This window comes from Streptomyces griseoflavus, assembly GCF_014649995.1.
Classification (GTDB): domain Bacteria; phylum Actinomycetota; class Actinomycetes; order Streptomycetales; family Streptomycetaceae; genus Streptomyces; species Streptomyces griseoflavus.
Window position 1 is genome coordinate 170,512 of the sequence record NZ_BMUC01000001.1, and the last position, 56,397, is coordinate 226,908.

Annotated in this window: 49 protein-coding genes, 1 tRNA gene and 2 pseudogenes (1 of these 52 only partly in view); 19 read left to right on the forward strand and 33 right to left on the reverse strand. The window is 72.2% G+C overall.

The genetic code is table 11. The features are described 5' to 3' along the window. Together IE172_RS00780 and IE172_RS00785 are read left to right on the forward strand one after the other, a co-directional pair. Window positions 1–1,541, forward strand: partial view of a polymorphic toxin-type HINT domain-containing protein gene (locus tag IE172_RS00780; protein WP_229885727.1) — the end only. 5,395 nt of this gene lie to the left of the window's left edge; 1,541 of the gene's 6,936 nt are visible here — the last part of the coding sequence; its start codon lies beyond the left edge, outside the window; its stop codon occupies window positions 1,539–1,541. Next, entirely contained in the window at window positions 1,531–1,896 is a 366-nt protein-coding gene (locus IE172_RS00785; protein ID WP_190095074.1) for a hypothetical protein, read from the forward strand. The genes IE172_RS00780 and IE172_RS00785 overlap by 11 nt, the downstream gene beginning before the upstream one ends. 174 nt (window positions 1,897–2,070) lie before the next feature. On the opposite strand, the pseudogene IE172_RS00790 reads toward IE172_RS00785, so the two are convergent. Continuing rightward, window positions 2,071–2,979 (reverse strand): annotated as a pseudogene (locus IE172_RS00790) (tyrosine-type recombinase/integrase); the annotation flags it as partial. A 491-nt stretch (window positions 2,980–3,470) separates the two neighbouring features. Here IE172_RS00790 and IE172_RS00795 point away from each other — a divergent pair. After that, window positions 3,471–3,740 carry a hypothetical protein gene (locus tag IE172_RS00795; protein WP_229885728.1) on the forward strand — a complete coding sequence of 90 codons (270 nt, stop codon included), beginning with the start codon at window positions 3,471–3,473 and terminating at the stop codon, window positions 3,738–3,740. Between the two features lie 106 nt (window positions 3,741–3,846). Continuing rightward, window positions 3,847–4,146, forward strand: a complete 300-nt coding sequence (locus tag IE172_RS00800; RefSeq protein WP_229885780.1) for a type II toxin-antitoxin system VapC family toxin — start codon at window positions 3,847–3,849, stop codon at window positions 4,144–4,146. A 157-nt stretch (window positions 4,147–4,303) separates the two neighbouring features. Here IE172_RS00800 and IE172_RS34270 read toward each other — a convergent pair. The 5 genes and pseudogenes from IE172_RS34270 to IE172_RS00820 all read right to left on the reverse strand — a co-directional run. After that, window positions 4,304–4,543, reverse strand: a pseudogene (locus IE172_RS34270) (site-specific integrase); the annotation flags it as partial. 186 nt (window positions 4,544–4,729) lie between these two features. Further along, a complete protein-coding gene (locus IE172_RS00805) occupies window positions 4,730–6,073 on the reverse strand; it encodes an AAA family ATPase (RefSeq protein WP_190095075.1) in 1,344 nt (447 codons plus the stop codon). Then, on the reverse strand, window positions 6,070–7,671 hold the full coding sequence (locus IE172_RS00810; protein ID WP_190095076.1) for a hypothetical protein: 1,602 nt from the start codon (window positions 7,669–7,671) through the stop codon (window positions 6,070–6,072). Before IE172_RS00810 ends, IE172_RS00805 begins: the two co-directional genes overlap by 4 nt. Continuing rightward, window positions 7,662–8,801, reverse strand: coding sequence for a hypothetical protein (locus tag IE172_RS00815; RefSeq protein ID WP_190095077.1), 1,140 nt, complete (start codon window positions 8,799–8,801; stop codon window positions 7,662–7,664). Before IE172_RS00815 ends, IE172_RS00810 begins: the two co-directional genes overlap by 10 nt. Continuing rightward, window positions 8,752–9,711, reverse strand: coding sequence for a phosphatase PAP2 family protein (locus IE172_RS00820; protein ID WP_190095078.1), 960 nt, complete (start codon window positions 9,709–9,711; stop codon window positions 8,752–8,754). Before IE172_RS00820 ends, IE172_RS00815 begins: the two co-directional genes overlap by 50 nt. A gap of 193 nt (window positions 9,712–9,904) precedes the next feature. On the opposite strand from IE172_RS00820, the gene IE172_RS00825 reads away from it, so the two are divergent. Further along, entirely contained in the window at window positions 9,905–10,501 is a 597-nt protein-coding gene (locus IE172_RS00825) for a histidine phosphatase family protein (RefSeq protein ID WP_190095079.1), read from the forward strand. Window positions 10,502–10,653: 152 nt separating this feature from the next. On the opposite strand, the gene IE172_RS00830 is transcribed toward IE172_RS00825, so the two are convergent. After that, window positions 10,654–12,102: an NsdA family TPR-like regulatory protein gene (locus IE172_RS00830; RefSeq protein WP_190095080.1), complete on the reverse strand. Its 1,449-nt coding sequence runs from the start codon at window positions 12,100–12,102 to the stop codon at window positions 10,654–10,656. A gap of 299 nt (window positions 12,103–12,401) precedes the next feature. On the opposite strand from IE172_RS00830, the gene IE172_RS00835 reads away from it, so the two are divergent. Then, window positions 12,402–12,788, forward strand: a complete 387-nt coding sequence (locus IE172_RS00835; protein WP_431994752.1) for a hypothetical protein — start codon at window positions 12,402–12,404, stop codon at window positions 12,786–12,788. A 67-nt stretch (window positions 12,789–12,855) separates the two neighbouring features. Continuing rightward, window positions 12,856–13,728, forward strand: coding sequence for a spermidine synthase (locus IE172_RS00840; protein ID WP_190095082.1), 873 nt, complete (start codon window positions 12,856–12,858; stop codon window positions 13,726–13,728). Between the two features lie 30 nt (window positions 13,729–13,758). On the opposite strand, the gene IE172_RS00845 is transcribed toward IE172_RS00840, so the two are convergent. Further along, window positions 13,759–14,319 (reverse strand): hypothetical protein, encoded by a 561-nt coding sequence (locus IE172_RS00845; RefSeq protein WP_190095083.1) that lies wholly within the window; start codon window positions 14,317–14,319, stop codon window positions 13,759–13,761. Between the two features lie 110 nt (window positions 14,320–14,429). On the opposite strand from IE172_RS00845, the gene IE172_RS00850 reads away from it, so the two are divergent. Both IE172_RS00850 and IE172_RS00855 read left to right on the forward strand, forming a co-directional pair. Then, complete coding sequence (locus IE172_RS00850) at window positions 14,430–15,134, forward strand: response regulator transcription factor (RefSeq protein ID WP_190095084.1); 705 nt, start codon at window positions 14,430–14,432, stop codon at window positions 15,132–15,134. Further along, the gene (locus tag IE172_RS00855) at window positions 15,131–16,540 is read left to right on the forward strand and encodes a sensor histidine kinase (RefSeq protein ID WP_190095085.1); all 1,410 of its coding nucleotides are present in this window, start codon (window positions 15,131–15,133) and stop codon (window positions 16,538–16,540) included. Before IE172_RS00850 ends, IE172_RS00855 begins: the two co-directional genes overlap by 4 nt. 250 nt (window positions 16,541–16,790) lie before the next feature. Here the strand turns inward: IE172_RS00855 and IE172_RS00860 are convergent, their stop codons facing one another. The 4 genes from IE172_RS00860 to IE172_RS00875 form a co-directional block, all read right to left on the reverse strand. Beyond that, entirely contained in the window at window positions 16,791–18,230 is a 1,440-nt protein-coding gene (locus IE172_RS00860; RefSeq protein ID WP_190095086.1) for a GH1 family beta-glucosidase, read from the reverse strand. A gap of 141 nt (window positions 18,231–18,371) precedes the next feature. Further along, the gene (locus tag IE172_RS00865) at window positions 18,372–19,283 is read right to left on the reverse strand and encodes a carbohydrate ABC transporter permease (RefSeq protein ID WP_190095087.1); all 912 of its coding nucleotides are present in this window, start codon (window positions 19,281–19,283) and stop codon (window positions 18,372–18,374) included. 12 nt (window positions 19,284–19,295) lie between these two features. Continuing rightward, window positions 19,296–20,306, reverse strand: a complete 1,011-nt coding sequence (locus IE172_RS00870) for a carbohydrate ABC transporter permease (protein WP_190095965.1) — start codon at window positions 20,304–20,306, stop codon at window positions 19,296–19,298. Window positions 20,307–20,311: 5 nt separating this feature from the next. Beyond that, window positions 20,312–21,670, reverse strand: coding sequence for an ABC transporter substrate-binding protein (locus tag IE172_RS00875; protein ID WP_190095088.1), 1,359 nt, complete (start codon window positions 21,668–21,670; stop codon window positions 20,312–20,314). 342 nt (window positions 21,671–22,012) lie between these two features. Here IE172_RS00875 and IE172_RS00880 point away from each other — a divergent pair, with 342 nt between their 5' ends. Further along, entirely contained in the window at window positions 22,013–23,068 is a 1,056-nt protein-coding gene (locus IE172_RS00880) for a LacI family DNA-binding transcriptional regulator (RefSeq protein WP_190095089.1), read from the forward strand. A gap of 97 nt (window positions 23,069–23,165) precedes the next feature. Here IE172_RS00880 and IE172_RS00885 read toward each other — a convergent pair. The 4 genes from IE172_RS00885 to IE172_RS00900 all read right to left on the reverse strand — a co-directional run bounded on the left by IE172_RS00885 (window position 23,166) and on the right by IE172_RS00900 (window position 26,002). After that, a tRNA-His gene (locus tag IE172_RS00885) sits at window positions 23,166–23,238 on the reverse strand. A 118-nt stretch (window positions 23,239–23,356) separates the two neighbouring features. After that, window positions 23,357–23,959, reverse strand: coding sequence for an oligoribonuclease (orn, locus tag IE172_RS00890; protein WP_190095090.1), 603 nt, complete (start codon window positions 23,957–23,959; stop codon window positions 23,357–23,359). Window positions 23,960–24,054: 95 nt separating this feature from the next. Then, window positions 24,055–25,284 carry a helix-turn-helix domain-containing protein gene (locus IE172_RS00895; protein ID WP_190095091.1) on the reverse strand — a complete coding sequence of 410 codons (1,230 nt, stop codon included), beginning with the start codon at window positions 25,282–25,284 and terminating at the stop codon, window positions 24,055–24,057. 388 nt (window positions 25,285–25,672) lie between these two features. After that, on the reverse strand, window positions 25,673–26,002 hold the full coding sequence (locus tag IE172_RS00900) for a hypothetical protein (RefSeq protein WP_229885729.1): 330 nt from the start codon (window positions 26,000–26,002) through the stop codon (window positions 25,673–25,675). Window positions 26,003–26,349: 347 nt separating this feature from the next. On the opposite strand from IE172_RS00900, the gene IE172_RS00905 reads away from it, so the two are divergent. Next, entirely contained in the window at window positions 26,350–26,877 is a 528-nt protein-coding gene (locus IE172_RS00905) for a universal stress protein (RefSeq protein ID WP_190095092.1), read from the forward strand. A 181-nt stretch (window positions 26,878–27,058) separates the two neighbouring features. On the opposite strand, the gene glmS is transcribed toward IE172_RS00905, so the two are convergent. The 9 genes from glmS to IE172_RS00950 form a co-directional block, all read right to left on the reverse strand. Then, window positions 27,059–28,876 carry a glutamine--fructose-6-phosphate transaminase (isomerizing) gene (glmS, locus tag IE172_RS00910; protein ID WP_190095093.1) on the reverse strand — a complete coding sequence of 606 codons (1,818 nt, stop codon included), beginning with the start codon at window positions 28,874–28,876 and terminating at the stop codon, window positions 27,059–27,061. A 12-nt stretch (window positions 28,877–28,888) separates the two neighbouring features. After that, window positions 28,889–29,146: a hypothetical protein gene (locus IE172_RS00915; RefSeq protein ID WP_190095094.1), complete on the reverse strand. Its 258-nt coding sequence runs from the start codon at window positions 29,144–29,146 to the stop codon at window positions 28,889–28,891. A 75-nt stretch (window positions 29,147–29,221) separates the two neighbouring features. Continuing rightward, complete coding sequence (locus tag IE172_RS00920) at window positions 29,222–30,097, reverse strand: DUF4429 domain-containing protein (protein WP_190095095.1); 876 nt, start codon at window positions 30,095–30,097, stop codon at window positions 29,222–29,224. Window positions 30,098–30,206: 109 nt separating this feature from the next. Continuing rightward, on the reverse strand, window positions 30,207–31,979 hold the full coding sequence (locus tag IE172_RS00925; RefSeq protein ID WP_190095096.1) for an IucA/IucC family protein: 1,773 nt from the start codon (window positions 31,977–31,979) through the stop codon (window positions 30,207–30,209). Beyond that, window positions 31,976–32,515, reverse strand: coding sequence for a GNAT family N-acetyltransferase (locus tag IE172_RS00930; protein WP_190095097.1), 540 nt, complete (start codon window positions 32,513–32,515; stop codon window positions 31,976–31,978). The genes IE172_RS00925 and IE172_RS00930 overlap by 4 nt, the downstream gene beginning before the upstream one ends. Beyond that, the gene (locus IE172_RS00935; protein WP_190095098.1) at window positions 32,512–33,804 is read right to left on the reverse strand and encodes a lysine N(6)-hydroxylase/L-ornithine N(5)-oxygenase family protein; all 1,293 of its coding nucleotides are present in this window, start codon (window positions 33,802–33,804) and stop codon (window positions 32,512–32,514) included. The genes IE172_RS00930 and IE172_RS00935 overlap by 4 nt, the downstream gene beginning before the upstream one ends. Continuing rightward, on the reverse strand, window positions 33,788–35,230 hold the full coding sequence (desA, locus tag IE172_RS00940; RefSeq protein ID WP_190095099.1) for a lysine decarboxylase DesA: 1,443 nt from the start codon (window positions 35,228–35,230) through the stop codon (window positions 33,788–33,790). Before desA ends, IE172_RS00935 begins: the two co-directional genes overlap by 17 nt. A 154-nt stretch (window positions 35,231–35,384) precedes the next feature. Next, window positions 35,385–36,260 carry a siderophore-interacting protein gene (locus tag IE172_RS00945; RefSeq protein WP_190095100.1) on the reverse strand — a complete coding sequence of 292 codons (876 nt, stop codon included), beginning with the start codon at window positions 36,258–36,260 and terminating at the stop codon, window positions 35,385–35,387. A 37-nt stretch (window positions 36,261–36,297) separates the two neighbouring features. Then, window positions 36,298–37,341, reverse strand: coding sequence for an ABC transporter substrate-binding protein (locus IE172_RS00950; RefSeq protein ID WP_190095101.1), 1,044 nt, complete (start codon window positions 37,339–37,341; stop codon window positions 36,298–36,300). Between the two features lie 183 nt (window positions 37,342–37,524). Here IE172_RS00950 and IE172_RS00955 point away from each other — a divergent pair, with 183 nt between their 5' ends. Further along, window positions 37,525–37,869 carry a hypothetical protein gene (locus IE172_RS00955; RefSeq protein WP_190095102.1) on the forward strand — a complete coding sequence of 115 codons (345 nt, stop codon included), beginning with the start codon at window positions 37,525–37,527 and terminating at the stop codon, window positions 37,867–37,869. Window positions 37,870–37,954: 85 nt separating this feature from the next. On the opposite strand, the gene IE172_RS00960 is transcribed toward IE172_RS00955, so the two are convergent. The 4 genes from IE172_RS00960 to IE172_RS00975 are packed head-to-tail and all read right to left on the reverse strand — an operon-like array spanning window position 37,955 to window position 43,640. Next, the gene (locus tag IE172_RS00960; RefSeq protein WP_190095103.1) at window positions 37,955–39,115 is read right to left on the reverse strand and encodes an acyl-CoA dehydrogenase family protein; all 1,161 of its coding nucleotides are present in this window, start codon (window positions 39,113–39,115) and stop codon (window positions 37,955–37,957) included. Window positions 39,116–39,121: 6 nt separating this feature from the next. Next, window positions 39,122–40,069: a hydroxymethylglutaryl-CoA lyase gene (locus IE172_RS00965; RefSeq protein ID WP_190095104.1), complete on the reverse strand. Its 948-nt coding sequence runs from the start codon at window positions 40,067–40,069 to the stop codon at window positions 39,122–39,124. Next, window positions 40,066–41,997, reverse strand: a complete 1,932-nt coding sequence (locus IE172_RS00970) for an acetyl-CoA carboxylase biotin carboxylase subunit (RefSeq protein ID WP_190095967.1) — start codon at window positions 41,995–41,997, stop codon at window positions 40,066–40,068. The genes IE172_RS00965 and IE172_RS00970 overlap by 4 nt, the downstream gene beginning before the upstream one ends. A gap of 26 nt (window positions 41,998–42,023) precedes the next feature. Next, window positions 42,024–43,640 (reverse strand): carboxyl transferase domain-containing protein, encoded by a 1,617-nt coding sequence (locus IE172_RS00975; protein WP_190095105.1) that lies wholly within the window; start codon window positions 43,638–43,640, stop codon window positions 42,024–42,026. 87 nt (window positions 43,641–43,727) lie between these two features. Here IE172_RS00975 and IE172_RS00980 point away from each other — a divergent pair, with 87 nt between their 5' ends. The 3 genes from IE172_RS00980 to IE172_RS00990 all read left to right on the forward strand — a co-directional run bounded on the left by IE172_RS00980 (window position 43,728) and on the right by IE172_RS00990 (window position 46,526). After that, window positions 43,728–44,336 carry an SACE_7040 family transcriptional regulator gene (locus IE172_RS00980; protein ID WP_190095106.1) on the forward strand — a complete coding sequence of 203 codons (609 nt, stop codon included), beginning with the start codon at window positions 43,728–43,730 and terminating at the stop codon, window positions 44,334–44,336. A 121-nt stretch (window positions 44,337–44,457) separates the two neighbouring features. Beyond that, window positions 44,458–45,615: an acyl-CoA dehydrogenase family protein gene (locus tag IE172_RS00985; RefSeq protein WP_190095107.1), complete on the forward strand. Its 1,158-nt coding sequence runs from the start codon at window positions 44,458–44,460 to the stop codon at window positions 45,613–45,615. A 35-nt stretch (window positions 45,616–45,650) separates the two neighbouring features. Continuing rightward, window positions 45,651–46,526 (forward strand): acyl-CoA thioesterase, encoded by an 876-nt coding sequence (locus IE172_RS00990; RefSeq protein ID WP_190095108.1) that lies wholly within the window; start codon window positions 45,651–45,653, stop codon window positions 46,524–46,526. Between the two features lie 247 nt (window positions 46,527–46,773). Here the strand turns inward: IE172_RS00990 and IE172_RS00995 are convergent, their stop codons facing one another. Both IE172_RS00995 and IE172_RS01000 read right to left on the reverse strand, forming a co-directional pair. Further along, entirely contained in the window at window positions 46,774–47,562 is a 789-nt protein-coding gene (locus IE172_RS00995) for a phosphatase (protein ID WP_190095109.1), read from the reverse strand. A gap of 109 nt (window positions 47,563–47,671) precedes the next feature. Next, complete coding sequence (locus IE172_RS01000) at window positions 47,672–49,165, reverse strand: PucR family transcriptional regulator (RefSeq protein WP_190095110.1); 1,494 nt, start codon at window positions 49,163–49,165, stop codon at window positions 47,672–47,674. 153 nt (window positions 49,166–49,318) lie between these two features. Here IE172_RS01000 and speB point away from each other — a divergent pair, with 153 nt between their 5' ends. Continuing rightward, window positions 49,319–50,287 carry an agmatinase gene (gene speB, locus IE172_RS01005; RefSeq protein WP_190095111.1) on the forward strand — a complete coding sequence of 323 codons (969 nt, stop codon included), beginning with the start codon at window positions 49,319–49,321 and terminating at the stop codon, window positions 50,285–50,287. After that, window positions 50,284–51,969, forward strand: coding sequence for a thiamine pyrophosphate-binding protein (locus IE172_RS01010; protein ID WP_190095112.1), 1,686 nt, complete (start codon window positions 50,284–50,286; stop codon window positions 51,967–51,969). Before speB ends, IE172_RS01010 begins: the two co-directional genes overlap by 4 nt. Window positions 51,970–52,043: 74 nt before the next feature. On the opposite strand, the gene IE172_RS01015 is transcribed toward IE172_RS01010, so the two are convergent. Beyond that, the gene (locus tag IE172_RS01015) at window positions 52,044–52,400 is read right to left on the reverse strand and encodes a peptidase inhibitor family I36 protein (RefSeq protein WP_190095113.1); all 357 of its coding nucleotides are present in this window, start codon (window positions 52,398–52,400) and stop codon (window positions 52,044–52,046) included. A gap of 385 nt (window positions 52,401–52,785) precedes the next feature. Between IE172_RS01015 and IE172_RS01020 the strand changes: the two genes are divergently transcribed. After that, window positions 52,786–53,205: a hypothetical protein gene (locus IE172_RS01020; protein ID WP_190095114.1), complete on the forward strand. Its 420-nt coding sequence runs from the start codon at window positions 52,786–52,788 to the stop codon at window positions 53,203–53,205. Beyond that, complete coding sequence (locus IE172_RS01025; protein ID WP_190095115.1) at window positions 53,202–55,415, forward strand: tetratricopeptide repeat protein; 2,214 nt, start codon at window positions 53,202–53,204, stop codon at window positions 55,413–55,415. The genes IE172_RS01020 and IE172_RS01025 overlap by 4 nt, the downstream gene beginning before the upstream one ends. 129 nt (window positions 55,416–55,544) lie before the next feature. On the opposite strand, the gene IE172_RS01030 is transcribed toward IE172_RS01025, so the two are convergent. Next, entirely contained in the window at window positions 55,545–56,366 is an 822-nt protein-coding gene (locus IE172_RS01030) for an endonuclease I family protein (RefSeq protein ID WP_190095116.1), read from the reverse strand. Between the last annotated feature and the right edge of the window lie 31 nt (window positions 56,367–56,397).

Consider the following 56,397-nt stretch of genomic DNA (forward strand, 5'->3'; position numbering starts at 1 on the left):
GGCCCGGCACCAAGGGTTTCGTCGGCGGCACACAGGACACCTCCACCGGCCTGACGCGCCTGGGCGCACGTGAGTACGACCCATCTACAGGGCGCTTCCTCTCGGTCGACCCGGTCATGGATCTGACCGACCCGCAGCAGATCAACGGCTACACGTACAGCAACAACAACCCGCTGACCTTCTCCGACCCGTCGGGCCTGTACTGCGACGGATGCAGCGTCAACAACCCTGACTCTGTCTGGGCCCCGAGCAAGGGCAACGGGCCGGGGTGCACGACGTACGCCTGCTACGGCAAGGGCGGCAAGTACATGTACTCGACGTCCGGCGGGGGCGGCGGGGGCGGCGGAACCACCAAGAAGTCACAGAACTCCCCGGCGAAGACGATCAACGTCACCGAGCAGAAGGGCGAAGTCTTCATCGAGAACATCCGCGTTCCGGCCGCACGGGAGCTGGCCGCGATGTTCCCGCAGTACGAGGAGAAGGAAAAGCAACTCGAGGCGTGGGCGGAACGCAAATGTACCCAGATGGATGCCCAACTTGAGGCTTTCTGCGGAGCGGCCGAGGCGCTCGGCATCATCAACCACGAACAGACTCTCTTCCAGAAGATCGTCATATCACTTGTCGCGCCCGACGTCGACGCATGGAAGGGCTGTCTGAGCGGCAGCAGCCTCTCCGACTGCGCCTGGGCCATGACGGATCTGCCCTGGGCGCGGGTATTCAAGGGAGTGAAGCTCGTCAAGGCGGCCCCGTCGTGCAACAGCTTCGCCACCGGTACCGAGGTCCTGATGGCGGACGGCACGACAAAGCCCATCGAAGACGTCGAAATCGGTGACAGGGTTCTGGCGACAGACTCGAAGACGGGGCGGACCGAGGTCAAGACGGTCACCGCCGAGATCACCGGCGAGGGACCGAAAAACCTGGTGACGCTCACCATCGCCGTGGACGGAAGATCGGTCAGGCTCACTGCGACGGACGGCCACCCATTCTGGGTGCCGAGCCTCGCCGAGTGGGTCGACGCCGAACAGCTCACCGCCGGCCAGGAACTGCGTACCGTCACAGGGAAGACCGTACGGATCAGTAGCGTTGTCCGGACACAGCGCCCGGCCGTGGTCCACAACCTGACTGTCACAGACCTGCACACGTACTATGTGCTGGCGGGTAAGACTCCGGTTCTCGTTCACAACAGCAACTGCGGCGTAACCATCGATGACGGCAAGTGGGATTACTTCTTCGGGCGCGTTAACTCCAATCCGCACAACGCGGAAAGGTCAGCTCAGAACGCCTATCAGCTGGAATCGATCGGAATCCGCGACAACGCTGCGGGGCGCGAAGTTCTGACCGGGCACTTCAATGAGGCGATGAGGAGTGGGGTCGTGGAGACTTACGTGAATCCGAAGTCTGGACTCACGAACATGCGAACGGAGTCACTCTTGTATGGGCCGCGTGGCGCTCTCCTGATTCGCGCCAACTTCGAAGTGACCGACAATGGAGTACGGCTCACTACAATGATCCCCATTGGAGGGAGGGGCTATGGCAAGTGACGTCATGGAGATTCCAGAGGATTTGGATTTCATCGAAGTTCTTGGCTCGGCCCCCGAGCCTACGGAATATGACCCTGATGTGTGGCGGGTCGAGGCTCCGGTAGGCGATGCTGGCGAGCTTGTGGCACTGAGCTTCGACATCGGAGCAAGGTCTGTACGCTTGACCAGAGAGTCGATGGGTAAGTGCGACATCGAAATCTACCGCGAACAGGTGGATCGAATTCTCCTGTACTCGCGCGAGGGGGAGCGCGGGATCGTTGTGGAAGTGAACGTTCCTGGATTCAAGTGTGAGCTCAGGGTCGTTGTGTCTCCCGGATTCCGCCTAGTGGACCCTATGTTGTACCTGGGGCGTTGACGGGTGCGCATGACGCATATTCGTTAGAATGAGGATTTCTCGACTCTGGGCCTGTAATTTTCGACGGCAGGGTTGTCGAGTTGGTCGCCTCATTACGCCTGCAAAACAGAAGCCCCGTCAGGTGTGGCCTGGCGGGGCTTCTGCGTGGGGTGACGGCAGTAGTTGACGGCAACGTCAGCGGACGGGGGCGTTCCTGGGCGGCGGTTCGTCGCCGTCGGAGCGTGTTGTCTCGGTGTTCGTCGGGCTGCCGAGTGCGGTGCTGAGGGTGTCGATGGCGTCTCGCTGGAGGCGGAGTCGGACGTGGGCGTAGACGGTGGCGGTGACGCCGATGTGGGCGTGGCCGAGGAGTTCCTTGATGACGACGAGTTCGACGCCCTGTTCCAGGAGGAGGGTGGCGGTGGAGTGGCGGAGGTCGTGGAAGCGGATGCGGCGGAGGTCGGCCTTGCGGAGGAGCGTGGTGAAGGCGCGGGTGAGGTTGGTCGGGTCGATCGGTCGGCCCTGCGCGGTGGTGAACACGTGCCCGTCCTGCTGCCATGTGGTGCCCGCGGACTCACGCTCGTGGTCCTGCTGCTCGTGGTGGAGCTTCAGCGACTGGACGCAGCGGGTGGGGAGGGCGATGCGGCGCTCGGAGGTCCGGGTCTTGGTGGGCAGCGTGGTGAGGCCGCCTGTGCTGGTTCGCTGGAGGGTTCGGCGGATTGCCGCGGTGCCCGCGTCGAGGTCGAGGTCTTCCCAGCGCAGGCCGAGGAGTTCGCCCTTGCGGAGGCCGGTGTGGAGTGCCAGGTCGAAGAGCGCGTGGAGACGGTGGTCTTCGGCTGCCTGGAGGAGCTGTCGGGCCTCGACGGCCGTGAGCGGCTCGGTGAGCTTGGGGCGGGGTGTGCCCGCGGGGACGTTCCGGGCGACGTTGCGGAGGAGTTCATCCTTGCGGACGGCGTGCTGGAGCGCGGACTTCAGGACGGAGTGGACGTGGCTGACAGTCAGGGGTGAGAGCCGCTTGCCGCAGCAGGCTCCGGCCGCGCAGCAGAGTCCGCGTGCGCAGCACTGGCACTGGGTGCGGAGCTGGGCGAGGAAGGCGCGGACGTCCTTTGGTGGCGAGCCTGCCGAGCTTCGCATGGACGTGCTCGCCGACGCACTCGAGGACGCCCTCGCCCAGACCCAGGAGCTCCGCGAACAACTCGACCGCCTCGAAGCCCAGCACACCCACGACTGACCCCCACGGGGGCACTGCTGCTGGCCGGGAACCGCATCCCGGCTGGTCAGGGGTTTGCCCTGGTGAGGGTTGCGTCGAAACTTCCCTTGCGGTTTCAAGGCGGGCCCGCTGACGCGGACCCGCGCGCGGCCGGGTCGCGGGCCCGGCCGCTACGGCGCCGCCCGACCCCAGCCCCTGGCCGCGCACGACCAGCGCCCTGGGACAGCCGGTCAACCGCAAGATCTCACGACGCACCAGCAGTCGGCGGCCCAGGTCAGCCGTTCGCGACTCCCGAGCCGAGACCCCTCATGGACGCCGGCATGCAAGGTCGGAACCAAGCAGCCGGAGACAGGGGGTGCGCCAAGTGCTATCGCCCTAGACTGGCTGGGTGACCGCAGCATTCGATTATGAGGACATGCACCACCTGGTGGACCGGCTCACGCCCCACCAGGTACGTCGCCTGCGCCTGCTCGTCACCCAGGACGAGGAACTGGCACAGGCCGCCGAAGCGCTCCCACCGCGCCCCACCGAGGAAGAAGCTGTTCCTGAGGGGTTGCTGGCGCTGATCGGGGCCGTCAACGGGCCGGAGGACCTGGCCGAGCGGCACGACGACTACATCCGCGAGCGGATGCGCGAGAGGTTCGGCGACCAGGCTTGAACGCGATCGTCTTCGACACGGGCCCACTCGCCGCGGCCTGAACGCCGGCGACCGCCGCCACCCGGAGTGCGCCGACCTGCTCCTCACGACCAAAGGTCGCCGCCTGCTGCCCAGCCCCGTCCTGACCGAGGTGTGCTGGCTCCTGGAACGCTGGCCCAAGCTGGAAGCCGACTTCCTCACCCAGGTGGCCAAGGGCACCTTCGAACTGGTCCACCTCACCCCTGCCGACCTGGACCGGATGAGCGAGCTCGTACTCCAGTACGCCGACTTCCCCCTCGGCGGCGTCGACGCCGCGGTGATCGCCGTGGCCGAACGCTTCGGCGTGGAACGCGTCGCCACCCTCGACCGCAGGCACTTCAGCGTCGTCCGCCCCAAGCACACCACGGCTCTCACACTGCTGCCCTGACGGCAACCGGACCCGCCAACGGCGTACGTCGGCGGACTTCCACGGACATGTGAATCGGCGCTGACCTGCGAAAACGCAGGTAATGGGCCCTCGCACTCCCCACGTACTATGTGCTGGCGGGTAAGACTCCGGTACTCGTTCACTTCGGGGATAAAGGGAGCGAGGTACGCGGCCACGCTGCCTTGCGCGGAGGGCACGGGAAGGCCGCGGTTGCTGGCGGCGATCTTCCCGGTGAGGTTGGCCAGGGCTTCCTTGCGGGTGGAGCCGTAGACACGGACGCGCCGACGGTGTTGCCGGGGGCGAGGACGTGGCCGGCGGCTTCCCAGCGGCCGTCCTTGCGCCGGTAGATGGTGCCTTCGCCGTTGGCGCGGGCCTTCTTGCGCTTGGGGGCGGTCATCGGGCGGCCTGTTCCAGGTGGCGCTGGACGTTGGGGACTACGCCGGTCCTTGTTCGCCATCTCGGCACCGTGCGATCCTCCTACGAAGTCACACTGGCGCCGGGAGACGGAGCCATCGCCGGCGGGTGCCCGGCGCTCTCCGACAGGTCACAGCTCTGTCAGCGACTTCATCGGCATTCTTGGTGGTCAGGGCCGCCAGGCCACCCGGTGTTCGGAGAGGTGGGCGAGGACCGCGTGGTTGGCCTCCCAGCCGTCCGGGAATTTGACGAGGGTGCCCAACTGGACGGGTTCCGTGGACGGGTAGTCGTCCAGGAGGTCGGTGACTCCCTCACGGCAGACCACGATGCAGGCGTGGCGGTGCCGGGAGGCGAGGACGCACAGGCGGCCGGTCTCCAGGTGGAAGGCGGTGGCGTCGGGGCGGCCGGAGAGGGGATGGAGCACGACGGTGACGTCGTACTCGCGGCCCTGGAGGCGGTTCGCCGTGTCGACCACCACGTCCGTCACGCCGAGTTCGGCGAGGGCCGAGCGGACGGCGGCCGCCTGGTCGCGGTGGGCGGTGCCGACGGCGACGCGGTCGGCGGTGAGGGGGGTGGGGTCGGGGGAGCGTTCGGACGTCGACGCGCCCCCGCGGTCCAGGAGGCGGCGGACGACCAGGGCCACCGCGCGGACCGCCTCCGGGTCCGTGCGGGGGGTGTGGCGGGCGGGGAGCTGGAGGAGGCCCCAGCCGGATTCCGCGGCCTCGTCGATCACACGGTCCGGGGCGGAGGCGTCGGACGGGACGGCGAAGGTGAGGGCGCGGTCGCCGTGGTCCGTGCCGCTGCGGAACGGGGTGTACGGGTAGAAGGCGTCCGAGACGAGAGGGGCGGCGGAGGCGGGGAGGCGCCAGGAGACCGGGAGGCGGTGCTGGGGGAGGTCGGGGTTGTGGGCGAGGAGCGTCGTCACGGCCGAGCCGGAGGGGTCGTAGGACAGGCCCGCCCACTGTTCGGCGCCCACGATGGAGAAGGGGTCGAGCTGGCCCGGGTCACCCACGAACAGGGCCCGTTCGAAGAGGCCGGCCACGGCGAGGAGCGCGTCCGAGCGCATCTGGTACGCCTCGTCGACGATCGCGTGCTGCCAGGGCTCCACGCCCTTGACGTGGGCCCACTTGGCGGCTGTGGAGATGACGACGGGCAGTCCGGCGAGGTCGGCGGCCTTCGCCGACTTGCGGACGTGGTCGAGGGAGTCGAGCGCCTTGTCGTAGGGGTCGGTGTCGCTGCTGTGGAGCCGGCCCACGGGGAGGTCGGGGTTCTTCTCGGCGAGGCGCAGGACCAGGTCGTCGACCTGGGCGTTGGTCTGGGCGACCACCATCAGCGGGCGGCCCGCCTCCGCCAGCTCCAGCGCCGCGCGCACCACCAGCGTGGACTTGCCGGCGCCGGGCGGGGAGTCGACGACGACACCGCGCGCGGTGCCGTGCAGGGTGTCGTGGAGGATCGCGTCGGTGGCGCGGGTGGCTGCCGCACCCGGGTCGAACACGGCCGGGGTGGCGGTCACAGGATGTCCTCCTCGGTCACCTGGTCGGCGGGCTCCGGCGCCGGTTCCTCACCGGGCGGGCCGCCGTGGGTCCACGGGGTCTCCTCCGGGTCGGGGAGCTTCGCACCGCCGCGCGGTTCGTGCTCGAACAGGGTGAAGCACACCCGGTCGCCCTTCTCGGGGACCGAACCCGGCTCCGGCTCCTTGCCCCGGCCCATCTTGTCCAGGACGCGCAGGACCAGCAGACCGCCCTCGGGGCCGTCCTCGTAACCCACGAACTCCGTCGTCTGCGGCTTCCCGCCCAGCGAGCGGTAGGCCCGCGCCCGCTCGCCGAGGTGCGGGGTGTCGTCCGTGCGGACGGTCACCAGCGGGCGGGGGCTCGGACGCTTGCTCTCGCTGTACGCCATCACCACGTCCACCACCTCGCCCGCGAACGCCTCTCCGGACAGCCGCCGGGCCGCCATCACCAGCGGGTCGTCGAGCGCCTCCTGGGCTTCCAGGCGGGACTGTTCGCGTTCGCGCGTGGCGAGCTTGTTCGCGGCGGTGACCGCGTCGTCGCGGCGCGGCTGGGGCGGTTCGCCGGACGTGACCCGGTCCCGGTGGCCGGTGAAGGACCAGCGGTCGCGGGTCCAGCGTTCCTCGACCCGCGCCCCCTCCGGAAGCTCCCGGAGCAGGTCGAGGCCCTGCCACACCGCGTCCCACGTGGGCCGGGTGCGGCTCTCCACCAGCGCGCGGATCTCCCGCTCGGCGGCGGTCAGCGCGCCCAGGCGGTCGTCCGCCTCCAGGCCGTCCTCGGCCGCCGCCAGCGCCGTGCGGGCGCGGTCGTAGCGTTCGATCGCCGGGGCGAGGAGCTTGTTGTCGAACGCCGGGTCGGTCGCCGGGCCCGCGGGCGGGCAGAGCAGCTGGCCGGCCGCGTCCCGCGCGAGTTCGGCCCGCTGTGCGGCTTCCGCGCCGGAGAGGCCCTCGGGCGGGGCGATCCAGGCGAGCAGTGCGCCCAGGTGCTGGTCCTCCAGCGTGGACTGGCCCGTCGCCCAGTGGCGGCTCAGGACGTCCGTCATGGCCAGGAGCAGGGAGGAGCCGGGGACGCGGGCGCGCTCCCCGAAGTGCGTCAGCCAGCGGCCGAGGAGCGGCACCCGGGGCGGCGCCGGGAACGGGGCCTCCGGGTCCTGCTCCGCCGTGCGCCGGAAGCGTGTCGAGCGGCCGAGGAGGCGTACGAGGTCGATGCCGGCCCGGCTCGGCACGATCAGCTGGGGCGCGTCCGCGCACAGCTCGACCTCGACCTTGACGCGCTTGCCGGTCTCCGGGTCGGTCTCGGACCGCTCGGCGGGCTCCACCGTGTCCGCGAAGCCGTCGACGTACGGCAGCACCACGTCGGCCAGTTCGGCCAGGAACGCGAACCGCTGGTCGCGGTCGCGCGGCTGCGGTACGGCCAGCAGGCGCGGGGCGTCCCGGTCGGTGCCGACCAGGGCGCCGAGCGGGGCGCCGGCCTCACCGGCGGTGATCAGCGGGACGAACACCAGGGGGCGCGTCGACAGGTGCCGGTGCCGGACGGTGGCGGCGGGCTGGGCGCGGCCGGTGCTGACGGCCTCGAGGCGGGCGAGGGTGGCGATCAGGGACAAGGGGCCACCTCCCGCGCGGCCGTCCCCAGCGCCTCCGCGCGCAGGGCCGCCGCCCTGCGCAGGGCCGCCACCGCCGGATCGTCGGGGTCACCGGACTCCCCGCGGGCCGCCGCCAGGACGTCCTCGACCGTCGTCAGACCGCCCAGCTCCGCCCGCACCGGACGGCCCAGGGAGGTCACCGCGCCGTCCGCGCGGGAGCGGTCCCGGCAGTGGAAGGCCAGCTCGCACGCGGACAGGCACTCCGGCGCGTAGGCCGCCGGGACCGACTCCACGGCCCGCGTCAGCTCCTCGGCGGGCAGCTCCGGTGAGAAGCAGACGCCCTCGGGGAGCGCGTCGGCGATCTCCTCGATGCGGGTGAGCCGGGCCAGCTGGCGGGCGGTCACCGCGCGCTGCTTGCGCACGTCGACGGCGGACGCGGTCGGCAGGTTGGAGAAGTCCTTGGGGCACACCAGCAGGACCCGGTGCCGTACGCGCGGGGTGGATTCCAGGCGTGCGGCGACCTCTTCCAGAGCCAGCACGTACACCGCCGCCTGGCGGGCCGCCGCGCCGACCTTCGCCGGGTCCGCGGCGCCGTCCAGCATGGGGAACGACTTGATCTCCACGACCGTCCAGCTGCCGTCCGGGTGCACCACGACCGCGTCCGGCTCCAGGAACGCGGGGGAGCCCGCGACGTCGAGCGCGAGCATCGGGTGGTCGAGCAGCGTCCACGCGCCGGGCTCCTCGGCGGCCTCGCGCAGCGCCAGCTCCGTACGGGCCGTCCGCCCCCGGGGGCCCTGCGCGGTCAGGTCGGGCACGTGCGCGTCGGCGGGCGGCTCGGATCCGCGGTCCAGCTTCTCGTGGGCGAGGCGCAGCAGCTCCGTACCGCCGTCGGCCTTCACCTTCGCCTCGAACGCGTTGCCCCGCACGAGCGCGAACTGCGACTGGCCGAAGGCCGAGGGTGAGCCCAGCGCGCCGGCCAGCGCCGCCTTGTTCACCCCGGCGCCGTCGAGGATCGCGCGCCGTCTGCAGCCCGGGTTGGCGGCGAGGGCCGCCAGGGCGCGCGCGTCCAGCGCCTTGGCCGGTACCTCCGGGCCGCGCAGCTCAGCGAGCCGGTGCCGGAGCGCTCTCTCCCGCGTCCGAGGGGGAGGCACCCGGTTCGGTTCCTGGTCCGTACGGCGACTCGGGGTGCCGCTGCCGTGGAATTCGCTCACCCGCGGAAGTCTGGCATCCGGCACTGACAATCGGGGAATGCGTGGCGGACGGGACTGCCGGGGCGGGTGCGAGGCGGGGCAGGAAACGGGCCTTCGCCAGGTCCGCGTACCGCATCACGCGGGGCGCCAGCAGCAGGCCGGCACCCATGACGGCGGCGCCCGCGACCGCGTCGAGGAAGTAGTGGTTCGCGGTGCCCATCACCACGATCGTGGTCACCAGCGGGTAGACGACGGCGGCCGTCCTCGTCAGGCGCGTCCGGCCGTACTTCCACAGGATCACGCCGCACCACAGCGCCCAGCCCACGTGCAGGCTCGGCATCGCCGCGTACTGGTTGGTCATCCCGCCGAGCCCGCGCGGGGCGCTCGCCTCGCCGCCCCACCAGCCGTACGAGCTGTAGTAGGCCATCGTGTCGACGAAGCCGTGGCTCGCGTCGAGCAGCCGGGGCGGGCAGGTGGGCAGCAGGGTGAAGCCGATGAGGCCGATGAACGTCGACGTCATCAGCCAGGTGCGGGCCGCGCGGTAGCGCACCGCGTGCGACCGGAACAGCCAGACCAGGACCGCCGGGGTCACCAGGTAGTGCAGGGAGGCGTACCAGAAGTCCGCGGGTATGCCTATCCAGGGTTCCCGGGTGAAGAGACGGTTCAGCGGGTGCTCGGCGTTGAGGAACAGCGCCTGCTCGACGCGCAGGATCGCCAGGCCGTGGTCCACGGCGTCGGCGACGTCGCCCCGTACGACCAGCCGTCCCGCCGAGTAGCAGGCGTACACGAGGACGATGAGCGGCAACTCCGTCCACCAGCGCAGCCGGGTCGCCGGGACCGCCTCGGTGCCCGGTGTCTCGGTGTGCGCCATCCGATCGCTCCCCCTCAATCCTGGTACGCCGCTCGTTCGGCGGCCAGTCACTCTACGGTGTCCTCGCGTCCCCCCGTGAGACGCCCTCGGCCCTCATAGACGCAGAGATCTCCCGCCGGGTTGCCCCCGACCAGGGTGCGCGAAGATGGAGGGGTTCCGCTTGCGATTTCTGTGAATGTCAGGAAGGTCTCCCATGGCACCGCGCATCCTGCTGGCCCGGCACGGACAGACCGGGTGGTCGCTGTCCGGCAAGCACACCGGCAGGACCGACGTGCCGCTCCTGGAGGAGGGCCGGCGGGGCGCCAAGCTGCTGGGGGAGCGGCTGCGGCAGGCGCCGCTCGACGGGCTGGCCGGTGCCGAGGTGCGGACCAGTCCGCTGGCGCGGGCGCGGGAGACGTGCGAGCTGGCCGGCTTCGGGGAGCGGGCGGAGCACTGGGACACGCTCATGGAGTGGGACTACGGGGCGTACGAGGGGATGACCCCGGCGGAGATACAGGCGTCCCGGCCGGGGTGGCTGATCTGGCGGGACGGGGTTCCCGACGGCGAGACCCTGGCCGAGGTGACCGCCCGCGCGGACGAGGTGGTGCGCTGGGCCCGGTCCGCCGACCGGGACGTGCTGGTGTTCGCGCACGGGCACATCCTGCGGTCCATCGGCGCGCGCTGGCTGGGGCTGCCGCTGGACTTCGCGGCGCGGGTGCGGCTGAACCCGACGTCGCTGTCGGTGCTGGGGTGGGCGTACGGGGAGCCGGCGATCGAGTCGTGGAACGACGTGGGACACCTGGCGGGCTGACCGGAGGCCCCCCACCGGCCCCCGTGCCGCACCGCGTGGGCGGTGGGGGACCTCTCTCTCGGGGGCCGAGAGCGCGGAGGCACCCGGGAACGCCGGGCCGCGTGACCCGCCCCCGGCCGGACTCAGGCGGGGCCGCCCGCCGTCACGGTCGGTCAGACGGCTCGCGGCAGCGCCGCGTGGCGGTCGAGGAAGGCGGAGACGCCGGTGGCCCGGCGGTGGGGGAGGAGTACCCGGGACGTCCCGGCCAGCATCGTGCGCACGCGCGACGACTGCACCTCGGCGAGCAGGTCCAGCGCCCGCATCCCGGCCGCCGCCGCCTCGTCCGGGAGGCCGCCGCGCGCCAGGTCGTCGGCCAGTTCCGCCGTGTACAGGGCGATGTTCCGCGTGAAGTGCGGGTCCTGGAGTTCCGCCGCACGGCGCGCGTGCCGTGCCGCCCGCGGCCAGTCGCCCAGCGTCGACCAGCACTGCGCCTCCAGGCCCTCCAGCTCCGCCTCCCCGTAGAAGCTCATCCACTCCGGGTCCGCCTCCGAGGAGCCGCGCTCGAAGTACGCCCCCGCCCGCACCAGCGCCTGCTCGCACCCCGAGCGGTCGGCGAGCCCCGCCCAGCCGCCCGCCTCGCGCAGCGCCAGCAGCGACATCAGCCGGGGCGAGCCCAGCGACCGTGCCACCCGCTGCGCCGCCTGCGCCGCCCGCACCGCCTCCCGGGGCCGGCCCGCGTCCCGGGCGAGGAACGCCGTGTTGCAGAAGGCGTGCGCCTCCAGCCCCGGATCGCCGGCCGTCCGCGCGGTCGCCAGCGCCTCCGCGTAGTGCGAGCGGGCGTCGTCGAAGCGGCCCGAGTCGTGCGCCAGCCAGCCCACCGAGATGGCCAGTTCACCGGCGCCCGAGTACAGCCGGTCCGCCGTCCGCTGCCGGGTCACCCCCGCGTCCAGCAGCGCGTACGCGGCGCGCAGCGGGGCCGCCGCGCGGCGGTAGAGCCCGTCCGCCCCGTGCCGGTCGTCCAGCAGCCGGATCCGGCGGACGGCATCCTCCAGCGCGCCCGCGTCGCTCGCCCCCGCGCGGCGCACGGCGCGCTGCGCCGTCGAGGCGTCGGAGGCGAGCCCGTAGGGGCTCAGCGAGGCGGCGGCCACCGTGGCGCCGCCGCCGGTCATGAATGCGCGACGCAGCACGTCGCTCTCCTCGTGGTCGTGCGGGTCGTACGTGTCGTACCGGTCCTGCGTCTCATACGGCTCGTACGCCCCGCTGGTCTCACCCGTGGCGTTCGCCGGTCCTGCGGTGCGGGCCGCCGGGACGTCCCCGGCGGTCCGGGTCCGGCGCCCGCGGACCGACGAGCGGGGCACGAAGCCCAGGTCGGTCAGCGTGCGGCCGGGAAACATGTGCAGGAACACCCGCTCATAGGCGTAGTTGGGGCAGCGGATCTCACCCGCCTCCACCCTGTGCACGTACCGCGCGTCGCAGGCGACCCGCTCGCCGATCTCGCGGGCGGCCCGCCGTACCGCCGCGGCGAACTCGGCCGGCGAGCGCGCTCCGCGCAGTCGCCGGAAGACCAGGTTCGGCCGCGGTGACCGATCGGGTGTGGACGAGGGCACCGTTGACGACGCCATGGCCGGGTCCTCTCTGCGAACCGTCGAACCATGCCGGAACCGGGCGAGTTGTCCGTGCTGTCCGATTGCCGCCCTGTTTCCGGCGGGCTTGAACGTACCTGCTGTGACGGAGCCGCCACGCGGAGTTTGGCTACAAAACGGATATGTCCTCCGCGATCCGCCATGAACTGCCATCCTTTGCGGCGCACTTTCGCCGTACCCGTTGACGTCCCGCCTCGTTGGGTTCTGTGGACCGGGAGACGCCCCGACTCCCGACCCGCTTGTTCAGAGCAGGCATATGTGTGGTGGAGGCCGGGATGATGACGACCGTCCGGAGCGACGATCCTTTGGACCCGCCGGGTACCGACTGCGATGTGGTCACGGTGCCGGCCCGGCAGGGCCTGGAGGCGGTCGACATCCTGCGGCGCGGAGCCTGCGACGCGATGGGCCCGGTGCTGCACGACGACGGCGGTGCCACCCTCGGCTTCCTCGTGCCGCCCGGGACGGCCGCCGCCTGGGACGTGCCGGGCAGCGTCTGCACGGAGACCGACGGCCGCGGACTGCGGTCGGCCCCCGAGCCGCCGGTGGAGGGGTCGGACTGGCTGCTGCCGCCCGGTGACGCGGACCTGGCGACGGACCCCGCCGTGCTGCGCGAGGCGCTGGGCGAGGCGCAGCGGCTGATCGAGGCCGCCGACGGCTGTTCCTGAACCGCTGCGGGCCGCCCCGTGACCGACCTCGCGGCCGCCGGCCGAGGCGGGCTGGGACAATGGGGCCATGGGCAGGGCCAGGAGCGGTGGACGCGGGCAGGGTGACGGTGCGCGGGCCGTCACCGAGGACGTCGACGGCGGACTCGCCCGGCTCGTTCCCGACCGGGACCGGCCGCGGGCCTGGACCCTGCTGATCGACGGTGCCCCGCAGTCGCACGTCGACCTGGACGACCCGTCCCACCTCTCCTTCGAGTACCAGCGCCGCTTCGGCCACGTCGTCGACCTGGCCGTCCCGCCCGGCAAGCCCCTGCACGCCGTCCACCTCGGCGGCGGCGCCTTCACCCTGGCCCGGTACGTCGCGGCCACCCGCCCCCGCTCCACCCAGCAGGTCGTGGAACGCGACGCGGCGCTGGTGCGGCTGGTCCGGCGCGAACTGCCGCTGGACGCCAGGGCCCGGATACGGGTGCGTGCGGTGGACGCCCGCGAAGGGCTCGCCAAGGTGCCGGACGGCTGGGCCGGGCTCGTCGTCGCCGACGTCTTCAGCGGGGCCCGCACCCCGGCGCACCTGACCTCCACCGAGTTCCTCGACGACGTCCGCAGGGCGCTCGCCCCCGGCGGGATCTACGCCGCCAACCTCGCCGACGGGCCGCCGCTCGCCCACCTGCGCGGCCAGATCGCCACCGCGGCGGCCCGGTTCGCCGAGCTCGCGCTGATCGCGGACGCCGCCGTACTGCGCGGCAAACGCTTCGGCAACGCCGTCCTGGTCGCCTCCGACGCGCCCCTCCCGGTCGCCGAGCTGACCCGCCGGGCCGCCTCCGACCCGCACCCGGGCCGGGTCCAGCACGGCCGCGAGCTGCGGGACTTCACCGGCGGAGCGCTCCCCGTGACCGACCTCGCGGCCGTCGCCTCACCGGCACCGCCCGCCTCCGTCTTCCACTGACCGCCGGGCCGCACCGGGGGTGACGGCACCTCAGTACGTGTTGATCTCCACCCGCGGCGGGCCGTCGTGCCAGGTGCAGAACACCGACACCCGGTCCGCGCCCGAGGAGAACTCCACCCGGATCCACGTCTCCGTCTTCCACACCTGCATCGACCAGCCGGCCCCCGGGGTCGCCGACACCAGCGACGCGGACGTCTCCCCCAGGTCGAAGACCGCCCGGCCGCCCTTGGTGTCATAGCCCCTGACCTCACCGGAGGCCGTCACGGGCGGCGGGGCGGGGGACGCGGACGGCGCGGCGGTCGGGGACGGCGCCCGCTCCGGCCGGCGGGAGGCGGGCGGGGCCGACGGCTCGCGCGACGGACCGGCGTCCTCCCCGGCGTCCTTCGACGGCGGCGCGGACGGCCGCCGCGTCGACGACGACACCGCCTGCGACGGCGTCCCGCCGTCCGGGCCGGCCGCCGCGACGGGCAGGGCACGGGGCGGGTCGTAGGCGGTGCCCTCCATCACGGTGCTGACGCCCCACCACGACAGCGTGACCGCCGCGCCCGTGGCGAGCAGCCAGGCCAGTACGTGTACGAGTCCTCTGCGCATCGTCGGCCCATAGTGCCCCACCGGCCCCGCGGGTGTCGCGCCCGCGCGGGCGCCCGGAGTTGTCCACAGGCACCGACGGGGGTCGCCCGGCATGGCGTACGGTGCCGCCCATGGCAAGTGTTCTCGTGGTCGAGGACGACCCGTTCGTCCGCTCGGCGCTGATCCGGCAGCTGACCGACGCCTCGCACACCGTGCGCAGCGTGGGCACGGCCCTGGAGGCGCTGCGCGAGGTCGCCCACTTCCGTTTCGACGTGGTCGTCCTGGACCTGGGACTGCCCGATCTCGACGGCTCCGAGGCACTGAAGATGCTGCGCGGCATCACCGACGTCCCCGTGATCGTCGCCACCGCCCGGGACGACGAGACCGAGGTCGTACGGCTGTTGAACGCCGGCGCGGACGACTACCTGACCAAGCCCTTCTCGGTGGACCACCTCTCGGCCCGCATGGCGGCCGTGCTGCGCCGCGCCCGCTCCGGCGGCGGCGAGGCCGCGCCCTCGCCGGTGATCCGGGTCGGCGGACTGACCGTCGACCCGCTGCGCCGCCAGGCCGAACTCGACGGCGTGCGACTCGACCTGACCCGCCGGGAGTTCGACCTGCTCGCCTTCCTCGCCGGCCGGCCCGGCGTGGTCGTCGCCCGCAGGGAACTCCTCGCCGAGGTGTGGCAGCAGTCCTACGGCGACGACCAGACCATCGACGTCCATCTGTCGTGGCTGCGCCGGAAACTGGGGGAGACCGCCGCCCGGCCCCGCTACCTGCACACCCTGCGGGGCGTCGGCGTGAAGCTGGAGCCGCCCGGAGCGGAGCCGGTGCGATGAGATGGGCCCTGGTCAAGGTGTCGCTGGCGGTGACGGCCATGGTCGTGGTCGCCTTCGCGGTGCCGCTCGGACTGGTCGTCCGCGAGATGGCCCGCGACCGGGCCTTCGCGGGCGCCGAGCGGGAGGCGGCGGCCGTCGCCCCCGCCCTGTCCATCACCACCGACCGCGACCAGCTCGAACGTGTCGTCGCCTCCACCGGCTCCGACACCGGCATGGCCGTGCACATCCCGGCCGCGGACGGCGGCGAGGCCCTGGAGATCGGGAAGCGGCGGGCCACGCCCGAGGACATCGCGGCGGTGCGGGAACTGGGCCGCGCCTCCACCTCCACCGTGTCCGGCGGCTCGACCCTCCTCCAGCCGGTCGCGCTCAGCTCCGGCGAGATCGCCGTGGTCGAGGTGTTCGTCCCCGAGTCCGAGGTCACCAACGGTGTCGGCACGGCGTGGGCGGTGCTCGCCGGGGTCGGCGTCGCGCTGATCCTCGGCTCGGTCGCGGTCGCCGACCGGCTGGGCGTACGGATGGTGCGGCCCGCGCGGCGGCTGGTGGAGGGGGCCCGCGACCTGGGGGAGGGGAAGCTCGGCGCCCGGGTACGGGAGGAGGGGCCGACCGAACTGCGGCTCGCGGCGGTCGCGTTCAACTCCATGGCCGACCAGGTCGTCCAGCTCCTCGCCAACGAACGGGAACTGGCGGCGGACCTGTCCCACCGGCTGCGCACACCGCTGACCGTGCTCCGGCTCAACGCCGCCTCCCTCGGCGAGGGTCCCGCCGCCGAGCAGACCCGGGCGGCCGTCGAGCAGCTGGAGCGCGAGGTGGACACCATCATCCGCACCGCCCGCGAGGCCAAGCCGCAGACGGCCGCCGCCGGGCCCGGCGCCGGGTGCGACGCGGCCGAGGTGGTGCGCGAGCGGATGGCGTTCTGGTCCGCGCTCGCCGAGGACGAGGGCCGCAAGTGGCGGATGGCCGGAGCCGACCGGCCGGTGCGGATACCCGTCGCCCGCACCGATCTGGCCGCCGCCCTCGACGCGCTGCTCGGCAACGTCTTCCGGCACACCGCCGAGGGCACCGCCTTCGCGGTCGACGTGCACAACGGCGAGGACGCGGTCATCCTGCTCGTCTCCGACGCGGGCCCCGGCATACCCGACCCCGAGACGGCGATGGCCCGCGGCCGGGGCTCCGGCAGCGACGGCTCGACCGGGCTCGGCCTGGACATCGTGCGCCGCCTCGCCGAAGGCACCGGAGGGGACATACGCATCGGCCCGTCGGTGCTCGGCGGGACCGAGGTGCGCGTGTGGATCCAGCTCGACGGACGCGAGCGGGCACCTCGGCGGCGCGGTCACCGGGGAACCGTGCGCCGACGCGCGACGGGCCGCCTCGGCGCGTTCTCCCGCCGCCCCCGATCCCTCTCTTGAGCGCGCCGAGACCACCGGCCGCCTTCCGGCACGGAACGGGGGACCCGCACCGCTTCCCGCGCTCGCCGGTGTGCTCCCGTACACCCGCGAGCGCCGGAAAGCGGGTGCCCCGCCCGCCCAGGGCACCGGCGCGTCCGGTGGCAGCCGGACGCGCGAACGGGGCGCGGCACTCCCCTGTGCACCGCGCCCCGCCCCCCGTACCCCCGTTCCCGGGCCCGGAGCAGGTCAGGTACTCCGGGCCCGGAGCCGGTCAGATGCCGTCGGGCTCGGGAAGCTCTCCCGTCTTGGCCGCACGCGCGTACCACAGGGCGCTGGACTTCGGCGTGCGCTGCTGCGTCACGTAGTCGACGTACACCGCGCCGAAGCGCTTGTCGTAGCCGTACGCCCACTCGAAGTTGTCCAGCAGCGACCACAGGTAGTAGCCGCGCACCTCCGCGCCGTCGGCGATGGCCCGGCGCACCGCCGACAGGTGGCCGTGCAGGTAGGCGACGCGCTCGGGGTCGTGCACCGAGCCGTCGGCGTCCGGCTTGTCGTCGTAGGCCGCGCCGTTCTCGGTGACGTAGATCGGCAGCCCGGGAGCCTCGCGGTGGTAGCGCATGATCAGCTCGTGCAGGCCGGTCGGGTCGACGGACCAGCCCATCTCGGTCTGCTCGCCCGGCGACTGGTGGAAGGCGACGTCGTCCGCGGCGGGCCACGGCGAGTGCTCGCTCGCCCCGTGCCCGTCGGCCCGCGGGCCCTTGGCGTCCGGATCCGCCGCCGACACCAGGGTGGGCGTGTAGTAGTTGAGGCCGAGCGCGTCCAGCGGCTGGTGGATCAGGTCCAGGTCGCCGTCCTCGATGAAGGACCAGTCGGTGAGCGAGGAGGTCGCCTCCAGCAGGGTCTCCGGGTAGGCGCCGTGCAGGATCGGGCCGTGGAAGATGCCGCCGGACAGGTCGTCGATCTTGCGTGCCGCCGCCCGGTCCGCCGGGTCGCTCGGCGACAGGGGCCGCACCACCGAGGTGTTGAGGCTGAGCGAGACCTGGTTGCGGGCCGGCATCACCGAGCGCAGCGCCTTGGTGCCCAGGCCGTGTGCCAGGTTCAGGTGGTGGGCGGCCCTGAGCGCGGCCACCGGGTCGGTGCGGCCGGGCGCGTGCACACCGGAGGCGTAGCCGAGGAAGGCGCTGCACCACGGCTCGTTGAGCGTGATCCAGTTCTCCACGCGGTCGCCGAGCGCCTCGCCCACGATCTGCGCGTACTCCGCGAAGCGGTAGGCGGTGTCGCGCTCGGGCCAGCCGCCCGCGTCCTCCAGCTCCTGCGGCAGGTCCCAGTGGTAGAGGGTGACGGCCGGCTTGATGCCCTTGTCCAGCAGTTCGTCGACGAGCTTGCGGTAGAAGTCCAGGCCGCGCTGCACGGCCGGGCCGCGGCCGGTGGGCTGCACGCGGGACCAGGAGACGGAGAAGCGGTAGGCGGCCAGGTTCAGCTCCGCCATCAGCGCCACGTCGTCGCGGTAGCGGTGGTAGTGGTCGACAGCGATGTCACCGGTGTCGCCGCCGAAGGTCTTGCCCGGCGTGTGACTGAAGGTGTCCCAGATGGATGGGGTACGCCCGTCCTCCCGCACCGCTCCCTCGATCTGGTACGCGGAGGTGGCGGCGCCCCAGAGGAAGGCGGGAGGAAAGGTCACCGGGGTCGCCGGCGTTGCGGAGTCAGACATGGAAGCGCTCCCATAGGAGGTCGTGGAAGACCGACGAGTACGGAAAGACAGGGGGAGGAGGGAGGAGGAAGGGGGCCGAGGCGGCGGTGACCCGGCCCCAGGGGTACGCAAGCAGGGGTCAGCCCGGTGCGCAAGCGGGCGTCAGCCCTTGACGGCACCCTGCATGATGCCGCCGACGATCTGCTTGCCGAAGATCGCGAAGACCAGCAGCAGGGGCAGCGTACCCAGCAGCGCACCCGCCATGATCAGGGACTGGTCCGGGGTGTAGCCGCGGCCCAGGCCCGCCACCGCGACCTGCACGGTCGGGTTGCCGGTCTGGGTCAGCACCAGGAACGGCCACAGGAAGTCGTTCCAGGCCTGCACGAACATCAGCATGCCGAGCACGGCCATCGCCGGCCGCGCGGCCGGGAACACCACGTGCCAGATCACGCGCCAGCTGCCCGCGCCGTCCACCCGGGCCGCCTCGATGACCTCGTCCGGCAGCGCCTGGAGCAGGTACTGCCGCATGAAGAACACGCCGAACGCGCTCACCAGCGACGGGAAGATGACCGCCTGCAGCTGGTCGGTCCAGTCGAGCTTGGCGACCATCATGTACAGCGGGATGATGCTGAGCTGCGGCGGGATCATCATCGTGCCGATGACGACCAGCATCAGGGCGTTGCGGCCCCTGAAGCGCAGCTTGGCGAAGGCGAACCCGGCGACCGTCGACAGCACCACGATGGTGACCGCGGACGTGCCCGCCACGATCGTGGTGTTGAGGAACGCCTCACCGAGGTTGGCCTCGGTCCAGGCGATCTCCAGGTTCTTGAACAGGTTCGAGCCGAACCAGAACGGCGGCGGCGTCTGCGCCAGGCGCTGGTTGTCCCGGGACGCGGCGATCGCCGTCCAGACCAGCGGGAACAGCGACACGAGCGTGAACACGATCAGGATCACGTACGCGATCGGACCGCCGTGCAGCGTGCCACCCGCCCGCGCGGACTTGGGCAGACGCGAGCGCCTCTGCTGCTGCTTCTCGACGGGTGTTGTCTCGGGGGGCGTCACAGTCGTCGTCACGGCCACAACTCCTTAACTGCTGGCGCGCAGCCGGCGCGAGATGACGTGGTTGATGAGGCCGATGACGATCAGGATCGCGAACATCGTCCAGGCGATCGCCGAGGCACGGCCCAGGTGCTGGTTGACCCAGCCCTGCTCGTACAGGTACAGGCCGAGCGTCTGGAACTGGTGCTCCGCGCCGCCCGACGCGCCCTTGTTGGGGTCGAACAGCAGCGGCTCGCCGAAGACCTGGCTGGCGCCGATCGTCGAGACGACGACGGTGAACAGGATCGTCGGGCGCAGCGACGGCAGCGTCACGTGGAGGAACTGCTTCCAGCGGCTGGCACCGTCCAGCGCCGCCGACTCGTACAGGTCCTGCGGGATCGCCTGCATCGCGGCCAGGTAGATCAGCGCGTTGTAGCCGGTCCAGCGCCAGATGATGATGGTCGACACGGCAATCTGCCCGGGCCACTTGTCGTCCTGCCAGGCGATGGGGTCGATCCCGACCGAGTCCAGCGCCCAGTTGATCATGCCGTAGTCGCGCCCGAAGAGCAGCACGAACACCAGGGTGGCGGCGGCGATCGAGGTGGCGTACGGGGCGAGCATCGCGACCCGCCAGAAGGTCGAGGCGCGCAGCTTGTAGTTGAGGATGTGCGCGATGCCCATCGCGATCATCAGCTGCGGCACCGTCGAGATGATGCCGATGGTCAGCGTGTTCTGTGCCGCGTTCCAGAAGAAGTCGTCGTCGAAGATCCGGGTGTAGTTCTTCAGCCCGACCCAGTTCATGTCGGTCGGGGCGGTCAGTTCCACCTGGTGCAGCGAGGCCCAGCCGGTCCAGATCAGCGGGAACAGGCCGAAGGCGGCGAACAGCAGGAAGAACGGCGAGACGAACGCGTACGGGCTCCAGCGCGCGTCACGCTGCCAGCGTCGGGACAGCTTGGCCCGGCGCTTGGCTTCCTTGTCCGTGGGGGAGCCGTCCTGCGGACGGCCCGGGGCCGCGCCCCCCTTGACGGGGGACGCGGCGGTGTCGGAGCGGGTGGCCATGCGGGTCACTTGTCCAGGTTGTTGTCGATGGTCTTGGTGGCCGTCTCCCAGGCCTCCTTGGCGGACTTGCCCTTCGTCACCAGGATGACGCCGTTGTCCGTCAGGCCCTGCTGGATGATCTGGTCCTTCGGGCCGATGACCTGGACCGGGATCTGCTTGGCGGCCTCGGAGAAGATCGTGCCGATCGGGGCGTCACCGGTCATGTCGTTCTTGGCACCGGTCACCTCCGCGCTGTCGAACGCGGCCTGGGCGCTGGGGAAGCTGCCCTGCACCTTGAACAGCTTCGCCTGCTGCTCGGGCGCGGTCAGCCAGGCCACCAGCTTCTTGGCCTCGTCGACGTTCTTGCCGTTCTTCGGCACGCTCAGGAAGGAGCCGCCCCAGTTGCCGGACTTGGGGGCCACGGCCACGTCCCACTTGCCGGCGGCGTCGGGCTGCGACTTGCCCTTGATGTAGCCGAGCATCCACGGCGGGCAGGCCATCGCGGCGAACTTGTTGTTGGCGATCGTCTGGTCCCAGGCCGGCTGGAACTGCGTCTGGGCGCCGACCAGGCCCTTCTCGGCGGCCTCGGCGGTCAGGTCGAAGGCGTTCTTGACGGCCGGGTTGGTCTTGTAGATGACCTCGCCGGAGGCGTCGTAGAACTTCTCCTCCTCACTGCTGAGGATCGCGTTGATCAGACCGCCGGGGGAGTCCAGGAAGGTGGTGCCCTTGGGGCCCTTCTTCTTGTAGTCCTCGCCGACCTGGACGAACTTCTTCCAGTCGCCGGCCCACAGCTTCGCGACCTCCGCGCGGTCGCTGGGCAGTCCGGCCTTCTCGAAGAGGTCCTTGCGGTAGCAGATCGCCATCGGGCCGACGTCGGTGCCGAGGCCGACGGTCTGGCCGTCCTTGGTGGTGGCCTGCTCCCACTTCCAGCCCAGCCAGTTCTCCTTCTTCACCCCCGGGGCCTTGGAGAGGTCCTCGAGCTTGGCCGCCTGGGTGGCGACGATCTCGGCGATGTTGCCCACCTCGACGGCCTGGACGTCCTGCAGGCCGCTGTTGGTGGTCAGGTGGTTGAGCAGCGCCGGGTAGTAGTTCTCGTTCCGCTCGACGACGTTCTCGGCGATCTTGATGTCGGGGTTGAGCTTCTCGTACTCGGCGTAGAGGCCGGCTTCCTTGAAGCCCATGGTGCCGAAGAGGCCCAGGGTGATCGTGGTCTTCCCCTCGCCGCCGCCCGACGAGGAATCGGAGTCGTCTCCGCCGTCGTCGGCACAGCCGGCCAGCAGCCCGGTGCCCAGCGAGACCACGGCCGCGATGGCCAGTGCCTTGCGGGCGATGGGCTTCCCCCCGCCCGACCGCTGACGGGAGAGGGGGAGGGTACGTGCTCGCATTGCGTCCTCCTGTTGCCCTGACGTGCCGACCCCCCGGCCAACGGCTCTGTTGACCCGTGTGATGCGCATTGCGGCTCGGGCGGGGAACGTGCGGGTTGTGTATGTGTCAGGTACTGTGGGAGCGCTCCCACAAGTGATGTGTTGAAGAGTCGCGGGTCCGGGCGGGGGTGTCAAGGGAACAGACGCGGCAAAGTGCGTTCAGTTATCTGCCCGTTAACTTGACGCCGGGGGGCCGTCCGCGGAACGGATCGGTCCGCACAGTGTCGTCGACGCGGCCGTCACCGTCACTGCCGGGGCTGTTACATTCCAGGCCGGTGGGACGTACGAAGGAAGGCGGAGCCGATGGCAAGCCACGGAGCGCGGGGCCGTAGCGGCGGCCGCCCCACCCTCGAAGAGGTGGCCGCGCGCGCCGGGGTCGGCCGGGGCACGGTGTCCCGGGTGATCAACGGCTCGCCCCGGGTGAGCGACGCCACGCGCGCGCTCGTGGAGGCGGCGGTCGCCGAGCTCGGTTACGTCCCGAACACGGCGGCCCGCGCGCTGGCCGCGAACCGTACGGACGCCATCGCCCTGGTGGTGCCCGAGCCGGAGACCCGGTTCTTCGCCGAGCCGTACTTCTCCGACATGCTCCGGGGTGTCGGCGCGGCGCTGTCCGACACCGAGATGCAGCTGCTGCTGATCTTCGCGGGAAGTGACCGGGAGCGGCAGCGGCTCGCCCAGTACCTGGCCGCGCACCGGGTGGACGGGGTGCTCCTGGTCTCGGTGCACGCCGACGACCCGCTGCCCGACATGCTGTCCCAGCTGGAGATCCCCGCGGTGATCAGCGGTCCCCGCTCGGCCGCGGAGACCCTCGCCTCGGTGGACTCCGACAACTACGGCGGCGCCCGTCAGGCCGTCGAGCACCTCATCGGCCGGGGCCGGCGCACCATCGCCCACATCACCGGCCGTCTCGACGTGTACGGCGCCCAGCGGCGCATCGACGGGTACCGCGACGCCCTGCGCGACGCGGGCCACGAGGTGGACGAGCTGCTGATCGAGCCGGGGGACTTCTCCGAGGAGGGCGGCCGGCGCGCGATGGCGGCCCTGCTGGAGCGCCGCCCCGACCTGGACGCCGTCTTCGCGGCCTCGGACGTCACCGCGGCCGGTGCCCGGCAGGCCCTGCGTGAGGCGGGCCGCCGCATCCCCGACGACGTGGCGCTGGTCGGCTACGACGACTCCGCCATCGCCCGTCACATGGACCCGCCGCTGACGAGCGTGCGCCAGCCGATACAGGAGATGGGCCGCGCGATGATCGACCTGCTGCTCACCGAGGTCGCCGACCGCCGCCCGGCCGTGTCGCGGGGCCTGGAGCGCCGCCAGATGGTGCTGGCCACGGAACTGGTGGACCGCGCCTCGTCGTGAGGGCGCGCCACGCGGGGCCCCGGTCCCGCGCCGCGCGCGGCCCCGGAGACGAGTTCAGCCGGTGATCCCCGTACGGGATCACCGGCTGACTGGTGAGGGTGAGTGACGGGACTTGAACCCGCGACATCCTGGACCACAACCAGGTGCTCTACCAGCTGAGCTACACCCACCATGGCCTTGTCGGTCGAGGTCAGTGACTTCTCCGACCGGCCGAGAAAAAGTGTACAGGGTCCGAAGGGGTGCTCGCGCACACCTTTCGGCGGGGGTGTCCCGGGACCCCCCGGTTCCCTACTGAGCAGGCAGGACGTGCTTGGCGGCGATCTTCTTCGCGGTGTCCGAGTCGGGTCCCGGCTGAGCCACGAAGACGGCCTCGCGGTAGTAGCGCAGTTCCGCGATGGACTCGCGGATGTCGGCGAGCGCGCGGTGGTTGCCGTTCTTCTCGGGGCTGTTGAAGTACGCCCTCGGGTACCAGCGGCGGGCCAGCTCCTTGATGCTGGAGACGTCCACGATGCGGTAGTGCAGGTAGTCCTCCAGGGTCGGCATGTCCCGCAGCAGGAAACCGCGGTCGGTGCCGACGGAGTTGCCGCACAGGGGCGCCTTGCCGGGCTCCTTGACGTGTTCCCGCACGTAGTCGAGGACCCGCTGCTCGGCGTCCTCGAGCGTCGTGCCGCCCGCCAGTTCGGCGAGCAGTCCGGACGCGGTGTGCATCTCCCGCACCACCTCCGGCATCGTCTCCAGGGCCCGCTCCGGCGGGCGGATGACGATGTCCACGCCCTCGCCGAGCACGTTCAGCTCGGAGTCGGTGACGAGGGCGGCCACTTCGATGAGCGCGTCGTCCGACAGCGAGAGGCCGGTCATCTCGCAGTCGATCCACACCATGCGATCGTTCATGTGTCTAACCTTACGGGGCGCCGCGCCGTGCGGGCCCGTACGGGCGGCACGGGCCGGAGGCGGTGGCCTCCGGCCCGTCGTTCACCGTCGCCGGCTCACGGCGCGGTGCGCTGGCCCGGTACGCCGGAGCCCGATGCCGTCAGGGACGGGCCCACACCGGCCGCCGCCGTGCGGCGGGACTGGTGCGGCAGCGGACTGTCCTGGTGCGGTGCCGGCGGCACCGGGTGCCCGGCGTGGCCCGGCTGGCCGGACGGGACGGGCCCCTGGCCGTGCGCGGCGGCCTCGCTGTCCTGCCGCCGGTCGGCCTGGGGGCGCCGCGCGCGGTACGCGGCCCGGTAGGCGGCCGGTGACGAGCCCAGCTGCCGCCGGAAGTGGCCGCGCAGGGCCACCGGCGAGCGGAAGCCGCAGCGGCCGGCCACCTCGTCCACCGAGTAGTCCGACGTCTCCAGCAGCCGCTGCGCCTGGAGCACCCGCTGGGTGATCAGCCACTGCAGCGGAGCGCTTCCGGTCAGTGAGCGGAAACGGCGGTCGAACGTCCGGCGGCTCATGTACGCGCGTGCCGCCAGCGTCTCCACGTCGAACTGTTCGTGGAGGTGTTCCAGCGCCCAGGCGACGACCTCGGCGAGCGGGTCGGCGCCGATCTCCTCCGGTAAAGACCGGTCGAGGTAGCGCTCCTGGCCGCCGCTGCGGCGCGGGGGGACCACCAGGCGGCGGGCGAGCGCGCCGGCCGCCTCGTTGCCGTGGTCCGTGCGCACGATGTGCAGGCACAGGTCGATGCCGGCCGCGGTGCCCGCCGACGTCAGCACGTCGCCGTCGTCCACGAAGAGTTCCCGCGGATCGACGTGCACCGACGGATAGCGCTTCGCGAGCGTCGGCGCGTACATCCAGTGGGTGGTCGCCGGCCGGCCGTCCAGCAGGCCCGCCGCCGCGAGGACGAAGGCGCCGGTGCACAGCCCGACGATGCGGGCGCCCTCCTCGTGGGCCCGGCGCAGCGCGTCGAGCGCGTCCTGCGGTGGCGGCGAGGTGATGGACCGCCAGGCCGGCACCACGACGGTGCCCGCCCGGGATATCGCCTCCAGGCCGTGTGGCGCGGTGAGTTCCAGGCCCCCCGTGGTCCGCAGCGGGCCGTCCTCACCTCCGCACACCAGCAGGCGGTAGCGCGGTACGCCGGCGTCCTGGCGGTCAACCCCGAACACCGACAGCGGTATGGAACTCTCGAAGATGGGACCGCCGCTGAACAGCAGCACCGCGACGATCTCCTTGCGGCGTCGCCCGGAGAGTTTCCGGGCCGCGGCTTCCGGCGCGGCGGTGGAGTCGTGGCTCATAACTGCTAAGCCCCCCTCGGTGGTCGCGGCGCCCTGTTCCCTTCGGGTGTGTCGCTCCAACACGTTTCCCCTCGGTCCTGCACGAGTCCCCCGCCGTACGACAGTCAAGATCGAATCTACTGCGTCCAGTTGCACCCGCGTGGCCGGTTCGCCACCCGGCAGAATGTCGACTTGGCAACTTGGCGTGAAGCATTCGATCGCGAAGGGTTGCACTCGCGGGGCGTGCAGGGAAGTGCGCCTTGTCGCGGTGGCCAATCCCCGTAGGGTGCGCGAGGCTTCTGGGAGCCCTTTTGCGCAGGTCGGACGGGGGATGAGGGGTGGGGGCGGCAGGGGGCGGGCACCATCCGGAAGTTGGCTGAAAAGATACGGCCGCGGGCGCGGAAACCGGTCAGCCGACCGGTGTGTCCCCGCCCTTGCCTGCCCGGCCTCCTCGTGCCTCGGCCCCGGCCCGGCGCCGCCCGCCCCGGCGCGGCTCCGGTTCCCCGGCCGACGGCCGCGCGGCGACCCGCTGGGAGCGCCGCATCAGCAGCCGGCAGGCGCCCGTGACCGCCGCCAGGCCGAACGCCACACCGGCCGCCCCCGCCAGGGAGGAGCCGCACCACAGCAGGACCACCGGCACGAGCAGGCAGCTGAACGCCGCCCAGCGCACCACGTCGCCCACGTCCCGGGCGGACGCGGCCGCACGGTCCCGCTCGGGGGTGGGACCGGGTCCGGACATGAGGTGCTCCCTGTGGCGTGGCTCACGGGGTTCAACGCGCGGTCCGTCCGTCGGTCACTGCGGGTACGGCCGGACGGCCGCCGCGGGGGCGGGCGTACGACCCGGAGGGACCCCACTCTCCCGGCCGGGCGAGGTCCGCGCAAACCACCTGTACAGGGCAGCAACCATTGCGTGACGGGCGCCCCCTCGTGCATGCTCCGGGGAACCCGCCTGCCGGTATGCGCGGGGTCTGGGCCAAGGAGGCGTGGCGCCGTACCCTTGGGGGTATGGGGTTGGGAAGACCATTCCCGGACACAGCTCCGCCGCACACTGTCGTCCCCCAGAAGGATCACAACTCCGAGACAGCCATGGCCGGTCACGAATTCTTCGAACCCGCGGACCGCAAGCGGCCGGTCGCCGATCCCACGGCGGCCGAACCCCTGGCGGCGGAGGAATCACGCCATCCCTGCGATCCGGCGTTCCGGCACGGGGTGGTCGTCGGCTTCGACGGGTCCACCTCCAGTGAACGGGCCCTCGCGTACGCCATCGGCATGGCGCGGCGCCTCGGCTCGGGCCTGATCATCGTCCACGTCGCCAACCGGCTGCCCACGACGGTCTGGGCGGGCTGCGAGCCCCCGGTCTTCGTGGACGTCCCGGACCACCGCACGGAGGTGCTCGGTCTCGAGCTCGCCTGCGCGGACTATCTGGCCGAGGTGCCGTGGATCCTGGTCGAGCGCGGCGGGGACATCTGCCACGAACTCGAAGAGGTGGGGCGGGAGTACGAGGCCGACGCGATCGTCGTGGGGTCCACCCACGGGCTCGTGGGGCGGCTCTTCGGCTCCGTCGCCGGGAGGCTGGCGAAGCGGGCGCAGCGGCCCGTGGTGGTCATCCCGTGAGCTGAGGGGTGCGGGCCCTCTGCGCCGACGACCGGCGACACGTGGGGGCCCGTTTTTTCGTTGTACGGCCCGTGCTGGCGGGTGAGGGCTTGTCGCGCGTTTCCCCGCGCCCCCGAGGTTGCTCGAACGCCGGAGGGCGCGGGGACCTGGTCCCCGCGCCCTCCGGCCGCACGGGTGCTGCTTACTCCACCGTCACCGACTTGGCGAGGTTGCGGGGCTTGTCGATGTCCCTGCCGAGGGCCAGGGCCGTGTGGTAGGCGAGGAGTTGGAGGGGGATGCCCATCAGGATGGGGTCGAGTTCGTCCTCGTTCTTGGGGACGAGGAGGGTGTGGTCGGCCTTCTCCTGGTGCTGGTGGGCGACGGCGAGGATCTGGCCGCTGCGGGCCTTGATCTCCTCCATGGCCGCGCGGTTCTTCTCCAGCAGGTCGTCGTCCGGGACGATCGCGACCGTGGGCAGGGCCGGCTCGATCAGGGCCAGCGGGCCGTGCTTGAGCTCGGAGGCGGGGTAGGCCTCGGCGTGGATGTAGGAGACCTCCTTGAGCTTCAGGGAGGCCTCACGGGCCACCGGGTAACCCCGGACGCGGCCGATGAAGAGCATCGAGCGGGCGTCGGCGTACTGCTGGGCCAGCTTCTTGATCTCCTCCTCCTGCTCCATGATCTCGGCGATCTGGCCGGGGAGGCGGCGCAGGCCCTCGATGATCCGCTTGCCGTCGCGCACCGACAGGTCGCGGGTGCGGCCCAGGTGCAGGGCGAGCAGGGCGAAGGCGACCGTGGTGTTGGTGAAGCACTTGGTGGACACCACGCACACCTCGGGACCGGCGTGCACGTAGACGCCGCCGTCGGCCTCGCGGGCGATCGCGGAGCCGACCACGTTGACCACGCCCAGCACCCGCGCGCCCTTGCGCTTCAGCTCCTGCACGGCGGCCAGCACGTCGTAGGTCTCACCGGACTGCGAGACCGCGATGTAGAGGGTGTCGGGGTCGACGACCGCGTTGCGGTAGCGGAACTCCGAGGCCGGCTCGGCGTCGGCGGGGATGCGGGCCAGCTCCTCGATCATCTGCGCGCCGATCATGCCGGCGTGGTACGAGGTGCCGCAGCCGAGGATCTTCACGCGGCGGATCCGGCGCGCCTCGCGGGCGTCCAGGTTGAGGCCGCCGAGGTGCACGGTGGAGAAGCGGTCGTCGATCCGGCCGCGCAGCACGCGGTCCACGGCCTCGGCCTGCTCGTGGATCTCCTTGTGCATGTAGGTGTCGTGGCCGCCCATGTCGTACGAGGCCGCCTCCCACTCCACGGTGGTCGGCTCGGCGGTCGTACGGGTGCCCTCGGTGGTGTAGGTGCGGAAGTCGTCGGCCTTGAGGGTGGCCATCTCGCCGTCGTCGAGGGTGACGATCTGGCGGGTGTGGGCGACCAGCGCCGCTATGTCGGAGGCGACGAACATCTCCTTCTCGCCGATGCCGAGGACGACCGGCGAGCCGTTGCGGGCCACGACGATGCGGTCGGGGAAGTCGGCGTGCAGCACGGCGATGCCGTAGGTGCCCTCGATGAGGCGCACCGTCTCGCGGACCTTGTCCTCGAGCTCGGCCGCCGTCGAGCGGGCGATGAGGTGGACGAGGACCTCGGTGTCCGTCTCGGAGAGGAACTCGACGCCGTCCGCCTCCAGCTTGCGGCGCAGGTCGCCGGCGTTGTCGATGATGCCGTTGTGGACGACGGCGACCTTGCCCTCGGCGTCCAGGTGCGGGTGGGCGTTGATGTCGGAGGGGGCGCCGTGGGTGGCCCAGCGGGTGTGGGCGATGCCGGTCGTGCCCTTGAAGCGCGCCGGGACCTTGGCCTCCAGGTCGCGCACCCGGCCCTTGGCCTTGACCATCTTCAGGCCGGCCGTCTTCGGCGACGTGACGGCGATGCCCGCCGAGTCGTAGCCGCGGTACTCCAGGCGCTGGAGGCCCTCGAGCAGGAGGGGAGCGACCTCACGCCTGCCGATGTATCCGACGATTCCGCACATGTACGTATGTTCCTAGCCGTAGACGATGCGGCGCAGCTGCCGGAGCGAGAGCTCGGGCGGCGCCACCGCTCGGTATCTGAGGTCCGCCTCGATCCGTTCGAAGATCGACGCGTTCACCAGGCCCTGGGCCTGGAGTTCGCGGTGGCGGCGACGGACGTATTCCTCGGTCGTCTCGTCGAAGTAGGCGAGCACGTCCTGGACCACCCGCAGCGCCTCGCCCCGGCTGAGGGGCGTGGACCGCGTCAGATGATCGACAAGTTCCTCGTGCACCCGATGATTTTGAGGTGCCGGAGGTCGATGCGCAACAAACGTGCCCGATATCGGGCAGGAAATGATAGGTGTGGCCTACAGGTTTTTGAGGACGGCCTGCTTGGCGAGGGTGAACTCCTCGTCCGTGAGCACGCCCGACCGGTGCAGTTCGCCCAGTTCCCGCAGGCGTCGCAGCAGGGCGTCATGGTCGTCCCCCGAGGGGCGGGGGGCCGGCGGGTGGCCGGCCTCCGGTTCCGGTGCGCCGGCGGGTGCGGCCGGGTGCGGCAGGCGGGCCTGGACGGCGGCGGCGACCAGTGCCATCAGCGGGTCCTTCTTGAAGCCCCACAGCTCCACCGAGTTGGGGTCGTACTTGGCCGGGGCCTCGGTCGGGGCGTGGCGCACGTGGAAGCGCAGGTGCCCGTTCTCCAGTCCGGCCGCGGGCTGCCACTCCACGGCGGTCAGGTCCGTCACCGCCAGGGTGCGGGTGCCGGCGGCGGCCTTGGCGTCCTCCGTCTTCCAGTTCCACTCTAGCCGGACCCGCTCGCCGTCGAAGCTCACCGTGCCGTCCCCGGCGGACACGGACAGCGGCACCGGCGGGCCGGGCAGCAGGTAGGCGGTGACCGGATCGGAGGGGACCTGGTCCAGCAGCAGGGCGGTGCGGACCTCCTCCGCGAAGTACTCGGCCACGCCGTACCGGTCGGATTCGACGATCAGCTGATAGGGGTCGTGCGGCTCGGTGAGCCGGCCGCCGGCCGCCTGCAGCAGCGGGTCGGCGCCGTCGCGCAGCCGCAGTCTGAGCCGTCCCGCCTTCTTGCCCTGCTCGAACGATATTCCCGCCAACGCCCCCAGGGGCAGCACCAGTTCACCCAGGGTCCTGCGCAGCAGGCCGACGTTCCTGTCCCGGCCGGGAGTCAGTCGCAGGGCCTCCCCGTCGAAGGTCCACGTACCGTCCTTCTGGATGATTTCCGCCATGGGGGTGATTGTTCCACCGGGACCGCCGGGGAGTGGTCCGTACCCATCGGGGCGGAAAACGGCGGGCACCCCAAAGGACCGTACTCCGGGGTGCCCGCACGTTCGTGGGTCAGAACTCCGCGAGGGGGTTCTTCAGGGTGCCGATCAGCTGGAGGGCGCCGGAGGGGTCCGCCAGGTCGACCATCTGCCGGTTGTCGCGCAGCTGGAGGCGGTTCAGGCAGGACAGGGCGAACTCCGGGGCGAACATGTCGTACCGGGCGAACTTGTCGGCCAGTTCCGGCACCGACGCCTGGTACGCGCGGGTGACCTCCGCGACCGTGCGCCAGAAGCCGTCCTCGTCGAGGACGCCCTCCTCGGCCAGGTTCGCGGCCAGGAAGCGGAAGAAGCAGTCGAAGACGTCCGTGAAGATCGACAGCAGCTTGGTGTCGTCCGGCACCTCCACCCGGATGCGGCCGACCTCCGGCGGCAGCACCGCGTCGGGGTCCATCACCGCGATCTCCTCGGCGATGTCCTTGTAGATCGCGCGCTTCACGACGCCGTCCGCCAGGACCAGGATCACGTTCTCGCCGTGCGGCATGTACACCAGGTCGTAGGCGTAGAAGCTGTGCAGCAGCGGCACGTAGTACGCCCGCAGGTAGTGGCGCAGCCACTCGGCCGGGGCGAGCCCGGAGCGGGCGATCAGCGCCGCCGCGACGGAGGCGCCCTCGTGGTCGACGTGGACCAGCGAGGCCATGGTGGCGAGGGTCTCGCCGTCCTCCAGGGACGGCACCGGGCTCTCCCGCCACAGCGCGGCCAGCATCTTGCGGTACGGCGAGTAGCGGTCCGTGGCCTGCTCGTACTCCAGGTGCCGGTAGCCCACGGCGGCCCGCTCCCGGATGATCGACAGACCCGTGGCCCGCAGCACCGGGTCGCTCTCGACGAGCTGCGCCAGCCAGTCGTTGATCGCCGGGGTCGCCTCCATGTAGGCGGCGGACAGTCCGCGCATGAAGCCCATGTTGAGGACGGACAGGGCCGTCTTCACGTAGTGCTTCCCGGGGTGCGACCGGTTGAAGAAGGTGCGGATGGACTGCTGGGCCAGGTACTCGTCGTCGCCCTCGCCCAGGCACACCAGGTGCCGGCGGGCGACCTCGGCGGCGAAGGTGACGGACAGCTTGTTCCACCACTGCCAGGGGTGGACGGGGATGAGGAGGTAGTCGGCGGGGTCGAGGTCCTGCGCGCGCAGGACGCCGTGGAACCCCTCGACGGTCTCCTCGCCCAGCTCCTGCCGCACGAACGACTCGTACTCGATGCCCACGCCCGCCGTGAACGCGGCCCGCGAGCGGTGGGCGGCCAGCCAGACCAGTCTCACCGGGGCCGCCGTCTCCGGCGCGTACGCGTGGTACTCGTGGATGCCGAAGCCGAGCCGCCCGTTGTTGGCGACGAAGCAGGGGTGGCCCTCGGTCATGCCGGTCTCGACGGCCTGGAAGCCGGCGTCGATCAGCTCGCCGGACGGTATCTGCGGTTTGGTGAGCTTGTAGCAGGTGCCGGAGAGGGTGGAGGAGATCTCCTCCAGGTACACCGGAAGGATCTCGTCGCTCAGACCGAGGGACTTGCGCAGCTCGACGAAGAAGTCCAGGGCCTCAAGGCCGAGTTCGGTGTCGTCGCGGTGGCGGGTGATCGAGTCGGCGTCGACCCCCCAGTGGTCCAGGGCGCGCCGCGTCGCGGTGAAGGTGTACCGGGTCCGGCCGTCGTCGCTGTGGACGGCGTACCGGCCGTCGCCGGAGGCCTCCGGCGTGATGAGCCGCTCGTGGGCGAACTCGGCCAGTGCCTTGCGGATCAGCAGGCGGTTGGCCCGCGCCCAGCGGTGGGGGGACAGGTGCGTCACGGCGTCGGACGGGGTCATGCGGATGCTCCTCGGGCGGCCTCGAACTGTTCGCGCGTGCAGAAGCTCAGCAGCGCGCGCTTCTCCGGCTTGTCGATCTCCCGTTCGGGGACGAAGCCCACGACCTCGTTGAGGGCGTGCACGGCCTTGTTGCCGACGTCCGGTTCGACCACGACCCGGCGGGTGGCGGGGTCGGCGAACAGCTTCTCCATCACGGCGGTGATGACCGCCCGGGTGAAGCCGTGGACGGGGCGGTCGGTGGGGGCGACCAGGAAGTGCATGCCGACATCGCCGGGCTCGGGGTCGTACAGGCCGACGAGTTCGACGTACCGGGGGTCGTACGTCTCCATCAGGAACGCGGGTTCGCCGTCGTGCAGGCCGAGGAAGGCGTGGTGGTGCTCGTCGTCGGCGATGCGCCGGTACTCGCGCTCGACGTCCCCGGGCGTCGCGTCCTGCATCATCCAGTACGCCGCCTTCGGGTCGGTGACCCAGCGGTGCAGCAGCCCGGCGTCCTTCGACGGGTCCAGCGGGCGGACGGTGAACGTGCCGATGCTCATACGGCGAACTCCTGGAACGCGATGGCCTTCTCGACCGGGTAGTACTCGGTGCCGAGCAGCTCACGGATGATGGTCGCGTTGCGGTACGGGCCCATGCCCAGGTCGGGGCTGGTGACGCTGTGCGTGTGGACGCCCGCGTTCTGGAGGAAGATGCCGCGGCCGGTGACGTCGATGGCGTAGTCGCGGGAGACGTCGAAGCGGCCGTGGCCGTCGAAGCGGAGCCGGTCGCGCACCGGGTCGAGGAACGCCGGGGGCTCGTAGTGGTAGCCGGTGGCCAGCACCAGCCCTTCGGTGCGGATCTCGAAGTCCTTGTCCTGCTCGTCCTGGTGGAAGCCGAGCGTGTAGGCGCCGTCCTCGTAACGGGCTGCGGTCAGCGAGGAGTTGGTGAGCAGCCTGGTGGGGACCGGCCGGTCGCCGCTCTCGACGTCCTTCTGGTACAGCAGGTCGAAGATCGCGTCGATCAGCTCCGCGTTGATGCCCTTGAACAGGCCCTTCTGCTGCTTCTCCAGCCGGTAGCGGGTCTCCTCGGGCAGGGCGCGGAAGTAGTCGATGTAGTCCGGGGAGGTCATCTCCAGGGTCAGCTTGGTGTACTCCAGCGGGAAGAACCGCGGCGAACGGGTGACCCAGTTGAGCTGGTAGCCGTGGACGTCGATCTCGGAGAGCAGCTCGTAGTAGATCTCGGCGGCGCTCTGTCCGCTGCCGACGACCGTGACCGACTTCTTCTCCCGCAGCTCCGCCTTGCGCTGCATGTACTGCGCGTTGTGGAAGAGGCCGCCGTCCAGCCCGCGGCACGGCTGGGGGAGGTACGGCACGGTGCCGGTGCCGAGCACCAGGTGCCGGGCGCGGTACGTCTCCCCTGCCGCCGTGGCGACCGCGTAGAGCCCGGCGGCCTCGTCGTAGGTCACCTCGGTGACCGTGGTGCCGAAGCGGATGCTGCCGAGCTGGGCGGCGGCCCAGCGGCAGTAGTCGTCGTACTCGACTCGCAGCGGGTAGAAGTTCTCGCGTATGTAGAACGAGTAGAGGCGGCCTTTCTCCTTCAGGTAGTTGAGGAAGGAGTAGGGGGACGTCGGGTCGGCGAGCGTGACCAGGTCCGACATGAACGGCGTCTGGAGGTGGGCGCCGTCGAGGAACATTCCGGCGTGCCAGGCGAAGCCGGGCTTGGACTCCAGGAAGAGGCCGTTCAGTTCGGCGATCGGCTCGGTCAGGCAGGCGAGGCCGAGGTTGAAGGGGCCCAGCCCGATGCCCACGAAGTCGTAGGTGGTGTCCGGGGCTTCAGCAAGCGCGGTCAAGGGACTCTCCCAGGTACTGCTCGGCGTGGCCGGCGATCAGGTCGAGGACGGCGGAGATGTCGGCCGTCGTGGTCTCGGGGTTCAGCAGGGTGAACTTCAGGTAGTGGCGTCCGGCCACCTTGGTGCCCGCGACGACCGCGTCACCGGAGGCGAACAGGGCCTTGCGGGCGTAGAGGTTGGCGCGGTCGATCTCGGCGGGGTCGGTGACGGCCGCCGGGATGCAGCGGAAGACGAGGGTGGAGAGGTTGGGCGCGACCACGACGTCGAAGCGGGGGTCGGCGGCCAGCAGCTTCCAGCCCTCGGCGGCCAGGTCGCACACCTCGTCGAAGAGGCGGCCGATGCCGTCGGCGCCCATCACGCGCAGGGTCATCCACAGTTTGAGGGCGTCGAAGCGGCGGGTGGTCTGCAGGGACTTGTCGACCTGGTTGGGGATGCGCTCGGTCACCATGCGCCGCGGGTTGAGGTACTCGGCGTGGTAGGTGGCGTGCCGCAGCGTGGCGGTGTCGCGGACCAGTACGGCCGAGGAGCTGACCGGCTGGAAGAAGGACTTGTGGTAGTCGACGGTGACGGAGTCGGCGCGTTCGATGCCGTCGAGGCGGTCGCGGTACTTCAGCGAGGCGAGCAGACCGCAGCCGTAGGCGGCGTCCACGTGCATCCAGGCGCCGTACCGCTCGCACAGTTCGGCGATCTCGGGGAGCGGGTCGATGGAGCCGAAGTCGGTGGTTCCGGCGGTCGCGACGACGGCCATGGGGACCAGTCCCGCCGCGGTGCAGCGCTCCAGCTCGCGGGCGAGGGCGACGGTCTGCAGCCGCTTGTCGTGGTCGACGGGGACCGACACCACGGCGTCGGGCCCGAGGCCGAGGAGTTTCGCGGACTTCTTCACGCTGAAGTGGCTGACCTCGGAGGCGAAGACGCGCAGTCTCGCCAGATCGTCGGTCTTGGCCTCCTCGCGGGCCAGCAGCAGCGCCTGGAGGTTGGACTGGCTGCCGCCGGAGGTGAACACGCCGTCGGCGGCGGGGCCGAGGCCGATGCGGGCGTTCGTCCAGTCGATGAGCTTGCGCTCGATGAGGGTGCCGCCGGCCGACTGGTCCCAGGTGTCCAGGGAGGAGTTGACGGCGGAGAGCACCGCCTCGCCGAGCACGGCCGGGATGACGACCGGGCAGTTGAGGTGGGCGAGGTAGCGGGGGTGGTGGAAGTAGATCGCGTCCCGGAGGTAGACGTCCTCCAGTTCGTCCAGCACCGCGGTGGTGTCGTGCAGGGGACGGTCGAGGTCGATCGCGTCGATGCGGGGCGCGAGCTCGTCGACCGTGACGCCGGTGAACGGCCGGGCTGTGGTGGCGAGTTTGGCCGCCACCCGCTCGACTCCCTCGGTCACGGAGCGGCGGTAGTGCTCCGCGGTGGTGTCGTTGAGCAGGTGCGAGCGCATGTGGGGGTCCTCCGGTGGGGACGGGCCGGTGCGGGGAGCGGGCCAGTGCGTGACTTAGGTTAGCCTAACCTGAGTGCCGCGAAGGTATTCCGCGTTCGGCCGTGACCGTGGTCACTCGCTCACGGGGTTGACGAGCCGTCAACTGCCTTGCGCATCAAGCCTGTTCGCGCATCTGCTCTTCCGTCAGGCCCCGTCGCCAGTAACCCACGAACGTCACGCGCCGGCGATCGACACCGCGCTCACCGACGAAGAGCCGCCGCAGCTGCTTCACACAGCCGGACTCTCCGGCGATCCAGACGTACGGCCGCTCGGCGGGCGGCAGTTCGGCGGTGCGCAGGTCGTCCAGGGCGAGGGGGGAGGCGCCCGCCTCCGTCGCCGCCGCGTCCCGGACGAACCAGGTGATCTCCGCGTCGGCGGCGGTCGGCAGGTCCTGCACGTCACCGGCGTGCGGCACCTCCAGCCACACCCGGGCCCGCATACCCGCGGGAAGCGTCTCCAGGACGGCGGCGGTGGCGGGCAGGGCGGTCTCGTCGGCCCACAGGAGCACCAGATCGGTGTCCTCGGGCGGACGGAAGCGGATCGCGCGGTTGTCGGCGATCGCGGGGCCGAGCAGCAGGACCCGGTCACCGGCCACCGCGCGGGCGGCCCAGCGGGAGGCCGGGCCGGCCTCGGCCGAGGCGCCGCCCTCCCCGACGCCGTGCAGCACGAAGTCGATGTCGACCTCCGTGGTGTGCCCCCCGGCGTCGGCGCGCAGTGCCCGCAGCGTGTACGAGCGCATCACCGCCCGCACGTCGTCGGGCAGTTCGCGCCAGCCCTGCCACCACTGGTCACCCAGTTCGAGCGGCACGGCCGGCTCGCTCTGCCCCGGGTGCGGCAGGAACAGCGACAGGGACTGGTCGCGCCCGTCGGAGTGGAAGTCGCGCAGTTCCGGGCCGGTGAAGGTGACCCGGACCAGGGACGGGCCGAGCCGCCTCGTCGCCGCGACCTGCAGGGCGAAGAAGCGGAACGGGGCGGCTACGGCAGTGGTCACGTGTGGCTCCGGGGCTGGAGGATGGTGCCGGGGAGGGTCAGCTGACCTTCTTGGCCTTCTCGATGGCCTCGGCGAGCGCCTCGACCGGGGCGACGCACTTGTCGTAGGACAGGATCGGCTCGGTGGACCGGGCGATGACCTGGCCGGCCTTGACCGCGGGCAGTTCCTTCCAGGTCGCCTCGGTGATGTCGGCGGGCTGGATGGCGGAGGTGCGGTCGTCCATCAGGATGACGTCGGCCTTGTGCTTGTCGACGTTCTCCCAGCTGAGGCTCTCGAACCAGCCGCCGGTGGCCTTCTTGGCCTCCTCCGTCGGCTCGACGAAGTCCACGCCGAGGGCCTTGAAGTACTCCAGGTCGATGGAGAGGTTGGAGCCGGAGACGTAGAAGAGCTCGGGGCTCGCCGAGCCGACCATCACCTTGATGCCGGGGTTGGCCCTGACGGCCTTGCGCAGCCGCTCCGAGGCCTCCTCGAAGCGCTTCTTGGCGCCGGTGACCTTCTCCGCCTTCATGTCGGCGCCGAGCGACTCCGCCAGTTCCCACATCCGCTGGAGCGGGCCGGTCAGCTGACGGTCGAACACGGAGATGCCGACGCTCGGCGCGAGCTTGGCGATCTTGTCCTTGGACGCCTCGGGGACGTACCAGAGGGTGCCGGCGTCGTCGAACATCGTGGAGATCAGGAGGTCGGGCGCGAGCGTCGCGTACTTCTCGACGTTGAACTGGTCCCAGACGTTGCCGAGGATGGTCACCTTGCTGATGTCCATGTCGCCGGCCTGGACGTCGGCCTTGCCGTCCTTGGTCTCCGTCGGACCGAAGACGCCCTTGACCTGCACGCCGTAGTCGTACAGCGCGGCGGCGACACCGGTGAAGGCGACGATGTTCGCGGGCTTCCCGTCCAGCTTCACCGTGGTGCCGCGGTCGTCCTTGAAGCTCCAGGGGCCGGACCCGGCGCCGTCCTTCGACCCCGAGTCGCCGCCCTTCGCGCCGTCGTCACCACAGGCCGCGAGCGCGGCGCCGAGTCCGAGGACGCCGCCGGCGGCGAGCAGTCCACGACGGGAGAGGCGGGCGGTGCTGGCGTTCGACATGGGTCGGTCTGCTTTCATGCGTGCGGAGCCGATGGGTGCGCGGTGACGGCTCCCTGGGCCGGAAACAGCCTTAGGTTAGCCTAACCTCAGAGCTTGTCCAGGGGTTGCCGGTATCCATCCCCTCGCGAAAGCCCCGACACGCCCTCCCGGTACCGTGATCGCCGTCACGCGAGGGGGAGGAAAATGAACGTCGCACGACGCTGGGGCCCGTCCGTGGCCGTGCACCTGATCCTCGGAATGGTGGCCCTCGTACCGCTGTGGCTGTCGATGATGCTCGCGGCGGACGTCCTCCGGGCGGAACCGGAGGGCTCCTCCTCCGACCCCGCCGTCACCGGCTCCGCACCGGCCTGGACGCCGATCCTCGTCGCGCTGTGGGCCGTCTTCCTGGCCCTGTGGCTCCCCGTCGGCTCCCGGGCCCGCCCGTCGGTGCCGGGCGTCTCCGGACGGCGCTACTGGGCCGTCGGCGCGGCACTGGTGCTCACGCCGATGGTGTTCTCGACCGCGCTGCTCGTCCTCGTCGAGGGATGAGCGGAGCGGGGCGCGCCCGCCCGGACCGGGGCGCGCCCCGCAGGACGCGTCCCGGTGCGGCCGGGACCGGACCGGTCCGGCCGGATCAGCCCGCCAGGCCCAACTCCCGGGCGATCAGCATGCGCTGGACCTCGCTCGTGCCCTCGCCGATCTCCAGGATCTTGGAGTCCCGCCACATGCGGGCCACCGGGTACTCGTTCATGAAGCCGTAGCCGCCGTGGATCTGGGTGGCGTCACGGGCGTTGTCCACCGCGACCGTCGACGAGTACAGCTTGGCCAGCGCCGCCTCCTTCTTGAACGGCTCCCCGGCCACCAGCCGGCTGGCCGCGTCCCGCCACGCCAGGCGGGCCGTGTGCGCCTTCATCTCCATGTCGGCGATCTTGAACTGGATCGCCTGGTTGGCGCCGATCGGCCGCCCGAAGGCGTGCCGCTCCCTGGCGTACTTCACCGACTCGTCCACACAGCCCTGCGCCAGCCCCGTGCCCAGCGCGGCGATGGCGATGCGGCCCTCGTCCAGGATGCGCAGGAACTGGGCGTAGCCGCGGCCCTCCTCGCCCAGCAGGTTGGCGGCCGGGACCCGGACGTCGGCGAAGGACAGCTCACGCGTGTCCGAGGCGTTCCAGCCGACCTTCGAGTAGGGCGCCGCCACGGTGAAGCCCGGCGTGCCCGACGGGACGATGATCGCCGAGATCAGCGGCTTGCCGTCCGGCTTGCGGCCGGTGACCGCGGTGACCGTGACCAGGCCCGTGATGTCGGTGCCCGAGTTGGTGATGAAGCACTTCGTGCCGTTGATGACCCACTCGTTCGTCGACTCGTCCAGCCGGGCCGTCGTACGGGTCGCGCCCGCGTCGCTGCCGCCGTCCGGCTCGGTCAGGCCGAACGCGCCCAGTATCTCGCCCGAGCACAGCCGGGGGAGCCACTCGCGCTTCTGCTCCTCGGTACCGAACAGGTGCAGCGGCATGGCGCCCAGCGAGACGCCCGCCTCCAGCGTGATGGCCACCGAGGAATCGACCCGGGCCAGCTCCTCCAGGGCCACGCCGAGGGCGAAGTAGTCGCCGCCCATGCCGCCGTACTCCTCCGGGAACGGCAGCCCGAACAGGCCCATGCGGCCCATCTCCCGCACGATCTCGTACGGGAACTCGTGCCGCTCGTAGAAGTCACCGATCTTCGGCGCCACCACGTCGTGCGCGAACTCCTCGACCGTGCGGCGGAGTTCTTCCAGTTCGGGGGAGAGCTTGTGGTCCATGGTCGTTCACGACTCCTGGTGGGAGAGGGCTCGGACGGTGCGGGACGGGCTGGTGCGGCCCAGGTGGGCGGCCATCCAGACGCTTGTGGCGACCAGACGGCCGAGGTCGACCCCGGTGTCGATGCCGAGGCCGCGCAGCATCCACACGAGGTCTTCGGTGGCGAGATTGCCGGTGGCGGACTTCGCGTACGGGCAGCCGCCCAGTCCGCCGGCGGAGGCGTCGACCGTGCTGACGCCCTGCTGGAGCGCGGCCAGCGTGTTGGACAGGGCCTGGCCGTACGTGTCGTGGAAGTGCACGCCGAGCGCGGACACGGGGACGCCCGCCCCGGCGAGCGCGGTGAGCAGGGCCGTCACATGGCCCGGCGTGGCCACCCCGATGGTGTCGCCCAGGCTCAGCTCGTCACAGCCCATGTCCAGCAGGGCCCGGCACACCCTCACCACCTGCGGGACCGGGACCGCGCCCTCCCACGGGTCGCCGAAGCACATCGAGAGGTAGCCGCGGACGTGCACGTCCGCCGCCTTCGCCCGCCGCACCACCGGCTCGAACATCGTCAGCGCCTCGTCCACCGTGCGGTTGAGGTTGGCGCGGGCGAAGGACTCCGTGGCGCTGGCGAACACCGCGACCCGCCGGGCGCCGAGCGCCAGCGCGCGGTCCAGCCCGCGCTCGTTCGGCACCAGCACCGGCAGCTCCACGGGCAGGTCCGCGACGGCCGGGTACAGCTCCTCGGCGTCCGCGAGCTGGGGCACCCACTTGGGGTGCACGAAGCTGGTCGCCTCGATGGTGGTCAGACCGGTGCCGGCCAGACGGCGGACGAACTCCGCCTTGACGGCCGTCGGGACGGTCGCCTTCTCGTTCTGCAGGCCGTCGCGGGCACCCACCTCGTGGATCCGCACCCGCGCGGGCAGTCCCTGGGCCGGTACGACCATGGGCAGGCCCGGTTCCGGAGTGTTCACGCCGTCTCCTCCTCCGCGGGTGCGATGACCGCGAGCACCTGGTCCATGGCGACCGTCGTGCCCGGGGCCACGTCCAGTTCGGTGACCGTGCCGGCGTGCGGGGCGGAGATGACGTGCTCCATCTTCATCGCCTCCACCACCAGCAGACTCTGTCCGGCCGCCACCTCGTCGCCGACGGCCACCTTCACCACCGTCACGGTGCCCGGCATCGGCGCGGTCAGCGAGTCGGCGCCCGCCTGGCCCGCCCGGGTGAGGGACGCGGCGACCGGGTCGTGGTCCCGCACGTGCCAGGCGTCCCCGTCCCGGCCGATCCAGTCGGCGGCGCGGTGGAAGGTGTGCCGGACGCCGTCCAGCGTCACCGACACGTGGTCGTCGGTGACCGTGTGGGCGCCGCGCGGCGTGTGCTCCACCGGGTCCGTGACGCGCAGGTGGAAGGCGGCCGGTCTCGGGGTGCCGCCCATGCGCCAGCCGTCCGGCACCGAGAAGGGGTCCGTCCAGCCGTCGCCGCGCGGGCGCAGCGCCTCCAGGCGCACGGCCGCCGCGGCCTCGTACACCTCGCCGGGGACCTCGCCCGGCACCAGGCCCTCCACCTCGCGCTCCACCAGCCCGGTGTCCATGTCGCCGCTCACCACCGCCGGATGGGCCAGCAGCCGCCGCAGGAACCCCGCGTTGGTCTGCACGCCCAGCGTGACCGTCTCCGCCAGCGCCGCCCGGAGCCTGCGCAGCGCGGTCGCGCGGTCGGGCCCGTACGCGATCACCTTGGAGAGCATCGGGTCGTAGAGGCTGCCGACCTCCGTGCCCTCGCTGAGCCCGGAGTCGGTGCGCACCCCGTCGCCCTGCGGCTCGCGCAGCCTGAGCACCGTGCCCCCGGAGGGGAGGAAGCCGCGGGCCGGGTCCTCGGCGCAGATGCGGGCCTCGACCGCGTGCCCGGTCAGCCGGACGTCCTGCTGGGCGAACGCCAGCCGCTCGCCCGCCGCCACCCGCAGCTGCCACTCCACCAGGTTGAGCCCCGTGACCAGCTCGGTGACCGGGTGCTCCACCTGGAGGCGGGTGTTCATCTCCATGAAGTAGTACGACGCCGGGTCGTTGCCCGGGACGATGAACTCCACCGTGCCCGCGCCCCGGTAGCCGCAGGAGCGGGCCGCCTGGACCGCCGCCTCGCCCATCGCGGCCCGGGTCTCCTCGTCGAGGAGCACACTGGGCGCCTCCTCGATGATCTTCTGGTGGCGCCGCTGGAGGGAGCACTCGCGCTCGCCCAGGTGGACCACGCCCCCGTGCCCGTCGGCCAGCACCTGGATCTCGATGTGCCGGGGCCGGTCGATCCACCGCTCGACCAGCAGCGTGTCGTCACCGAAGGAGGCGCGGGCCTCGCGGCGCGCGGCGGCGATCTCGTCGGCCAGCAGCGAGGCGTCCCGCACCAGCCGCATGCCCTTGCCGCCACCGCCCGCGGACGGCTTCAGCAGCACCGGCACGCCGATCTCGCGGGCGGCGTCGGCGAGCTGCTCGTCCGTCAGTCCGCTGCCGCTGGAGCCGGGCACCACCGGCACCCCGGCCGCCTTCACCGTCTCCTTGGCGCGGATCTTGTCGCCCATCAGCGCGATCGCGTCCGCCGGGGGCCCGATGAACACCAGCCCCGCTTCCGCGCACGCCCGCGCGAACCCCGCGTTCTCGGCGAGGAAGCCGTATCCGGGGTGGACCGCCTGCGCGCCGGTGCGGGCGGCGGCCTCCAGCAGCCGCTCCACCGACAGGTAGCTCTCCGAGGCGGCCGCGGGACCGATCCGCACCGCCGTGTCGGCCTCCCGGACGTGCCGGGCGTCGGCGTCCGCGTCGGAGTACACGGCCACCGAGCGCACGCCCATCGACCGCAGGGTGCGGATGACGCGGACCGCGATCTCGCCCCGGTTGGCCACCAGCACCGTCTCGAACATCTGCTCAGTCATCGTCAGGGGTCCCCTCACATCCGGAAGACGCCGAACTGGGGGTCACCCAGGGGCGCGTTGGCGCACGCGGTCAGGGCCAGGCCCAGCACCTGCCGGGTGTCCATCGGGTCGATCACGCCGTCGTCCCAGAGGCGGGCCGTCGCGTAGTAGGCGTTCCCCTGACGCTCGTACTGAGCGCGGATCGGGGCCTTGAAGGCGTCCTCGTCCTCGGCCGGCCACTGCTCGCCGCGCCCCTCGATCTGGTCCCGCTTGACGGTGGCGAGGACGGAGGCCGCCTGCTCACCGCCCATCACGGAGATCTTCGCGTTGGGCCACATCCACAGGAAGCGCGGCGAGTACGCCCGCCCGCACATCGAGTAGTTGCCCGCCCCGTAGGACCCGCCGACCACCACCGTCAGCTTCGGCACGCGGGTGCAGGCGACGGCGGTGACCATCTTGGCGCCGTGCTTGGCGATGCCGCCCGCCTCGTAGTCCCGGCCGACCATGAAGCCCGAGATGTTCTGCAGGAACAGCAGCGGGATGCCGCGCTGGTCGCACAGCTCGATGAAGTGGGCGCCCTTCTGGGCGGACTCGGAGAACAGGATGCCGTTGTTGGCGACGATCCCCACCGGGTGGCCGTGGATCCGCGCGAAGCCGGTGACCAGCGTCTGCCCGAACTCCGACTTGAACTCGGCGAAGCGCGAGCCGTCGGTGATCCGCGCGATGATCTCCCGCACGTCGTAGGGGGTGCGGGAGTCGACCGGCACCGCCCCGTACAGCCCCGCCGGGTCCACCTTGGGCTCGACGGCCTGCTCCACGCTCCAGGGGAGGGAGCCCCGGGCGGGGAGCGTGGAGACGATGGTGCGCACGATCCTGAGCGCGTGCGCGTCGTCCTCCGCGAGGTGGTCGGTCACGCCGGACACCCGTGAGTGGACCTCGCCGCCGCCCAGCTCCTCCGCCGTGACCACCTCACCGGTGGCCGCCTTCACCAGCGGCGGGCCGCCGAGGAAGATCGTGCCCTGGTTCCGGACGATCACCGCCTCGTCGCTCATCGCCGGGACGTACGCCCCGCCCGCCGTGCAGGAGCCGAGCACCGCCGCGATCTGCGGGATGCCGGCGCCGGACATCCGGGCCTGGTTGTAGAAGATCCGCCCGAAGTGGTCCCGGTCCGGGAACACCTCGTCCTGCATCGGCAGGAACGCGCCGCCGGAGTCCACCAGGTAGACGCAGGGCAGCCGGTTGTCCAGGGCGACCTCCTGCGCGCGCAGGTGCTTCTTCACCGTCATCGGGTAGTAGGTGCCGCCCTTGACGGTGGCGTCGTTGGCCACGACCACGCACTCCCGGCCGCTGACCCGGCCGATCCCGGCGATCACCCCGGCCGCCGGGGCCTGCCCCTCGTACATCCCGTCGGCCGCCAGCGGGGCCAGCTCCAGGAAGGGCGAGCCGGGGTCGAGGAGCGTGTCCACGCGGTCCCGCGGGAGCAGTTTCCCGCGCGCCGTGTGCCGTGCCCGCGCCCGCTCGCCACCGCCGAGCGCCGCCGCGGCCAGCTTGCCGCGCAGCTCCCCGACGAGGGCGCGGTGCGCCTCCTCGTTGGCCCGAAAGGCCTCCGACGCGGGATCGGCCGCGCTGTGAAGCTCCGGTGCCTCATGCATCCTGCGGGTCCCCTCACCTTGTTAATGAGCGTTAACGCACTTCCTCCAGGTTAACGACCGCTAACCTCCCTGTCTAGAATCGTCTTCATGGCCACCAGAACCGACGCCCCCACCCGCCGCGAGCAGATCCTCAAGGAGGCCGCCCGGCTCTTCGCCGAGCGCGGCTTCCACGGCGTCGGGGTCGACGAGATAGGCGCCGCGGTCGGCATCAGCGGGCCCGGGCTCTACCGGCACTTCGCGGGCAAGGACGCGATGCTCGCGGAGCTGCTGGTGGGGATCAGCGGCCAGCTGCTGACCGGCGCGAAGCGGCGCCTGGCGGAGGCCGGGGAGGTGCCGGCGCCCGAGGCGGTCCTCGACTCGCTGATCGAGGGGCACATCGACTTCGCGCTCGACGACCGTCCCCTGATCACCCTGCACGACCGTGAGCTGGACCGCCTCCGGGACAGCGACCGCAAGCTGGTCCGCCAGTTGCAGCGGCAGTACGTGGAGCTGTGGGTGGAGGTGGTCCGCGCGCTCTACCCGGGGCTGGCCGAGCCTACCGCCCGCTCGGCCGTGCACTCGGTGTTCGGCCTGCTCAACTCCACCCCGCACCTGGCCCGCCCGGGCGCGCTGCCCGGCCGGGCGACGACGGCCGGGCTGCTGCACCGGATGGCGCGCGGCGCGTTCGCGGCGGCGGGGGCGACGTCCGCGGGGTGACGAGCGTGACGAGCGTTACGGGGGTCCCGGGGGGTCGCGCTCTGGACGCCTGTGGATACTCGCCGGTATCTTTGTCTGAGCAAGCGCTTAGACATGCCTAGGGTACGCGGAGGTGGCGGCGGTGCGCCGTACGGTTTTCAACGAGGATCACGAGGCGTTCCGGGAGACCATCCGGGCCTTCATCGAGGCCGAGGTCGTGCCCGTCTACGACGAGTGGTTCGCGGCGGGCCAGGCGCCCCGCGACTTCTACTACAAGCTCGGTGAGCTGGGCATCTTCGGCATCAGCGTGCCGGAGGAGTTCGGCGGCGCGGGCATGGACACCCACAAGTTCGAGGCGGTCCTCTACGAGGAGACCGCCCGCGCGGGCGTCCAGTTCGGCGGCTCCGGCGTGCACGTGCTGCTCGCCCTGCCGTACATCAAGATGCTCGCCACCGACGAGCAGAAGAAGCGTTTCCTGCCGAAGTTCGTCTCCGGCGAGGAGATGTGGGCCATCGCGATGACCGAGCCGGGCACCGGCTCCGACCTCGCGGGCATGAAGACCACCGCCAAGCTCAGCGAGGACGGCACGCACTACGTCCTCAACGGCGCCAAGACCTTCATCACCGGCGGTGTCCACGCCGACAAGGTGATCGTCTGCGCCCGTACCGCCGCCCCGACGGCCGAGGACCGCCGCCACGGCATCTCCCTGTTCGCCGTGGACACCAAGTCCGAGGGCTACTCCGTCGGCCGCAAGCTCGACAAGCTCGGCCTGAAGACCTCCGACACCGCCGAGCTGGCCTTCGTCGACGTCAAGGTGCCCGTCGAGGACCTCCTCGGCGAGGAGAACAAGGGCTTCTACTACCTCGGCCACAACCTGGCCTCCGAGCGCTGGGGCATCGCCTTCGGCGCCTACGCCCAGGCCAAGGCCGCCGTCCGCTTCGCCAAGCAGTACGTGCAGGAGCGCACCGTCTTCGGCAAGCCGGTCGCCCACTTCCAGAACACCAAGTTCGAGCTGGCCGCCTGCCAGGCCGAGGTGGACGCCGCCGAGGCCGTCGCCGACCGCGCCACCGAGGCCCTGGACGCCGGCGAGCTCACCCCCGCCGAGGCCGCCTCCGCGAAGCTGTTCTGCACCGAGGTCGCCCACCGCGTCATCGACCGCTGCCTCCAGCTCCACGGCGGCTACGGCTACATGAACGAGTACCCGATCGCCCGCCTGTACGCGGACAACCGCGTCAACCGCATCTACGGCGGCACCAGCGAGATCATGAAGTCGATCATCGCCAAGGACATGGGCCTGTAAGGTCCCGGAAATCCCTGCCGTATACAACTGATTCCATGAGTCAGGCACTCCAGGACCTCCTCGATCTGCTCGACCTCGAGCAGATCGAGGAGAACATCTTCCGCGGCCGGTCCCGCGCCTCCGCCGTCCCCCGCGTCTTCGGCGGGCAGGTGGCGGCGCAGGCACTGGTCGCCGCGGGGCGGACCGTCCCCGCGGACCGGCCCGCCCACTCGCTGCACGCGTACTTCCTGCGCATCGGCGACCCGGGCGCGCCGATCGTCTACACCGTCGACCGGATCCGGGACGGCCGCTCCTTCACCACGCGGCGCGTGGTGGCGGTCCAGCACGGCAAGCCGATCTTCCACCTCTCCGCGTCCTTCCAGGAGCACGAGGAGGGCCTGGACCACCAGGCGCCGATGCCGCCCGCACCGGACCCGGACGGACTGCCCACCTCCGAGGAGCGGCTGCGCGGCTACCCGCACCTCGCCCCCGAGATCGTGCACCGCTACCTCGGGGCCCGCTCGGCGGTCGACCTGCGCTACGTCGACGACCCGCCCTACGGCCGCTTCGGCGAGCCGCGCGAACCGCACTCCCAGGTCTGGTTCCGCACCAACGGCAAGCTCGACAGCGACGACCCCCTGCTGCACGTCGTCCTCGCCACGTACGTCTCCGACATGACGCTGCTGGACTCCATCCTGCTCGCCCACGGGCGCGGCGGCTGGGCCGTCGGCGACGTCGTCGGCGCGTCCCTGGACCACGCGATGTGGTTCCACCGCCCGTTCCGCGCCGACGAGTGGCTGCTGTACGACCAGCAGTCCCCCTCGGCCCACGGCGGCCGGGGCCTGGGCCAGGGCCGCATCCACACCCAGGACGGCCGGCTCGCTGTCTCGGTCATCCAGGAGGGCGTGGTCCGCGTCCCGCGCGGGGACTGAACGTCTCCCGCACGGCGGGCGCGTCCGGCCGTGCCCCGGCCGGACGGGGCCGGGGCGCGCCCCGTGTGCCCTAGGGCCTGTTGCGAAAGTCCCGTCTGCCTCGCGACGCCCGGCACGCACTCTCGCCGCACCGGGCACAGGCCCAAGTACATCCAGTACGAGGACCTGCCCCCGGCACGCCGAGAGCACGCACCGGACGCCGCGAGGCCCGCCCTTCGGGCGGACGACGGGACTTTCGCAACAGGCCCTAGCCGATCCCGGCCTCCGCCAGGAGGAACGCCGTCATCGGGTCGTAGTGGCGGGGGCTGGTGACGTGGTCGTCGAGGGGGACCGTGACCTGGACGGTGCCCTCGGACTCGGCGAGGAACAGCGCCGGGTCGTTGCAGTCCGCGTAGCCGACGGAGTCGACGCCGTACTGACCCGCGGCGCCCGCCCAGCCGTGGTCGGCGACGACCAGGTCCGGCAGCGGGCGGCCCCCGCGCTCCAGGGCACCGAGGACGGCCTTCATCGGCTCCCCGGAGTGGGTGTGCCACAGCGTGGCGCCGTGCTCCAGCACCGCCACGTCCGCGAACTGCATCACATAGCCCTCGTCCGTGGTCAGCCCGTCCGGGATGACCACGATCTCGCAGCCGGCCGCCCGCAGCGCCGCGGCCGTCGCCCGGTGCACGTCGAGCAGCCCGCCCGGGTGACCGGTGGCGAACAGCACCCGCTGCCGCCCCTCCGCCGCCTTGCGCAGCCGCCCCGCCATGCGTTCCAGGCCGGAGACGGTCAGCTCCGCGTCGATGGTGTCCTGCCCGTACCGGTACTCCGGGTCGTCGTTGACGCCGACGCGCTCCGCCATCACCGCGAGCACGTCCTGCTCGTCGGTCCAGCGGTCGCCGAGCTCCAGGCCGAGCCAGTAGTGGCGGTCGCCGTTCGCCAGCCTCCGGTAGTGGGAGAGGTTGTTCTCGCGCGGGGTGGCGACATCGCCCGCGATGCGGGTGGCGACCAGGTGTTCGAGGAGTTCGGCGCGGCTGGGTGTCCCGGGTATCGGCATGCCCCCATTGTGGAGCAGCGCCCGGTGGGCGTCCCTGGCGTATCGCCCGCTGGGACGTGCGTCACCTACTCAGAGGACTGGGTACGGATACTCAGTTCCCGGCCCCGCCTCAGCTGCGGCGCAGCGCGAACCACAGCTCCATCCGCACGTCCGGATCGTCCAGGTCGGCCTCCAGCAGCGCCGCGCACCGCGCGACGCGCTGCCGCACGGTGTTGCGGTGCACGGACAGCGCCACCGCCGTACGGTCCCAGCTGCCGTGCAGCGACAGCCAGGTGCGCAGGGTGTCGGTGAGGGCCGGGGAGCCCGCTATGGGCGCGAGCAGCGCCCGGGCGTGGGCGTCCGCGTCACCCGGCGGGACGAGGTCGGAGAGGGCGGGACGGTCGCCGTGCCGGACCAGCGGGGCGCGGGTGGCGCGGGCCCGGGCGAGGGCGCGGGCGGCCTGGGTGTCGGCGGCGGGCCAGTCGGGCGGGGCGGCCGCCGCGCTGACGCCGAGGGTCCAGCCGGGGCGCGCGTCCACCGGACGGTCGGCCGGCACCAGCACGCGTACGGTCCCGCCCACCGGGTCCACCAGCGTGGAGCCGAGTGCCGCGCCCAGGGCGGAGACGGCGAGGGCGTCCGCGGCCGGGGGGCCGTCCGGCCGTGCGTGCACCACGCGCCACCGGTCCGCGCCCAGCAGGGGCGCCACGTCCTCGGGCGCCGCGCCCAGCAGCAGGCGCACCAGGGCGGCGGAGCGGAGCGGGTCGGCGGCGGTGTGCCGGGTGGTGGTGAGGAGGGTCAGGAGGACGGCGGCGACGGAGGCGATGGTGTGGTCGCCGGGGGACCGGCGCGGCGCGGCCACGCCCAGGACGAGGCCGGGTCCGGGGCCGAGGGCGTAGGCGGCGAGGTGGGTACCGGTGACGGTGTCGCCGGCGGAGACGGGGGCGGGACGGGCGTCCGGGGCCGGCGCGGCGTCACCGGAGGGACGCACCACCCGGGTCAGGTCGGTCAGGGCCTCCCTGGCCTCGAAGGGCGGAGCCTTCCCCGAGGCGGCGAGCTCGGTGGTGTCCGGGCCGAAGAGGACGGCCCAGCCGCCGATCCGCTGGGCCAGCTGGTCGAGCACCGGGCGCACCGGGTCGGGGCGGGCCGCCGCCGTGGCGAGGCTCTGCTGCGCCTCCGTGACCCGGCGCAGCTCCGCCGTGCGGGCCTGCGCCATCAGCTGCCAGACCGCCCGCGCCACCCCCGAGAACGTGGTCCGGGGCGGCACCTCCAGCAGGGGCAGCCCGTGCATGTCGCAGGCCTCGGCCAGCGCCGCCGGCACGCTCTCGTGGACCGGCGCCAGCCCGAAACCGAGTGCGGCGCCGCCCGCCGCCACGATCCGGGAGACGTAGGCGTCGAAGTACCCGGCGCCCGCCCCCTGGGGGATGTGCACGCCCGCCGACAGCAGCAGCTCCCCGCCCAGCAGGTACGGGTACGGGTCCGCCATCTCCGACGCCTGCGCCCAGTGCACGACGATCCCGGGGTCGTCCGGTCCGGCGACCCGGCGCAGGCCGAGGTCCTCACGGGCCAGCAGGGCGTCCAGGCGCACCGGCGGCGTGGGCGGAACCACGGGGTCCGATGTCGGCATGCTGGACACTTCCTCCACTCCTCGCGACGGGAATGGATGAAACGTACACTTCGCAGATGCTTTCCGCCCTCTTATGGTCGGAGGGACCAGCGGCCCGCGAGCACGGGCGGACGCATGTGCACGGCGAAGACCAGGAAAGCAGGAATGGACCCCATGAGCAGCAGCGAGACGCCCCGCGGCCCCGTCGACTCCTCCCGCGTCCCGCGGTACGCCGGGCCCGCGACCTTCGCCCGGCTGCCCCGCCTCGACGAGGTCGGCCGCGCGGACGTCGCCGTCATCGGCGTGCCCTTCGACTCGGGCGTCTCCTACCGCCCCGGCGCACGCTTCGGCGGCAACGCCATCCGCGAGGCGTCCCGGCTGCTGCGCCCCTACAACCCCGCGCAGGACGCCTCCCCCTTCGCCCTCGCCCAGGTCGCGGACGGCGGCGACATCGCCGTGAACCCGTTCGACATCAACGAGGCCGTGGAGACCGTCGAGGCCGCCGCGGACGACCTGCTCGGCACCGGCGCCCGCCTGATGACCCTCGGCGGCGACCACACCATCGCCCTGCCGCTGCTGCGCTCCGTCGCCAAGAAGCACGGCCCGGTCGCCCTGCTCCACTTCGACGCCCACCTCGACACCTGGGACACCTACTTCGGTGCCGAGTACACCCACGGCACCCCGTTCCGGCGGGCCGTGGAGGAGGGCATCCTCGACACCTCCGCCCTCTCCCACGTCGGTACGCGCGGCCCGCTGTACGGCAAGCAGGACCTCACCGACGACGAGAAGATGGGCTTCGGCATCGTCACCTCCGCCGACGTCTACCGCCGGGGCGCCGACGAGGTCGCCGACCAGCTCCGCCAGCGCATCGGCGACCGCCCGCTGTACATCTCCATCGACATCGACTGCCTGGACCCGGCCCACGCCCCCGGCACCGGCACCCCCGAGGCCGGCGGCATGACCTCCCGCGAGCTGCTGGAGATCCTGCGCGGACTGGCCTCCTGCAACCTGGTCTCGGCGGACGTCGTCGAGGTGGCGCCCGCGTACGATCACGCGGAGATCACCTCGGTCGCCGCGTCGCACACCGCCTACGAGCTGACCACGATCATGTCCCGCCGGATTGCAGAGGCCCGCGCGAAGTGACCCACGACCACGACCTGGTGCTCCGCCCGACCGCCGCGCAGACGGAGGCGGCGCTGCGTCCCCCGCCCGGCCGCACCGGCGGGGACCTGGTCGTGGAGACCCTGGCCGGGCTCGGCGCGACCACCGTCTTCGGCCTTCCCGGCCAGCACGCCCTCGGCGTGTTCGACGCCCTGCGCCGCTCCGGCCTGCGCTACGTCGGCCTGCGCACGGAGAACAACGCGGGCTTCGCGGCCGACGCGTACGGCCGGGTCACCGGCGAGGCCGCCCCGCTGCTGCTGTCCACCGGCCCGGGCGCGCTGACCTCCCTGCCGGCGCTCCAGGAGGCGGCGGCGGCGTCCGCCCCCGTGCTGGCGATCTGCAGCCAGGTCCCGGCGGCGGGCCTCGGCGGCGGCCGCCGCGGCTACCTGCACGAGCTCCCCGACCAGTCGGCCTCGTTCCGGGGCGTGGTCAAGTCCGTGCACACGGCGCGTACGGCGTCCCAGATCCCCTCCGCGATCGCGGAGGCGTGGAAGTCGGCGCTGACCGTCCCGCCCGGCCCGGTGTGGGTGGAGATCCCGCAGGACGTCCTCGCCGCGGAGACGGTCCTGCCCGTGGTGACGGCGATGGACGCCACCCCGGACGAGCTGCCCCCGCGCCCCGAACTCACGGCGCTCGCCGCCCACCTGCTGACGAACGCCGTCCGTCCGGCGATCGTCGCGGGCGGGGGAGTGGTCCGCTCCGACGCCTCCGGCAAGCTCAGGCAGCTCGCCGAGCGCGTCCAGGCCCCGGTGGTCACCACCCCCGGCGGCAAGGGCGCCTTCCCCTGGACGCACCCGCTGTCGCTCCAGTCCTGGCTGGAGGACCGCCACACCACCGACTTCCTGGAGGACGCCGACGTCCTCCTCGTCGTCGGCTCCGGCCTCGGCGAACTCTCGTCGAACTACCACACGTTCCGGCCCCGCGGCCGGGTGATCCAGATCGAGGCCGACCTCGGCAAGCTGGAGTCCAACCACCCGGGCCTCGGCATCCACGCCGACGCCCGCCTCGCCCTCCAGGCGCTCCTGGAGACGGTGGAACGGCGCGAGGACCAGGGCGCCCCGGAGCGCGTGCGGGAGGTGCTGGCCCGGGTGCGCGAACGGATCGCCGCGCAGGACCTCACCCTGGAGCAGCAGGTGCTGACGGCGGTCCGCCGGGCCCTGCCCACCGACTCGCCGTCCTTCTGGGACATGACGATCCTGGCCTACTGGGCCTGGTCCGCGTTCGACGCCATGGGGCCCAACCACCTGCACTCCGCCCAGGGCGCCGGCGGCCTCGGCTACGGCTTCCCGGCCGCCCTCGGCGCGGCGGTCGCCGACCCCACCCGACCGGTCCTCGCCGTCTCCGGCGACGGCGGCGCCCTCTACTCGATCGCCGAACTCGCCACCGCCCGCCAGCACGACCTGGACGTCACCTGGCTGATCGTCGACGACGGCGGCTACGGCATCCTCCGCGAGTACATGACCGACGCCTTCGGCGCACCCACGGCGACGGACCTGACCGTCCCGGACTTCGTCGCCCTCGCCGAGTCCTTCGCCGTCCCCGCCGTACGCACCACCCCCGAGACCCTGGAACAGGACCTGGCCCGGAGCCTGTCGGCCCCGGGCCCGTCGGTGGTGGTCCTCCCCGCCCTCCTGCGCATGTTCGCCCCGACCCACCGGGACTGATCCTCCGCCGCGCCGGCCACCCCCGGGGCGGTCGGCGCGGCGGAGGACGGGGCCGAGAGCCTGGTCCGGCCCGGTCAGCAGCCGCCCGGGCCCACCCCGTCGACCCGGCCGCCGAAGTCGCCGAGGTAGCGGGAGCGCCAGTCGCCGTTGAAGACGTCCCGCTTCTCGACCGGCTGCCAGTTCACGAAGCAGGCCCGGGTGCTCGCGACGAAGGAGCCGACGTGGTCGTGGAGGGCGGCCGGCATGTCGCGGTAGCCGCTGCGCGCGGTCCACTCCCAGTAGTCGCCGCCGAAGCCCTCCTTGCTCCAGAAGCACACCGATCCGTCGGGGCAGGACGGCGGTGCGGCGGGCGCGGCGGACGCCGCCGGGGCCGGCAGCAGGAGCGCGGTCAGGGTGAGGGCGGCGGCGAGGGACCAGGTACGAGTCTTCACGGCACTCTCCGGTGAGATGTCGGGGACGGGTCGCCCCGGCGGACGTGCCGGGGCGGTTCCATGCTCACGGCAGGGCGGGCCGGACCTGCCCGGGCCGCCGCCCACACCACCGGATGGAGCGAACCGGAAGCTCGGCGGCGTGGCCCCGCCGAACGCCGGGCCCCGGACGCGCGGGGCGTGCGCGCCCGGTGACGCCGGACCGGGCCGGCGCACTCCGGGTGGCCTGCCCCTGCTCGCCCGGCCTCGTACGGGGGCGTTCCGGGGGCTCCGCCGGACGTACGGGTCCGAGGTGGGCTTGAGCCGCGCCGACGCCCCGGGGGGAGCGAACCCTTGCGCCGGAAGCGGTCCGGGGACCTAGGATCGGGAGCCGGCCGTAGGGGGGACCGTGGATCCGGAGATCGTCGCACTGGCAGGGACGGCGGGCACGACCGTCGTCACGTTGATGGTGACGAACGCCTGGGAGTCGGCGAGGGACGGCATGGTCGCCCTGTGGCGCCGTTTCCAGCCCGCCAGGGCCGAGAGCGTCGGTGAGGAGCTGGCGGCAGGCCGTGAGGAGCTGCTCCTCGCGCGCCGGGCCGGTGACGCCGAGGCCGAGGCCGAGCTGACCGCCGAATGGCAGGGCCGCGTACGGCGGTTCCTTCTCGCCCAGCCGGAGGCCGCCGACGAACTGCGGCGCATACTCGACGAGTTGAACCCCTCGCTTCCGGAGGAGCCGGAGACGCGTCCGGTCCGCCTGCAGGCCCGGGCGTCGGGCAGCGCCCGGATCTACCAGGCCGGACGCGACCAGCACATCACCGGACGATGAGCGTGCCGGCGCCGATGGAGGGACGTGCGTCGGGCAGCGCCCGGGTCTACCAGACCGGTGGCGACCAGTACATCGAAGAACACGTCCACCACTACGCCCCGGGCTCGGCCCCGCTCCTCGAACGCCACGTGGTGGTCCCGGCCGAACCCCGGCGGGCCGCTCCCGACTCCGTCCGTATGCCCCTGGTCGGCCGCGCGCCCGGTGTCCTGCGGGACCGCACCGACCTCATGGAGCGCTTACGGGCCGCCGTGGCCGGACCCGGCGGCGATGTCCAGGTCCTGCACGGCATGGGCGGCTGCGGCAAGACGGCCGTCGCCCACGCCCTGTTCACCGAGGCGGTGCGGGACCACGGCCGCGTCGGCCTGTGGGTCAACGCCTCCGAACGGGTGTCGCTGCGCGCCGGTATGCTCGCCGTCGCCGGCGACCGCGGTGCCACCGGTGGCGAACTGGCCGCCGCGGCCGGCGGCCGGCGCGCCGCGGCCGACCTGGTCTGGCACCACCTGGACCACTCGGCGCAACCCTGGCTGCTGGTCCTCGACAACGCCGACGACCCCGGCATCCTGGAGGAAGGCGCCTGGCTGCGCCCGAGCCCTTCGGGGACGGTGCTGGTGACCACCCGCCACGCGACCTCCCCGCTGTGGCACGGCCCGGGGGTGAGCAGCCACCGGCTCGGTGTGCTCCCCCTGGAGGACGCCACCCTGGTGCTGCGTGACCTGGCCCCGCAGGCGGGCACACAGCAGTCCGCACGGAAGGTCGCCCGGCGCCTGGGCTGCCTGCCCCTGGCCCTGACCCTGGCCGGGGCGCACCTGGCCCACCAGCTGCTGGAGTCGTGGACCATGGACGAGTACGACCGGAGGCTGGGCGAGGAGTCGACGGCCCTGGTGGACCGGGGAGCGCCGGCGACCGGTGCCGGACAGTCCCGCCGCCTGGTGGGCCACACGTGGCAGCTGTCGCTGGACACCCTGGCGGAGGGCGGCCTGCCGGAGGCGACCACCCTGTTGCGGCTGCTGTCCTTCTGGGCGGCGGATCCCGTCCCGCTGTCGCTGCTGATGCCGGCGGCACAGGGCGAGGTCGACGGCCTCGGACACCTCGATCCGCCGCTGACCGCCGACCGGGTCGAACCGGCCCTGCGCGCGCTCCTCGACCACTCGCTGGCCGACCTGGTCGAGACGGACGGGCACCGCTGTGTGAAGGCCCACGGGGTCCTGCTGGACAGCGTCGCCGCGGGTGTGTCCGACGCGCAGCGCGAGCTCCTGGCGGGAGTGGCGGGCCGGCTGCTGCGGGCGGCGCTGCCGCCGGACGCCGCGTCTCCGCGGGCCCGCTCCCAGGTGCGGCTCCTGGCGCCGCACGTGACCGGCCTGCTGCACCGGTCCCACCGCCACGGCCTGGTGACGGCGGAATCCGTACGGATCGCGGCGCGCGTCGCACGACTGGTGTACGAGGCGGGGGACTGGACCGCCGCGCTGGCCCTGGCCTCCACCGCCGCGAGGACCGCCGCGGAGCACCTGGGGGACGAGGACCCGGCGACCATCGAGGCCCGGTCGGGTCAGGGTCCCGTCCTGTTCCGGCTCGGCCGGTACGCCGAAGCCGCCGACCTCCTGCGGCCGGTCCACCGGGACGCGCTGCGCACGCTGGGCCCTCATGACGCGCGCACCCTGGACGCGGCCTACGAGCTGCAGCGGGTCCTGCACCGCCTGGGCGACCTGGGGCAGGCCCGTACGCTCCTGGAAACGGTCCTGGAGGGCCGTCGCGACGCGTTCGGCGACGACCACGTCGCCACCCTCAAGACCCGCTGCGAGATGCTGGAACTCCGTTCCGCGCAGAACGATTCCGACCACTGCGTGACAGCGGCCGGGGAACTGGTGGAGGACTGCGAACGCCATCTCGGCCCCGACCACCTGGTGACCGTGTGGGCGCGCGACGCACTGGCGCGGGGGCTGCTGCGCTCCGGCCGGGGCGCCGAGGCGGAGGACCTCTTCCGCCGGGTGCTCGCCGGGCAGAGAGCCGGGTACGGGGAGGACCATCCGCTGGTCCTCGGGGTGCTCATCCAGCTCAGCCGCGCCCAGTACGCGCAGGGCAAGCGGCCGGAGGCCGCCGAGAGCGCGCGGGAGGTGGCCGAGCAGCGGGCGGCGATCCTGGGCGAGGACCACCCGGAGACCGTCGCGGCCCGCGCCTGGTACGCCGAGGTGCGGGCGGAACCGCCCGAGTAGGGGTGGTACCGGGTCCCCGGAAGGGGCGGCGGGCGGACCCGGACGAGCCGGGGAGGCGGCTCCGGACGGGCGATGTCCGGTGAGCCGGGCCGCACCCCCCTTCCGGTGGGGAGTGCGGCGCGGTGACGCCTACCAGATCGACTCGACCCACTCCGGGTGGTCGATGAACGGGTTGCGGTTGTGCTGGTAGGAGTCGTGGATGACGTCGTTGCGGCGCCGCTCGAAGGCGTCCGGCGGGTCCTCCTGGTGCCACGCCTTGAGCACGGCGAGCTTGCCCATGTAGGGGTTGCTGCCGTTGTTGACCTGGCCGTTGACCTCCAGGTCGGCCCAGCCGTCGCCGCCCTCGTAGCGGACCGCCATGTAGAAGATCATGCGGGCCACGTCGCCCTTGACGGCGTCGCGCGGCTCGAAGGAGTCGGAGTCGGTGAGGCTGCCGCCGCCGTTCGCGACGGCGCTGCCGCCGTTGTCGAAGTCCTTGTTGCCGCGGATGCTGTTGACCTTGACGTCCGTCGGACGCAGGTGGTGGATGTCGGTGCCGGGGCCGGTGGAGGTGCCGAAGTCGCCGTGGGACTTGGCCCATACGTGCTCGCGGTTCCAGTCGCCGGTGTCCCCGCCGTTGAGGGACTTGCTGCGGGAGACGCCCGAGTACAGCAGGATCACGTTGCCGCTGTTGTCCGGGTCCTGGTCGGTGACCTTGAGGGCGTTCCAGACGGCCGAGTACGACAGTGTGGTCTGGTCGCTGATGATCGTGTGCAGGGCGTCCTTGAGGGCCTCGCCGGACTTGCCGGCCGCGTCGTCGTAGTACGCGTCGTCATAGGCGGCAGCCGTGGCCGTGGTGCCGGCCGTGGCCGGCGTGGCGGTCAGGGCGGGGGCGGTGAGGCCTGCGAGGACCGCCGCCGTGGCGAGCGCCACCGCGGTGCGGCGGCGGGGGCGTATGCGTGTCGCGAGCATGTGGGGTGTCCGATCTACGCGGGTTGCACAA

Bases quoted from the DNA above. Each gene is read 5' to 3' on its own strand.
- IE172_RS00785 (WP_190095074.1), top strand. From the start codon at position 1,531: ATGGCAAGTGACGTCATGGAGATTCCAGAGGATTTGGATTTCATCGAA.
- IE172_RS00820 (WP_190095078.1), bottom strand. From the start codon at position 9,711: ATGGCGCACACCGAGACACCGGGCACCGAGGCGGTCCCGGCGACCCGG.
- IE172_RS00825 (WP_190095079.1), top strand. From the start codon at position 9,905: ATGGCACCGCGCATCCTGCTGGCCCGGCACGGACAGACCGGGTGGTCG.
- IE172_RS00830 (WP_190095080.1), bottom strand. From the start codon at position 12,102: ATGGCGTCGTCAACGGTGCCCTCGTCCACACCCGATCGGTCACCGCGG.
- IE172_RS00835 (WP_431994752.1), top strand. From the start codon at position 12,402: ATGACGACCGTCCGGAGCGACGATCCTTTGGACCCGCCGGGTACCGAC.
- IE172_RS00840 (WP_190095082.1), top strand. From the start codon at position 12,856: ATGGGCAGGGCCAGGAGCGGTGGACGCGGGCAGGGTGACGGTGCGCGG.
- IE172_RS00845 (WP_190095083.1), bottom strand. From the start codon at position 14,319: ATGCGCAGAGGACTCGTACACGTACTGGCCTGGCTGCTCGCCACGGGC.
- IE172_RS00850 (WP_190095084.1), top strand. From the start codon at position 14,430: ATGGCAAGTGTTCTCGTGGTCGAGGACGACCCGTTCGTCCGCTCGGCG.
- IE172_RS00855 (WP_190095085.1), top strand. From the start codon at position 15,131: ATGAGATGGGCCCTGGTCAAGGTGTCGCTGGCGGTGACGGCCATGGTC.
- IE172_RS00860 (WP_190095086.1), bottom strand. From the start codon at position 18,230: ATGTCTGACTCCGCAACGCCGGCGACCCCGGTGACCTTTCCTCCCGCC.
- IE172_RS00870 (WP_190095965.1), bottom strand. From the start codon at position 20,306: ATGGCCACCCGCTCCGACACCGCCGCGTCCCCCGTCAAGGGGGGCGCG.
- IE172_RS00875 (WP_190095088.1), bottom strand. From the start codon at position 21,670: ATGCGAGCACGTACCCTCCCCCTCTCCCGTCAGCGGTCGGGCGGGGGG.
- IE172_RS00880 (WP_190095089.1), top strand. From the start codon at position 22,013: ATGGCAAGCCACGGAGCGCGGGGCCGTAGCGGCGGCCGCCCCACCCTC.
- orn (WP_190095090.1), bottom strand. From the start codon at position 23,959: ATGAACGATCGCATGGTGTGGATCGACTGCGAGATGACCGGCCTCTCG.
- IE172_RS00895 (WP_190095091.1), bottom strand. From the start codon at position 25,284: ATGAGCCACGACTCCACCGCCGCGCCGGAAGCCGCGGCCCGGAAACTC.
- IE172_RS00900 (WP_229885729.1), bottom strand. From the start codon at position 26,002: ATGTCCGGACCCGGTCCCACCCCCGAGCGGGACCGTGCGGCCGCGTCC.
- IE172_RS00905 (WP_190095092.1), top strand. From the start codon at position 26,350: ATGGCCGGTCACGAATTCTTCGAACCCGCGGACCGCAAGCGGCCGGTC.
- glmS (WP_190095093.1), bottom strand. From the start codon at position 28,876: ATGTGCGGAATCGTCGGATACATCGGCAGGCGTGAGGTCGCTCCCCTC.
- IE172_RS00920 (WP_190095095.1), bottom strand. From the start codon at position 30,097: ATGGCGGAAATCATCCAGAAGGACGGTACGTGGACCTTCGACGGGGAG.
- IE172_RS00925 (WP_190095096.1), bottom strand. From the start codon at position 31,979: ATGACCCCGTCCGACGCCGTGACGCACCTGTCCCCCCACCGCTGGGCG.
- IE172_RS00930 (WP_190095097.1), bottom strand. From the start codon at position 32,515: ATGAGCATCGGCACGTTCACCGTCCGCCCGCTGGACCCGTCGAAGGAC.
- desA (WP_190095099.1), bottom strand. From the start codon at position 35,230: ATGCGCTCGCACCTGCTCAACGACACCACCGCGGAGCACTACCGCCGC.
- IE172_RS00950 (WP_190095101.1), bottom strand. From the start codon at position 37,341: ATGTCGAACGCCAGCACCGCCCGCCTCTCCCGTCGTGGACTGCTCGCC.
- IE172_RS00955 (WP_190095102.1), top strand. From the start codon at position 37,525: ATGAACGTCGCACGACGCTGGGGCCCGTCCGTGGCCGTGCACCTGATC.
- IE172_RS00960 (WP_190095103.1), bottom strand. From the start codon at position 39,115: ATGGACCACAAGCTCTCCCCCGAACTGGAAGAACTCCGCCGCACGGTC.
- IE172_RS00970 (WP_190095967.1), bottom strand. From the start codon at position 41,997: ATGTTCGAGACGGTGCTGGTGGCCAACCGGGGCGAGATCGCGGTCCGC.
- IE172_RS00975 (WP_190095105.1), bottom strand. From the start codon at position 43,640: ATGCATGAGGCACCGGAGCTTCACAGCGCGGCCGATCCCGCGTCGGAG.
- IE172_RS00980 (WP_190095106.1), top strand. From the start codon at position 43,728: ATGGCCACCAGAACCGACGCCCCCACCCGCCGCGAGCAGATCCTCAAG.
- IE172_RS00990 (WP_190095108.1), top strand. From the start codon at position 45,651: ATGAGTCAGGCACTCCAGGACCTCCTCGATCTGCTCGACCTCGAGCAG.
- IE172_RS00995 (WP_190095109.1), bottom strand. From the start codon at position 47,562: ATGCCGATACCCGGGACACCCAGCCGCGCCGAACTCCTCGAACACCTG.
- IE172_RS01000 (WP_190095110.1), bottom strand. From the start codon at position 49,165: ATGCCGACATCGGACCCCGTGGTTCCGCCCACGCCGCCGGTGCGCCTG.
- speB (WP_190095111.1), top strand. From the start codon at position 49,319: ATGAGCAGCAGCGAGACGCCCCGCGGCCCCGTCGACTCCTCCCGCGTC.
- IE172_RS01025 (WP_190095115.1), top strand. From the start codon at position 53,202: ATGAGCGTGCCGGCGCCGATGGAGGGACGTGCGTCGGGCAGCGCCCGG.
- IE172_RS01030 (WP_190095116.1), bottom strand. From the start codon at position 56,366: ATGCTCGCGACACGCATACGCCCCCGCCGCCGCACCGCGGTGGCGCTC.